The organism is Vibrio diabolicus (assembly GCF_011801455.1).
In the GTDB taxonomy this organism is placed as follows: domain Bacteria; phylum Pseudomonadota; class Gammaproteobacteria; order Enterobacterales; family Vibrionaceae; genus Vibrio; species Vibrio diabolicus.
Genome location: NZ_CP042451.1, coordinates 1,614,794 through 1,672,464, shown reverse-complemented (window position 1 = coordinate 1,672,464; position 57,671 = coordinate 1,614,794). Strand labels below are relative to the sequence as shown.

Annotated in this window: 55 protein-coding genes (1 of these 55 cut by a window edge); 30 read left to right on the top strand and 25 right to left on the bottom strand. The window is 44.1% G+C overall.

Going from position 1 to position 57,671, the window contains the following annotated elements:
* Positions 1–176: 176 nt before the first annotated feature.
* Positions 177–521 (top strand): DUF3802 family protein, encoded by a 345-nt coding sequence (locus tag FR741_RS08135; protein ID WP_005396212.1) that lies wholly within the window; start codon positions 177–179, stop codon positions 519–521.
* A gap of 50 nt (positions 522–571) precedes the next feature.
* Here FR741_RS08135 and FR741_RS08130 read toward each other — a convergent pair whose 3' ends face one another.
* Entirely contained in the window at positions 572–1,066 is a 495-nt protein-coding gene (locus FR741_RS08130; protein WP_005396208.1) for an NlpC/P60 family protein, read from the bottom strand.
* 134 nt (positions 1,067–1,200) lie between these two features.
* Here FR741_RS08130 and FR741_RS08125 point away from each other — a divergent pair, with 134 nt between their 5' ends.
* The 4 genes from FR741_RS08125 to FR741_RS08110 all read left to right on the top strand — a co-directional run bounded on the left by FR741_RS08125 (position 1,201) and on the right by FR741_RS08110 (position 4,772).
* Positions 1,201–3,219, top strand: coding sequence for a methyl-accepting chemotaxis protein (locus FR741_RS08125; RefSeq protein WP_167426588.1), 2,019 nt, complete (start codon positions 1,201–1,203; stop codon positions 3,217–3,219).
* 279 nt (positions 3,220–3,498) lie between these two features.
* The gene (locus FR741_RS08120; RefSeq protein ID WP_065646733.1) at positions 3,499–3,912 is read left to right on the top strand and encodes an NUDIX hydrolase; all 414 of its coding nucleotides are present in this window, start codon (positions 3,499–3,501) and stop codon (positions 3,910–3,912) included.
* A 201-nt stretch (positions 3,913–4,113) separates the two neighbouring features.
* Positions 4,114–4,494, top strand: coding sequence for a hypothetical protein (locus tag FR741_RS08115; RefSeq protein WP_167426587.1), 381 nt, complete (start codon positions 4,114–4,116; stop codon positions 4,492–4,494).
* A 47-nt stretch (positions 4,495–4,541) separates the two neighbouring features.
* Complete coding sequence (locus FR741_RS08110) at positions 4,542–4,772, top strand: hypothetical protein (protein ID WP_167426586.1); 231 nt, start codon at positions 4,542–4,544, stop codon at positions 4,770–4,772.
* Between the two features lie 90 nt (positions 4,773–4,862).
* Here FR741_RS08110 and FR741_RS08105 read toward each other — a convergent pair whose 3' ends face one another.
* Positions 4,863–5,684, bottom strand: a complete 822-nt coding sequence (locus tag FR741_RS08105) for a sterol desaturase family protein (protein ID WP_167426585.1) — start codon at positions 5,682–5,684, stop codon at positions 4,863–4,865.
* A 149-nt stretch (positions 5,685–5,833) separates the two neighbouring features.
* Here FR741_RS08105 and FR741_RS08100 point away from each other — a divergent pair, with 149 nt between their 5' ends.
* Complete coding sequence (locus FR741_RS08100) at positions 5,834–6,583, top strand: tRNA-uridine aminocarboxypropyltransferase (RefSeq protein WP_167427100.1); 750 nt, start codon at positions 5,834–5,836, stop codon at positions 6,581–6,583.
* A 173-nt stretch (positions 6,584–6,756) separates the two neighbouring features.
* Positions 6,757–7,665 (top strand): N-acetylglucosamine kinase, encoded by a 909-nt coding sequence (gene nagK / locus FR741_RS08095; RefSeq protein WP_167426584.1) that lies wholly within the window; start codon positions 6,757–6,759, stop codon positions 7,663–7,665.
* A gap of 203 nt (positions 7,666–7,868) precedes the next feature.
* Here nagK and FR741_RS08090 read toward each other — a convergent pair whose 3' ends face one another.
* The 6 genes from FR741_RS08090 to FR741_RS08065 form a co-directional block, all read right to left on the bottom strand.
* Positions 7,869–8,135 (bottom strand): DUF2960 domain-containing protein, encoded by a 267-nt coding sequence (locus tag FR741_RS08090; RefSeq protein WP_005377584.1) that lies wholly within the window; start codon positions 8,133–8,135, stop codon positions 7,869–7,871.
* Between the two features lie 74 nt (positions 8,136–8,209).
* On the bottom strand, positions 8,210–9,988 hold the full coding sequence (locus FR741_RS08085) for a bifunctional molybdopterin-guanine dinucleotide biosynthesis adaptor protein MobB/molybdopterin molybdotransferase MoeA (RefSeq protein ID WP_167426583.1): 1,779 nt from the start codon (positions 9,986–9,988) through the stop codon (positions 8,210–8,212).
* Entirely contained in the window at positions 9,985–10,572 is a 588-nt protein-coding gene (gene mobA / locus FR741_RS08080) for a molybdenum cofactor guanylyltransferase MobA (RefSeq protein WP_025534433.1), read from the bottom strand. Before mobA ends, FR741_RS08085 begins: the two co-directional genes overlap by 4 nt.
* Positions 10,550–11,269 (bottom strand): energy-coupling factor ABC transporter ATP-binding protein, encoded by a 720-nt coding sequence (locus FR741_RS08075; RefSeq protein ID WP_005396189.1) that lies wholly within the window; start codon positions 11,267–11,269, stop codon positions 10,550–10,552. Before FR741_RS08075 ends, mobA begins: the two co-directional genes overlap by 23 nt.
* A 50-nt stretch (positions 11,270–11,319) precedes the next feature.
* Positions 11,320–12,018, bottom strand: a complete 699-nt coding sequence (locus FR741_RS08070; protein ID WP_005396188.1) for an ABC transporter permease — start codon at positions 12,016–12,018, stop codon at positions 11,320–11,322.
* A gap of 6 nt (positions 12,019–12,024) precedes the next feature.
* Positions 12,025–12,843 carry a substrate-binding domain-containing protein gene (locus tag FR741_RS08065; protein ID WP_167426582.1) on the bottom strand — a complete coding sequence of 273 codons (819 nt, stop codon included), beginning with the start codon at positions 12,841–12,843 and terminating at the stop codon, positions 12,025–12,027.
* A 333-nt stretch (positions 12,844–13,176) separates the two neighbouring features.
* On the opposite strand from FR741_RS08065, the gene FR741_RS08060 reads away from it, so the two are divergent.
* From FR741_RS08060 to FR741_RS08050, 3 genes are all read left to right on the top strand, one after another.
* On the top strand, positions 13,177–14,628 hold the full coding sequence (locus tag FR741_RS08060) for a sigma-54-dependent transcriptional regulator (protein ID WP_167426581.1): 1,452 nt from the start codon (positions 13,177–13,179) through the stop codon (positions 14,626–14,628).
* Positions 14,618–16,657: a sensor histidine kinase gene (locus FR741_RS08055; RefSeq protein ID WP_167426580.1), complete on the top strand. Its 2,040-nt coding sequence runs from the start codon at positions 14,618–14,620 to the stop codon at positions 16,655–16,657. Before FR741_RS08060 ends, FR741_RS08055 begins: the two co-directional genes overlap by 11 nt.
* A gap of 217 nt (positions 16,658–16,874) precedes the next feature.
* On the top strand, positions 16,875–18,467 hold the full coding sequence (locus FR741_RS08050; RefSeq protein WP_012841837.1) for an ABC-F family ATPase: 1,593 nt from the start codon (positions 16,875–16,877) through the stop codon (positions 18,465–18,467).
* Between the two features lie 362 nt (positions 18,468–18,829).
* On the opposite strand, the gene FR741_RS08045 is transcribed toward FR741_RS08050, so the two are convergent.
* Positions 18,830–19,663, bottom strand: a complete 834-nt coding sequence (locus FR741_RS08045) for a formate dehydrogenase accessory sulfurtransferase FdhD (protein ID WP_005396179.1) — start codon at positions 19,661–19,663, stop codon at positions 18,830–18,832.
* 325 nt (positions 19,664–19,988) lie between these two features.
* Here FR741_RS08045 and FR741_RS08040 point away from each other — a divergent pair, with 325 nt between their 5' ends.
* The 12 genes from FR741_RS08040 (at position 19,989) to FR741_RS07985 (ending at position 35,532) form a co-directional block, all read left to right on the top strand.
* Positions 19,989–20,453 carry a DUF3305 domain-containing protein gene (locus FR741_RS08040; RefSeq protein WP_005396177.1) on the top strand — a complete coding sequence of 155 codons (465 nt, stop codon included), beginning with the start codon at positions 19,989–19,991 and terminating at the stop codon, positions 20,451–20,453.
* Entirely contained in the window at positions 20,443–21,072 is a 630-nt protein-coding gene (locus tag FR741_RS08035; RefSeq protein ID WP_167426579.1) for a DUF3306 domain-containing protein, read from the top strand. Before FR741_RS08040 ends, FR741_RS08035 begins: the two co-directional genes overlap by 11 nt.
* Before the next feature lie 308 nt (positions 21,073–21,380).
* Positions 21,381–23,042, top strand: coding sequence for a 4Fe-4S binding protein (locus FR741_RS08030; RefSeq protein WP_167426578.1), 1,662 nt, complete (start codon positions 21,381–21,383; stop codon positions 23,040–23,042).
* Positions 23,043–23,051: 9 nt separating this feature from the next.
* Positions 23,052–23,678 (top strand): TorD/DmsD family molecular chaperone, encoded by a 627-nt coding sequence (locus tag FR741_RS08025; RefSeq protein WP_167426577.1) that lies wholly within the window; start codon positions 23,052–23,054, stop codon positions 23,676–23,678.
* A 73-nt stretch (positions 23,679–23,751) separates the two neighbouring features.
* Positions 23,752–23,952 (top strand): twin-arginine translocation signal domain-containing protein, encoded by a 201-nt coding sequence (locus FR741_RS08020; RefSeq protein ID WP_005396171.1) that lies wholly within the window; start codon positions 23,752–23,754, stop codon positions 23,950–23,952.
* 10 nt (positions 23,953–23,962) lie between these two features.
* A complete protein-coding gene (locus FR741_RS08015; RefSeq protein WP_167426576.1) occupies positions 23,963–26,818 on the top strand; it encodes a formate dehydrogenase subunit alpha in 2,856 nt (951 codons plus the stop codon).
* A gap of 11 nt (positions 26,819–26,829) precedes the next feature.
* Positions 26,830–27,438 (top strand): formate dehydrogenase FDH3 subunit beta, encoded by a 609-nt coding sequence (gene fdh3B, locus FR741_RS08010; RefSeq protein ID WP_005377536.1) that lies wholly within the window; start codon positions 26,830–26,832, stop codon positions 27,436–27,438.
* Between the two features lie 14 nt (positions 27,439–27,452).
* Positions 27,453–28,505 carry a formate dehydrogenase subunit gamma gene (locus tag FR741_RS08005; protein WP_005377534.1) on the top strand — a complete coding sequence of 351 codons (1,053 nt, stop codon included), beginning with the start codon at positions 27,453–27,455 and terminating at the stop codon, positions 28,503–28,505.
* Positions 28,489–28,905 carry a membrane protein gene (locus FR741_RS08000; RefSeq protein WP_005377532.1) on the top strand — a complete coding sequence of 139 codons (417 nt, stop codon included), beginning with the start codon at positions 28,489–28,491 and terminating at the stop codon, positions 28,903–28,905. Before FR741_RS08005 ends, FR741_RS08000 begins: the two co-directional genes overlap by 17 nt.
* Positions 28,906–29,328: 423 nt before the next feature.
* The gene (locus FR741_RS07995) at positions 29,329–33,393 is read left to right on the top strand and encodes an RHS repeat-associated core domain-containing protein (RefSeq protein ID WP_167426575.1); all 4,065 of its coding nucleotides are present in this window, start codon (positions 29,329–29,331) and stop codon (positions 33,391–33,393) included.
* Positions 33,362–33,847, top strand: coding sequence for an SMI1/KNR4 family protein (locus FR741_RS07990; RefSeq protein WP_167426574.1), 486 nt, complete (start codon positions 33,362–33,364; stop codon positions 33,845–33,847). Before FR741_RS07995 ends, FR741_RS07990 begins: the two co-directional genes overlap by 32 nt.
* 464 nt (positions 33,848–34,311) lie before the next feature.
* Positions 34,312–35,532 carry an ammonium transporter gene (locus FR741_RS07985; RefSeq protein WP_167426573.1) on the top strand — a complete coding sequence of 407 codons (1,221 nt, stop codon included), beginning with the start codon at positions 34,312–34,314 and terminating at the stop codon, positions 35,530–35,532.
* 32 nt (positions 35,533–35,564) lie between these two features.
* On the opposite strand, the gene FR741_RS07980 is transcribed toward FR741_RS07985, so the two are convergent.
* Positions 35,565–35,738: a hypothetical protein gene (locus tag FR741_RS07980; RefSeq protein ID WP_012841833.1), complete on the bottom strand. Its 174-nt coding sequence runs from the start codon at positions 35,736–35,738 to the stop codon at positions 35,565–35,567.
* A 118-nt stretch (positions 35,739–35,856) separates the two neighbouring features.
* Between FR741_RS07980 and cobB the strand changes: the two genes are divergently transcribed.
* Positions 35,857–36,588, top strand: a complete 732-nt coding sequence (gene cobB / locus FR741_RS07975; RefSeq protein WP_005396469.1) for a Sir2 family NAD+-dependent deacetylase — start codon at positions 35,857–35,859, stop codon at positions 36,586–36,588.
* A 90-nt stretch (positions 36,589–36,678) separates the two neighbouring features.
* Here cobB and FR741_RS07970 read toward each other — a convergent pair whose 3' ends face one another.
* The 5 genes from FR741_RS07970 to potA all read right to left on the bottom strand — a co-directional run bounded on the left by FR741_RS07970 (position 36,679) and on the right by potA (position 41,828).
* Positions 36,679–37,716: an extracellular solute-binding protein gene (locus tag FR741_RS07970; protein WP_005396470.1), complete on the bottom strand. Its 1,038-nt coding sequence runs from the start codon at positions 37,714–37,716 to the stop codon at positions 36,679–36,681.
* A 247-nt stretch (positions 37,717–37,963) separates the two neighbouring features.
* Complete coding sequence (locus FR741_RS07965; RefSeq protein ID WP_048626389.1) at positions 37,964–38,995, bottom strand: extracellular solute-binding protein; 1,032 nt, start codon at positions 38,993–38,995, stop codon at positions 37,964–37,966.
* Positions 38,996–39,101: 106 nt separating this feature from the next.
* Entirely contained in the window at positions 39,102–39,872 is a 771-nt protein-coding gene (gene potC / locus FR741_RS07960) for a spermidine/putrescine ABC transporter permease PotC (RefSeq protein ID WP_005396472.1), read from the bottom strand.
* Positions 39,872–40,732 (bottom strand): spermidine/putrescine ABC transporter permease PotB, encoded by an 861-nt coding sequence (potB, locus tag FR741_RS07955; protein WP_012841831.1) that lies wholly within the window; start codon positions 40,730–40,732, stop codon positions 39,872–39,874. Before potB ends, potC begins: the two co-directional genes overlap by 1 nt.
* Entirely contained in the window at positions 40,713–41,828 is a 1,116-nt protein-coding gene (gene potA / locus FR741_RS07950; protein WP_233059786.1) for a spermidine/putrescine ABC transporter ATP-binding protein PotA, read from the bottom strand. The genes potB and potA overlap by 20 nt, the downstream gene beginning before the upstream one ends.
* Before the next feature lie 401 nt (positions 41,829–42,229).
* Between potA and FR741_RS07945 the strand changes: the two genes are divergently transcribed.
* From FR741_RS07945 to ttcA, 4 genes are all read left to right on the top strand, one after another.
* Positions 42,230–43,027, top strand: coding sequence for a DUF2189 domain-containing protein (locus FR741_RS07945; protein WP_012841829.1), 798 nt, complete (start codon positions 42,230–42,232; stop codon positions 43,025–43,027).
* Positions 43,020–43,856, top strand: coding sequence for a glucosaminidase domain-containing protein (locus FR741_RS07940; protein ID WP_031780554.1), 837 nt, complete (start codon positions 43,020–43,022; stop codon positions 43,854–43,856). Before FR741_RS07945 ends, FR741_RS07940 begins: the two co-directional genes overlap by 8 nt.
* A 13-nt stretch (positions 43,857–43,869) precedes the next feature.
* A complete protein-coding gene (locus FR741_RS07935; RefSeq protein WP_053807421.1) occupies positions 43,870–44,532 on the top strand; it encodes a DUF2987 domain-containing protein in 663 nt (220 codons plus the stop codon).
* A gap of 199 nt (positions 44,533–44,731) precedes the next feature.
* Positions 44,732–45,625: a tRNA 2-thiocytidine(32) synthetase TtcA gene (ttcA, locus tag FR741_RS07930; protein WP_005377502.1), complete on the top strand. Its 894-nt coding sequence runs from the start codon at positions 44,732–44,734 to the stop codon at positions 45,623–45,625.
* Positions 45,626–45,764: 139 nt separating this feature from the next.
* Here the strand turns inward: ttcA and uspE are convergent, their stop codons facing one another.
* The 10 genes from uspE to ccoN form a co-directional block, all read right to left on the bottom strand.
* Positions 45,765–46,712, bottom strand: a complete 948-nt coding sequence (gene uspE, locus FR741_RS07925) for a universal stress protein UspE (protein WP_006742588.1) — start codon at positions 46,710–46,712, stop codon at positions 45,765–45,767.
* A gap of 180 nt (positions 46,713–46,892) precedes the next feature.
* Positions 46,893–47,639, bottom strand: a complete 747-nt coding sequence (locus FR741_RS07920; RefSeq protein WP_005377497.1) for an FNR family transcription factor — start codon at positions 47,637–47,639, stop codon at positions 46,893–46,895.
* A 90-nt stretch (positions 47,640–47,729) separates the two neighbouring features.
* Positions 47,730–48,407 carry a sulfite exporter TauE/SafE family protein gene (locus tag FR741_RS07915; protein WP_167426572.1) on the bottom strand — a complete coding sequence of 226 codons (678 nt, stop codon included), beginning with the start codon at positions 48,405–48,407 and terminating at the stop codon, positions 47,730–47,732.
* A gap of 8 nt (positions 48,408–48,415) precedes the next feature.
* Positions 48,416–48,580 carry a cbb3-type cytochrome oxidase assembly protein CcoS gene (gene ccoS, locus FR741_RS07910; RefSeq protein ID WP_167426571.1) on the bottom strand — a complete coding sequence of 55 codons (165 nt, stop codon included), beginning with the start codon at positions 48,578–48,580 and terminating at the stop codon, positions 48,416–48,418.
* A 15-nt stretch (positions 48,581–48,595) separates the two neighbouring features.
* Positions 48,596–50,959, bottom strand: coding sequence for a heavy metal translocating P-type ATPase (locus FR741_RS07905; RefSeq protein ID WP_167426570.1), 2,364 nt, complete (start codon positions 50,957–50,959; stop codon positions 48,596–48,598).
* Positions 50,960–50,963: 4 nt separating this feature from the next.
* Positions 50,964–51,440, bottom strand: coding sequence for a FixH family protein (locus tag FR741_RS07900; RefSeq protein ID WP_046875302.1), 477 nt, complete (start codon positions 51,438–51,440; stop codon positions 50,964–50,966).
* A gap of 105 nt (positions 51,441–51,545) precedes the next feature.
* Positions 51,546–52,520 carry a cytochrome-c oxidase, cbb3-type subunit III gene (ccoP, locus tag FR741_RS07895; RefSeq protein ID WP_005377487.1) on the bottom strand — a complete coding sequence of 325 codons (975 nt, stop codon included), beginning with the start codon at positions 52,518–52,520 and terminating at the stop codon, positions 51,546–51,548.
* Positions 52,520–52,693, bottom strand: coding sequence for a cbb3-type cytochrome oxidase subunit 3 (locus FR741_RS07890; RefSeq protein WP_005396487.1), 174 nt, complete (start codon positions 52,691–52,693; stop codon positions 52,520–52,522). The genes ccoP and FR741_RS07890 overlap by 1 nt, the downstream gene beginning before the upstream one ends.
* Positions 52,694–52,702: 9 nt before the next feature.
* A complete protein-coding gene (gene ccoO / locus FR741_RS07885; protein ID WP_005377475.1) occupies positions 52,703–53,323 on the bottom strand; it encodes a cytochrome-c oxidase, cbb3-type subunit II in 621 nt (206 codons plus the stop codon).
* Positions 53,324–53,335: 12 nt separating this feature from the next.
* Entirely contained in the window at positions 53,336–54,763 is a 1,428-nt protein-coding gene (gene ccoN / locus FR741_RS07880; RefSeq protein WP_005396488.1) for a cytochrome-c oxidase, cbb3-type subunit I, read from the bottom strand.
* 257 nt (positions 54,764–55,020) lie between these two features.
* Here ccoN and FR741_RS07875 point away from each other — a divergent pair, with 257 nt between their 5' ends.
* From FR741_RS07875 to FR741_RS07865, 3 genes are all read left to right on the top strand, one after another.
* Positions 55,021–55,377, top strand: coding sequence for a hypothetical protein (locus FR741_RS07875; protein ID WP_167426569.1), 357 nt, complete (start codon positions 55,021–55,023; stop codon positions 55,375–55,377).
* A 113-nt stretch (positions 55,378–55,490) separates the two neighbouring features.
* Entirely contained in the window at positions 55,491–56,672 is a 1,182-nt protein-coding gene (locus tag FR741_RS07870) for an FIST signal transduction protein (protein ID WP_167426568.1), read from the top strand.
* On the top strand, positions 56,662–57,671 hold the 5' portion of the coding sequence (locus FR741_RS07865; RefSeq protein ID WP_048626397.1) for an ATP-binding protein. The gene runs 712 nt beyond the window's last position; only the first 1,010 of its 1,722 coding nucleotides appear in the window; it begins with the start codon at positions 56,662–56,664; its stop codon lies beyond the right edge, outside the window. Before FR741_RS07870 ends, FR741_RS07865 begins: the two co-directional genes overlap by 11 nt.

Here is a 57,671-nt window from a genome sequence, read left to right as displayed (position 1 = left end):
TGAAGAAACCCTGTATCCGAACGCAGTGAGGCAAAGCGCAATTGTTTGAAAAACATCCAGTTGGTTCGTGAATGTTTGTTAATATGAAATAAGTTAATGAAATTTTCTCGGCATGTCTTACTATTGAAACTATTCCGCTTTCAGCTTCGAAGGCTTGCAATAAACGGAGAAAAACAGTGGTTTTAGAAACCGATGGATATCTCGCTCTTATCGAGCACTTGTCGCTAAATCTAGATATTTTCACGACTGAAATTGGCGACACTGGATCCGAAAGCATCGAAGATGTCGTCACCGATATGGTGGCTTCAAACATCATGGCGATCTTTGAGCAAAACCCAGAGCTTCACTCAAGCGTACGCTTCAAATTACTAAAAGAAGCGGATGCGGTTGTTGAAGATCTTGGCGAGATATTGGCTGGTGTATGGCATAAAAAAGCGACTAATGAACAGATCACGTTCCTTGATGAATACATCGCTTTGGTTAAAAACCTATTCGATACTGCCGTTGCTACTTACGATTGATATTGTTTGATACCAGTCCCAGTCATCTCCAATTCTAAAAGTAAGAAGAGTTACATTGTAACTCTTCTTACTTGCCAAAACTTAGATGCCCAGTATGGGTTGTCGATTCTTGAAATGATCACACCTTTAGACGTTGACGCATGCATGAACTGCTTGTTACCCAAGTAAATCCCTACATGATAGGTCGTCCGTCTTGTCTTAAAAAACACCAAATCTCCTTGTTTGGCGTCCGTCCAATTTAATTCCACACCTTGTTTCGATTGTTGTCTCGTTGTCCTGGGTAACGATAGCTGATAAGCCTCGACAAAGGCTTTTTGCACAAATGCCGAGCAATCAATACCAGATTTTTGTGTACCGCCTAAGCGATAAGGTGTGCCATGCCATTCTGTATAAAACTGGAACAAGTCAGGGTTATTGTCCAATAACTGATTTGTAGGTGTTGTCACTTGCACTTGCTCGCTAGGCTCAGGCCCAGAAGAGCAGGCGCTTAGTAGCACACTGATTATCAAAGGAAAATATACTCGACGCAAATCACCACCTGTCATCTCTACGACTCACAACTGAAATATTAGTGTCATAACCAATCCATAGTATGGGCTGCAAATCACGGTTTTGTCTCACAAATGTGACGGAATCACTGCAAAACCGATTCAACCTTAAGAAAGAATAAAAATTGATTATGGCAAAGCGAAAACGCTCACGCACATCACTTTCACTGATTCAGGCTGTTAGTGCAACATTCTTAACTATCATAGCTCTTGTTATAGCCCTTTCTGTCTCAAGTTTCAAAGGAATGGGGAAGGTAGGAGAGCAATTTGAAGACTTGTCGCAAAAAGCGTTGCCAATCGCGATGGCGAACGCAAAGTTAACCAGGAATGTATTGGAGATGGTTAAGCTACTCAACCATGGTATGCAAACTACTGAGCCAAAAGAGTTGCCTCTAATAAAAGAGCAAATCGATTCACTTGCGACTCAAAGCAAAAGTTTGGTTGGAGAAGCTTCTGGTGTTGCTGAACAACTCTCTGAGGAGTTAGATACAAATTTAGCGCGTTTACATAACATCACGCAGTCCATTTTACTGAAGCAATCTTCAGTGATAAAAATTCAAATGGATATCGATGCAGGAGTTGGTGGGTTCCGCTATGGGCTCAGCTCTATCGGCCCGGAAATGAATCGAATCAGCTCGTTTCTTAGTGCCGCAAATCCTGAATCGAGTGATGCCGCCAACCGATTTATTGCTTCAGCGAGCTCAATGGAAAGCACCTTCTTAGTAATGATGATGCATTCTGAACTGAGCAAAGCCGAAAAAGAATACCGAGAAATGCGTAACCGTATTGCAGGTATTAATCTCGCCTATGAAGATTTCCAGTCTTTACATCCAGAAGTAAGCGAATACGCAAGCCTAACGGCACCGTACGAGATGGTGAAGCAAGGCTTTAGTGAAAAGGGCGTGCTGCGTTTGATCCTCGCCAAACTAGAACAAGGGGAATTGCAACGTTCAGAGTTTAAACAGGCTTCGATTCTTGCGGATGAAACCATGCGGTTGCTTGATCAAATATCACAAGCTGCTGGTGAGTTGATTGCGGATAAAGAGAGTGTGGTCAATGACACTATTCAGTCAGTGAGTGTTATGATCGTTTTTGCAGCGTGTGTGATTTCTTTCATTATTCTGATCACTTGGTTCAGTCTGAAGTCATGGACAAACCGAGGGTTAAGGAATGTACTAACGCGTCTTTCTGCACTTACCGAGCATGACTTCCGTGACAATGCACAAGAGGTTGGTCCTTATGAACTAAAAGAAGTGGCACGAAAACTAAACCAAGTGATTGATTCAACAAACAACTCTATCCAAACAGTTACACGTAACTGTGAGACGCTTTATCAGACAGCCGAAGTAAGCCACAGTGCAGCTGAACAAACGAGCGATGGGTTGACGACACAAAATGAAGCGTTGGCGAGCATGATCACGACCATTACGCAACTTGAAGCCTCCATTCGTGAAATAGCAACAGTGACAAATGCCTCGTCACAGGACTCGATGCTTGCTACCAAGCACACTGAAAAAGGCGTTCAAGTTGTGGAACAAAACCGTGAACGTTTGGAATCACTTGAACGCTCTTTGGATATGAATGAGCAATCTATGTTAGAGCTAGACCAACGTGTTAAGCAGATTCGTGAAATGGTCGACATGATCAGTGGTATTGCTGACAACACAAACTTGCTTGCTCTCAACGCAGCAATAGAAGCCGCTCGAGCTGGTGAACAAGGGCGTGGGTTTGCAGTTGTCGCGGATGAAGTCCGCAAACTAGCAAGTGATACTTCTCAACAAACAACGAATATCCGAGCAATGATGAGTGAGCTTATTACCGCAGCAGAGCGTTCTCGCCAAGCGGTAAGTGATTCAAGAGAAGAAATGGCCCATGCGCTGCATTCCAGCAATGAAGTGAAATCGACATTCTCTGATATCAACCTTGCGGTTAAACACATTCAAGAGCGTGTTGAGCAAATCTCAGTTGCTACAGAAGAACAAGAACGTGCGACGGCGGACGTGTCTCAATCCATCAATAATATTTCCGAGCTTGGAGAGCGTACAAAGTTACAACTTGAATCCATGGTAGAGAGCTCTGAACAAGTGGCAGAAATTGCAGGGCATCAACAAGCGATGTTGCATAAATACGAGCTACATCAGTCCGCATAAGTGACATGTTTTCATCTTCTAAAAGCAGAACTTCGGTTCTGCTTTTTGTTGCTTCTACGCACCCTCTGATTGCTATTCAAATCGCAAAAGTGAGTTATATCGCATCTTGCTCATTTCTTAAGGGCTGAGTTATCACTACGTGGTGTTAATGCTATCTCGTTGAAACAAGATGGCTAGAATGTTGTCCGAATTCAAAGGAATGGATAATGCAACTTCATGCGATTCCTTTATATCCAGAACAAGCCAAAGCTTTCTGCTTAAACAACGAGGAGTGGTTTTGTGATCGATAAAGTTTGTCCCGTCGTTCTGCGTAAGCAAAACCAAGAGCTCCTACTTTTTAAACATCCGTTGGCGGGTATTCAGCTCGTCAAGGGCACTATTGAGACGTTTGATGAAAGTTACATCACGGCTGCAAAGCGGGAGCTTGCTGAAGAATCTGGAATTACGCACGTTATCTCCGCTCGGTATTTATGCTCATGGGACAGTGGCTTTCAAAATCAAGTATGGCACTTTGTTTCGTGCGAGTGTGCTGACCTAGCGGATTCATGGACGTTTCATACGCAAGACGATGGCGGACATGATTTTGCGTTCTTTTGGCACGATATAGGGAGCGATATTTCCTCACAAGCGCATACCGTTTTTCAGAACGCACTGGAAAAAGTTCGAAAACTGATAGACCAAGGAGCGGTTTGAATGAGACTTCTGTTCTAACATTGGTGTATTTGAGCGAAATGCCAAAGCTAACACTATGCTTCTATCAGGAGCGAATAAATTTCTTTCGCACGCCTCACGTACTGTTTAAAGGCACTGTCGATCTCAAAAATGGCTATGAGATTACAAATGTTTAACTGACTTCTATATGCTTTGCGCATTCATTCAGATAAGGAAACGATAATGGATAAATTCGTCGTGTTTCTCTTATGCCTTTTTATGACAGTTGGCGGTGTGGTTCATCTTTATGACAACATTGCTAACGGTTTTTTGCCTTATGATTTTGCGCCACGCTGGTTGAATATTTATTGGAGCGCATTGGGGCTGTTAGACTTACTAGCGGTGTATCTGTTGGTGAAGCACCATCGTTCCGGATTAGTACTTATGCTATTGATTCTGACGACCAATGTTATTTTTAGCTCGCACGCTCACTATGCATTAGAAATATTGGACAACAATGCCGCACTTCAAATGAAAACACTCTTTTTAGGTTTTTCATTCGGCGTATCTATCTGGTTATGGAACGCGCGTAAACATCGACAATCACGCCAGATATTTCGTTAACTTTCACTTTTCATCACTCAATTAAGGATAGTAAACAGGGATTCGTTATGAACGATTTTAAAGACTTGGCCAGTTTCGCTGGTTTCAGCGTACTGACAGGTTTAAGCTTTGGTACCACTTTCTTCAGTCTGGCTTTTCTATACAGCTCAATAGAAGCACAAGAAGCAATGAATACTAATGCTTTGGTGTGCACGGTGCTTGGTGTGGTTGGTTTATTTGTTGGTATTACTCAGTTAAACAAAAAACGTCAACTAACGGAGAGTGAATCCATTAGCTAGCATCGTAAGGATGAAGTGGTGTTTAACTGGTTGGTGTTTAGGTTTAGTCTATTCGCTTTGTTTACGCACTTCATCCACAAAAACTTTTCTTCAACTGTTGCGTCTTCTTCGGTTATAGCGAAAAGGTTGCGTTAACAGCTTGTCTAATCGTTGTTCTGCTTCATTCCTAATTTCCGGTATACCAATTACGACATCATCATGGCCAAGCTCAGGCTGAGCTCGATATGTCCCAAAAAGTCGATCCCAAACAGAAAGGAAGAAACCGAAATTCGAGTTGGTTTCTTTTGCTATCACGGAATGATGAACGCGATGCATGTCTGGCGTCACTATGACGTTTCGCAGTTTCTGATCCGCTGATAAAGCCAGTTTTGCATTACTGTGATTAAACATCGCACTGGCATTGAGCACTATTTCGAATACCACGATAGCGATAGGAGAAACGCCTAAGATAAATACGGTGGCAATTTTGACACCCATCGAGATGATGATTTCGATGGGATGAAAACGTGCGCCAGTAGTGACATCAATGTCGAGATCGGCATGATGCATTCGGTGAATCTTCCACAGCGGTTTTACATGATGAAAGACAACATGCTGAGCGTAAATGACGAAATCAAGCAAAATGACGGTTAGGAAAATGTTTAACCAAGCGGGCAGGGAGAGCAAATTAAATAGTCCCCATTGTTGCTCCTGAGCGATAATTGCAGCTTGAAAGGCCGCGATAGGCATGACTAACGCAACAATCAAGCTATTCACAGCAACCAGTGATAAGTTATTGACCCAGCGAAACCCACGTGAAGCGGTAAGTGTTTTTCTCGGCAGTTTGTTTTCCCAAAGGGCACAAAGTAATAATACGCCGAGAAAAAAGCCTAATCTTATCCACGAGGGATCTTGAAACGTCGTTTCTGTCACTGTCATTTCCTTATTTATTACTTTATCTATGACCGAGATAAGGGTGAAATTATTTCAACAAACAGTAAGGTGCTTTGAAGGGCTTATCTTGAGGCGAAACCATAATGTCAGTAGAATCGCGCTCTACTTTTTACTTGGCATTACTTACCATGAGAATTCACGCTTTCCACCGTTTATATCAGTACCGACAATCTATCTCAACCAAGCCTTTCAACGCGCGTGGATGTAAAGTGGTTCGTTGCCAATATTGCCAGGTTTCTGAGCAACACTGTTTGTGCGATCTTCAGCCAAACATCAAGGCTAATATTGCATGTATGTTGATTGTTTCTGAAAACGAAGTATTTAAGCCAAGTAATACCGGTCGTCTAATTGCTGATACGATTCAAGAGACTTACGTGTATCAATGGAACCGAACAGAACCGTCTGAGGAGATGCTGGAGCTACTACAGGATGACAACTACCAACCAGTGATTGTATTTCCTGCAGACTATGTGGATGACCCATCTCGTTTAATTGAAGATCTGGAGCCTGCGCGATTAGTAAACGAAGAGGCTCAGAACAAAAAATGGTTGCTGATCTTTATTGATGGTAGCTGGCGTGAGGCACGAAAGATATTCCGTCGTTCTGACTTTCTTAGATCTTTGCCTGTGCTTTCTATTGAGCCAGAATCTCTGTCTGAATACATCATGCGCCGTTCTGAGAATGAGCAGCATCTTTCAACCGCCGAAGTCGCGACGTTAGTTTTGAAACAAGCCGGTGAGAATAAAGCATCGGAATGCCTGCAGTTGTGGTTTGAAGCCTTTAGAGAAACCTACATGTTGACCAAGACCCGAGTCAAAAACGATCCCAACCGACCGCATCTAAAACGTTTCAAAGAGTGGGTGAAAACCGAGAGCTGACTCTAAGGAATGAACTTTTGTTGATGGCATGTTGTTCAACTGGCTGCGGTGAGGGGATAAATCTGCATTCGGTCACGGTTTGCAGGCGTACAGATATGGATAATGCCACTAGTTTATACTTTTGACTCCAGCCATTTTTGGAGTCGTTTAAGCATTTTTTAGGAGAGAAATACATGTATTACGGCTTTGATGTCGGTGGCACTAAAATTGAATTTGGTGCATTTAACGAGAAGCTTGAGCGTGTAGCGACGGAACGTGTACCTACACCAACAGACAACTACGAGCTGCTGGTTGATACCATTGCGGAATTGGTTAACAAATACGATGCAGAGTTTGGTTGCGAAGGCACAATTGGTCTTGGCCTACCAGGCATGGAAGACGCAGACGATGCAACGGTATTAACGGTTAACGTTCCTGCGGCGAAAGGCAAACCACTGCGTGCGGACCTTGAAGCGAAAATCGGTCGCAGCGTAAAGATTGAAAACGACGCGAACTGTTTTGCGCTATCAGAAGCATGGGACGAAGAGCTTCAAGATGAGCCTTCTGTTCTTGGTTTGATCCTAGGTACTGGTTTTGGTGGCGGTTTTATCTACGATGGTAAAGTTTTCTCTGGCCGTAACCACGTAGCAGGCGAGGTGGGCCATACTCGTTTGCCTATCGATGCTTGGTTCCACTTAGGCGAAAACGCACCTCTGTTGGGCTGTGGTTGTGACAAGAAGGGGTGTTTAGACAGTTACCTTTCTGGCCGAGGCTTCGAACTTCTTTATGCCCATTACTACGGTGAAGAGAAGAAAGCGATCGACATCATTAAAGCGCACGCAGAAGGTGAGACGAAAGCCGTCGAACACGTTGAGCGTTTTATGGAGTTGCTGGCAATCTGTTTTGCAAACATCTTTACAGCGACTGACCCACATGTTGTTGTGCTGGGTGGTGGTCTTTCAAACTTCGAATTGATTTATGAAGAGATGCCAAAACGCATCCCTAAACACTTATTGTCTGTGGCTAAGTGTCCTAAGATCATCAAAGCAAAACACGGTGATTCAGGCGGTGTACGCGGTGCTGCGTTCCTAAACATCAAGTAGTGACTGAAACCTTACTCGATATAAAGTAAGAAGAAATCTAAAGCCCCGTTTAGACCATCAAGGTAAAACGGGGCTTTTTACTTATATATCGAAGTAACTCATATACCCAAGTAACTTCTATATGCTGGGTATAGAGCACGAACAAAAATAGCATGCATAAAAAAACTCGCGACGAATCGCGAGTTTTCTGTTTACAGCTAAGCTTATTTGTTCTTTTTGCCTACGCCTAGGTTTTCTTTTTGAGCTAGGGTGATTTTACTAAAGCCTAATTTTCTGAAGTAGTTATCGCGGTAGTTTCGCACCGCTTTAGTGTCAGACACTGCTTCAATTTGTTGCTCCATCTTTAGGAACTCAGTGATATCGATACCTTCTGCTTCTGCAACCGCTTCTTGAATGTTGCGGTGCTGCTGGTATGAGAACGTCAGTTCTTTGTCTTGGTCTTTGTAAGTGTAAAGAATGGTGCGAGCCATAGCTGTCTCTCTGAAAAGGTTTCTGTATTAAACAAAAAGGCCAGACTCGCTGACCTTTGAATTTCTAGTTTGGGCTAGATTCTGCCTTGAAGTGGGATAATTGTCACGCTTTCTCCCGCTTTTACTGTATCAATAGCTGGGGAGATTTCGATTAAACAGTTTGCTTCACTCATTGAGCGCAAAATACCAGAGCCTTGCTTGCCTGTTGTACGAACGGTTAAACGGCCAGTGTCATCCAGTTCATAGATTCCTCGACTAAACTCGGTACGACCTTGTCGAGAGCGAAGATTCTCAGTTGCGATGGCATTCACTTTCAGAGGCTTCCAGCCTTGTTCGCCTTGCATCTTACGCAGTGCAGGCTCAACAAAATTAATGAAAGAGACCATCACGGCAACAGGGTTGCCCGGCAGACCAAAGAACGGCTTGTTGTTGATTTGACCAAACGCGAGTGGACGTCCCGGACGCATGTTGATTCGCCAAAAATCGATTTGACCAAGTTTATCCAAGGCAAGTTTGATGTAATCCGCATCACCAACGGATACGCCACCAGAAGTCATAACCACGTCCGCTTGCGCCGATGCGTTTTCCAACGCTTCAATCATTAACTGTTCGTTGTCTTCCAGAATACCGAAATCCAAGATCTCGCAGCCGAGCTTTTCAAGCATGCCCATGATGGTAAAACGGTTGGAATCGTAGATAGAATTCGCTTTTTGCTCTGTTCCCGGCGCTTGTACTTCGTCACCGGTGGAGAACACGGCAACTTTCAATTTGCGGAACACATTCGCTTCACCAAAACCGAGAGAAGCGATCATGCCCATTTCTGGAGAGGCTAGGCGAGTGCCTGCGGTAAAGACGTCACTTCCGATAGCGAGATCTTCACCTGCTTGACGAACGTTTTGGCCTGCTTTGATATTCGCACCGTTAAAGGTGACCTTGTCACCTTCTTGAGAGGCTTGCTCACGCATGACCACTGTGTCGCTGTTAAATGGTGTTGGTGCGCCGGTCATGATCTTCACCGCTTGACCAACTTCCAGAGGCTGATCGTAAGCATGGCCCGCCATCACTTCAGCAACCACTTGGTAGCTATCGCGGTCAACATCATCACTGCGGATGGCATAACCGTCCATCGCAGAGTTAGTGTACTGCGGCACGTTTACTGGTGAAATGATATGTTCCGCGAGAACTCGGCCATAGGCGTTTTCAATCTTGCATGCTTCTATTTCCGAAACCGTGTTCACCAAAGAAAGGATTTTTTCTTGGCCTTGAACCACAGAAAGGAAAGCAGGAGAAAGTGTGTCGCAACATGCGGCTTCTTTCTCTTTGTTTTTTGGCGCTTTCGCTTCTTGAACATACTGAATAACGAACTGAGCAATCGCTTCAAGATCATTGATGTTCATTTGTGGCAGTTCAGAATCTAACTCAGCACTGTCGGAAGCGATAGCAATGATGTTTTCATCGTGAGGATAAAGCCAAGGTTTACCCACTTCTTCACGATGCAATTCAATTTTAGGAAACGCGATGTTTTTACAGCCTTCGACCAAAACTACATCGAGCTTGTCTTCATCAAAACGTGTTAATAGGTATTCAAACTCTGCTTCGGCTTCTGGCGTTTCTGTCATTAACGCAAAACGGTTGCGAGAAGCAATCAGCATTTGAGATGCGCCAGCTTTGCGTAAACGGTAGCTGTCTTTACCTGGCTTATCGACATCGAAGTTGTGATGAGCATGTTTTAGCATGCCAATGCGTAAACCTGCTTCAGTCAGCTTTGGCAATAGGGCTTCAAGTAGCGTGGTTTTGCCTGTGCCTGAATAAGCTGCAAAACCAAGAATAGGAATGTTTAGCGTGTGTTTCATGATTCTAATTGTCCAAATTGCGCCAGTTCTTCCGGAGTGTTCAAGTTGACGAAACAGTTTGGTGAGTCGCTAAAGTCAACGTAACTGGTGTTGCACTCTTTGTAGAGCAGAATGATTTTTCGGTCGCCACGTTCTAAAAATGCAGTGAGTTTTGGCAGTACGCGCTTGTGGTAGAGCGTAAAAACAGGTTGCTGATGGTCACCATCATGAGCGACCAAAATATCACTGTCTTCTTTGGCGGCTTGGCAGAAACGCTCGACAAGGTCGGTGTTAATTTGTGGGCTATCGCAAGGTACAAATCCAACCCAGTCAGTTTCAGCATGCATCAAACCCGCGTGAATACCGCCCATAGGCCCAGGGAAATCTTTGAATTGATCACTAAATACGAAACCAAATTTGCTGTACGCATCTTGGTTTCGGTTGGCATTAATTAAAATGCGTGGTGTTTGTGGAGATAAACGTTCAATAACGTGTTCGATGAGTGGCTTCTGATTTAATTCAATCAGACCTTTATCTTTTCCACCCATACGGCTGGCTTGGCCACCAGCCAAAATGACCCAACTAGTTTGTGTTGGTTGAAGCATATGCATTCTCTTGGGATGTTTCTTTTGGTATGACATACAACAGAGGAGACTCTATCAAAGTCTTGTCTTTAATCCACCACTGTTTTTTACATAAGTCGGTCAGTGCGTTGGTTTGATGGCTTGTCACCACGATACTGGAACCACGATCCAAAAGATCTTTCGCCATCACCACCAATCGTTCAATGGATTCTTGGTCTAAAGACGCACTTGGCTCATCCATCAATAAAATCGACGGTTTTAAGATCCAAGCTCTTGCCATGGCAACACGCTGTTTTTCACCGCCGGACAACACGGAGATATGTTCGTCCGCTAATGTTTCTAAACCTACCATACGTAGTGCGTGAATAACTTGAGCTCGCTTATCTTTTGGTGTGTCTTGTTGATATTTTACTCCATAGACTACGTTCTCATAAACAGTGCCGTCAAAAAGGTAAGGAGATTGATGGAGATAAATCACATCGACACGGCCGTTGCGGCGCGTCAGTCTTTTCAGCCACGTATCTTTTGGTGCAACAACATCGCCAGTAGAAGGTTTTAGCAAGCCAGCAAGGATTTTGAGTAGGGTAGTTTTGCCCACACCATTGTCACCCTTGAGATAAATGGCATCATTTGGGCCGATGGCTAACTCAGGGATGTGGAAAAGCACACGCTCTTTAAATCGCATAGATAACTGCTCGGCGGTGATTTTTATAGTCATAATGCGCCTCTACATGGGGTTAATGGTGAGTCGTTTGTTTGCTTCATGTTTTATGTTCTGAGGTAGCCTTTGCCTCTCATGCTTGATAAGAAGAAGTTTAGTGCCAACGCTAAAGATAGTAATACAATTCCTAATGCAACTCCTTGCGCAAAAGCACCTTTGCTGCTTTCCATTGCGATAGCGGTCGGAATATTGCGCGTTACGCCCATAATGTTTCCGCCTACCATCATTGAGCAGCCCACCTCGGTTACGATACGTGAGAACCCTGCAATGATAGCTGCGAGTAGAGGAAAGCGGGTTTCCCAAATCATCGTAGCGGCCACGCGCGGAATGGAGACGCCTAGCGTGATGGCAGTTTCCACAGCGCGACGGTCGCTAGATTGCAATGCACCATGCATCATCGATACCAAAACAGGGAAACAGATCACCATTTGGCCGAAAATCATCGCCTTCTGAGTGAACAGCATTTGCCAGTCTCCCCAAGGGCCAGCGCGCGACAGCAACATGTACAGCAACAGGCCAATCACGACGGTAGGGACCGCTTGCAGCGTATTCACGATCGACAACAAAAACCATTTACCGCGAAAGTCGGTATACGCCAGTACAAAGGACATCAAAATAGCCGGCAATACCACTAAAGATATTGCCGTGATAGAAACACTAAAGGAGACCGCAACGATCTCCCATAAGTCTGCATCAAAATTCACCAGTAAGCGAAGCGCTTCCAGTGTTGTATCAGCAAGATTCATATTGCGTTATTTGCTCTCAGCATTCGCAACAAACAGTTGTTTACCGTTTAGGCGGAAACCATTGATAAGTTCCTGTCCGCGAGGGTTCACCAACCAATCACTGAATGCTTTCGCGCCTTGGTAGTTGATTGTTGGGTAACGCTCAGGATTAACAAGAATAACTTGGTACGGGTTAAACAGTTTTTCATCGCCTTGGAACAGAATTTCTAGATCCAATTTGTTTTGATAAGCCAACCATGTGCCGCGGTCTGTCATGGTGTAGCCTTGCATTTCAGACGCCATGTTCAGAGTTGGGCCCATACCTTGACCTACGCTGCGGTAACCGCCAAAGTTTGGTTCGATTTTAGTTTGAGCCCAGAAGCCCATTTCTTTTTTGTGCGTACCAGAATCATCGCCGCGAGAGATGAACGTTGCGTTTTTGTTTGCGATCTCTTTGAATACATCTAACACGCTTTCGTCATTTTTGATTTTTGCTGGGTCAGCTTTCGGGCCAACAATTACAAAGTCGTTATACATCAGTTTACGAGGTAGAACGCCGTAGCCTTTCTCAACGAATGCGCCTTCGGCTTTTGGTGCGTGTGTCATCACCAAATCTACGTCACCGTTTTCGCCCATTTTTAAGGCCTTGCCAGTACCCGCAGCGATAACATCGACTTTGTAGCCCGTGTCTTTCTCAAATTGTGGAAGCAGGTAATCAAGTAACCCTGAATGGTAAGTACTGGTAGTGGTTGCTAGGCGAACGTGCTCGCCATCTTGAGCGGAAAACGCAGAGTAACTTACAAGCGTGATTGACGTCGCAGCCAGAGTTAGCGCAATTTTTTTCATTTTTATGTGTTCCTTTCCAATGATTCTTTGGCTTTTCTCCCGATGCATTGGGAGAGGCCTCTTGGGCGAGAGCGATTAGTTCAAAGTGCAAGTTGTCTTAGGGTGTTGGAATAACAAACACCAACATCCTGAGGTCACTTGAATACGCCCTGTAGCCACCTTATAGCAAACAAGATGCCAACCTTTTACAAGCGAAAAGTGCTCGATTTATGCACTAAATCATGGGGTTATTTGCACAAAAGTTTGCGTTGGTACAAAATGTCGCACTTTTTGTAGGGTATCTCTGTTTAAACTTGGTACACTCTGTCCCATCCGAAGCCATCTGGGGTAAATATGTCTACTCAATCCCATATTAGTACAAACCAACAATATAACGCCTTTTCCGTACTGGTCGTTGATGATGAATTGGGCATGCAAGCCATTTTGAAAAAGGCATTGGGGAAGCTTTTCTCACATGTCGACACTGCTGGCAGCATCGAAGAAGCAGAGCAACTGCGTAATTCTCGACATTATGATCTGATTTTACTGGATATTAATCTGCCGGGGCGCTCTGGGATTGAGTGGGAAGAAGCGTTTGAAGATGACGACAAACGTGCCGATGTGATCTTCATGACGGGCTATGCGGATTTAGAGATTGCTATTCGCGCACTTCAACTTGGTGCTTCTGACTTTATCCTCAAGCCCTTCAACCTAGAACAAATGCTAAAAGCGGTCAGTCGCTGCATGGACCGACGTCTAAACGAGCGCATGCAGTACGCCATGAAGCGCGATTACCAACGTCACAATACCTCCGAGATCATCGGTGGTTCAGAGAAAACGCGTCAGCTTAAGCAGCTTATTAACCAGTTTGCACCGTCGCGTGCTTCTGTGTTGGTCGAAGGTGAGTCGGGTACGGGTAAAGAGCTGGTTGCGCGAGGTATTCACCAAGCGAGTGGGCGAACGGGCCCATTTGTGCCAATCAACTGTGGCGCCATTGCGCCAGAGCTACTTGAAAGTGAGTTATTTGGTCATACATCGGGCGCGTTTACCGGTGCAAAAAAATCTCGTGAAGGTTTGTTCCGCGTAGCAAATGGCGGCACCTTGTTCCTCGATGAAATTGGGGAAATGCCACTTGCAATGCAGGCATCATTATTGCGTGTGTTAGAGCAGCGTACTATCCGTCCTGTTGGTTCAGAAAGAGAAATCAGCATTGATGTCCGTATTGTTGCCGCCACCAACCGAAACCTGCAAGAAGAGGTCAACCAAGGCAACTTCCGCAGTGACCTGTATTACCGTTTAAACGTTCTGAAAATTGAAGTGTGTCCGCTGCGTGAGCGCAAAACCGATTTGTTTGAGCTCGTGCCATTTTTCAGCAATATGCTGACGCGGGAGCTTGGTATGCCTGCGCCAAAATGGGCGCACGAAGATATGGAAGCGATGAGCGAGTACGATTGGCCAGGCAATATTCGTGAACTGAAAAACTTGATTGAGCGATGCATTTTGCTTGGCAAACCGCCTGCGCATTATTGGCGGGAGCTAAATGGTGGACACTCATTGCCTAATGTGTCGATTACTGTTTCTCATTCTGCTGAACTACCGACGTTTAAAGAAGGTAGAGAGTTCACAGGTGAGGGGTATCCAAACAACTGGACACTGAAAGAAGTCGAAAAAGCGCATATAAAACAGGTCGTTAATTTGCACGAAGGCAACAAATCAGCCGCTGCTCGTGACTTAGGCGTTGCGCGTAAGACCTTAGAACGTAAGTATAAAGAATGGGATTCTGAGGATGAGGAATATGCCGACTAACGGCCCACAGCACAAAGGATTGTCGAAATGGACGCACCGTTTTAAAACCATGGTGCGTTATCGCTTATTATTTTTAACCTCCGCACCTATCTTCCTCACTTTGATAGCCCTGATCGGGATTACCATTTATTGGTCCATCCATTATACGTGGCAGAATGCACTGCTGGATGTCTCTGAACGTCTTGGTGTTGCGAATAACAGCGTAACGTTGTTACAGCAAAAGCAATCGAATTACGTACGTGCGTTTGCTGACTCATACGATTTTCGTATTCGCATCAATCAAGGGATACCGCAAGATGAGCTGCAAAAGTGGGTCACTGAGCAGAAGAAAAGATATGCTTTAGATTTTCTCTCTTTCCAACGCGTCAACTCGATGGAAAACAAATTCCGCTTTATGGATCTCACTAAGCGAGAATCGTTTTTTGATGTACTCAATAAAGAAGAACTCGAACGCCTCGATCCTGAACTCGCTAAACGAGCGGAAGTGCCTATTCTTGCCGATGGGGGTATGGAAGCACGTGGGCTAGTCAGTCGAACCGTGATTCCTGTGCATAGCCAAACGAATGATTTGATCGGCTTTCTTGATGGTGGTTTGCTTCTCAATAACAGCACTGTATTGGTAGATCAAATTCGCGACTTAATCTATCTCAGCGATAATGATCGCCTTCGTCCGGTTGGCACATTGACCGTATTTCTTGATGATTTGCGTGTGAGCACCAACGTTCCTCTAGACAGCGAGCATAGGTTAGGGCGCGCCATAGGCACTCGCGTGAGCGCAGAAGTGTATAACCAAGTACTTTCAAAAGGTGAGCAGTGGGTTGACCGAGCCTATGTGTATGACGCTTGGTATATTACGGCGTATCAACCGATCAAAGACCAATACGACAACGTCATTGGTATGCTTTATACCGGTTACCTAATGTGGCCATTCGTTAAAGCCTACATGACCAACATTGCAGAAATTAGCTTGATTACGGTTATGTTATTGCTGGTTTCCGGCGTGATGGTATATCGCGGTTCTTATGATCTGTTTCGACCGATCGAACGCATCCATAAAGTGGTGAAGCAGGTCCAACAAGGAAAAGAAAAACGGATTGGTCCGTTGGGATTGGATGCCGATCATGAACTTGCGCAGTTAGCCAGACAGTTTGATGATATGTTAGACGCGCTAGAAGAGCGCAAAATTGAACTGAAGAACTCCGCAGCGCAACTTGAATGCAAAGTTCAAGAGCGTACGGCAAGCCTTAGAGAAAAAACCCAAGATCTAGAGCTGCATATTCAATTGCTTAACCAAACCCGCGACAAACTCGTTGTTCATGAAAAACTGGCAGCACTGGGAGAACTCACCGCGGGGATTGCTCACGAAATCAATAACCCAACCGCCGTGATCCTTGGCAACGTGGAGTTGATCCACTTTGAGTTGGGTGACGATGCAAGTCGAGTACAAGAAGAGATTGATGCGATTCACGCGCAAATCGACCGTATTCGCAATATCACGCGCAGTTTATTGCAATACAGTCGCCAAGGTGGTGTTCAAGATGAAATCACTTGGCAACATGTCAATCCTATCATTGATGAAAGCATCACCTTGGTTAAAACGGGCACCAAGAAACGCGACGTCGAGTTTGTGACTGATCTACAAGCGCAAACGTCCGTTGAGATAAACCGTCACCACTTGCTACAAATCTTAGTTAATTTGCAAATGAATGCCATTCACGCAATGAACGGCAAAGGCACGTTAACCGTAGTCAGTGAAGACTGGATTGACGAGGGCGAAGTGAAAGGAGCCGCGATTCATGTTATTGACGAGGGTTGCGGTATTAAGCCAGAAAACTTGAATCGAATCTTCTCACCATTTTACACGACGAAGCGAGAGGGTACTGGATTGGGACTGTCGGTCTCTCAAAGTATCCTCAGCCAAACGGGTGGTGAGCTAAAAGCCGAGTCGGAATGGGGAAAGGGCAGTAAATTCAGTATTTATTTACCTAAAAAAGCCGAGCTGATCCTAGAGGTGACGAATATCGCTTAGTCACTTGTTGTAAGCATTACGGAAGAAAGAGCCAGTTATAATACTGGCTCTTTTTTGTATTCAATGACGCATTTGTGCTTGAGCTTTTTGCTTTGAAGAAGCACTGCGATGGTTTCACTAGCGATGAATTAATAAAAACAACACTTGCAGTATGTAGCATGAACAAGTACCGTTGCCCGGTTTTTCTAAATACACCCCAATTGCTAAGGTAAAGGTTTTGATCTCCACAGCGAATATTACTCAACAATTCGGCGCTAAGCCGCTATTCGAAAACATTTCAGTTAAGTTCGGCGAAGGTAATCGCTACGGCTTAATTGGAGCTAACGGTTGTGGTAAATCAACCTTTATGAAGATCCTCAGCGGCGAGCTTGAGCAAACCAGCGGTAACGTGAGTTACGATCCAAACGAGCGCGTTGCAAAACTAAACCAGGACCAGTTCGCTTACGAAGAATTTACGGTAATCGATACCGTTATCATGGGTCATAAAGAGCTATGGGAAGTGAAGAAAGAGCGTGACCGTATCTACTCACTTGCTGAAATGAGTGAAGAAGACGGCATGAAAGTGGCTGACCTAGAAGTTCAGTTTGCGGAAATGGACGGCTACATGGCAGAAGCCAAAGCGGGCGAGCTTCTTCTTGCGGTGGGTATTCCAATGGAGCAGCACTTCGGCCTAATGAGTGAAGTGGCGCCGGGCTGGAAACTTCGTGTGCTTCTAGCGCAAGTTCTATTCGCAGACCCAGACGTTATGCTGCTTGACGAACCTACCAACAACTTGGACATGGATACGATCCGTTGGTTGGAAGACACGCTAAATGCGCGTAACTGCACCATGATCATCATCTCGCACGACCGCCACTTCCTAAACTCAGTATGTACGCACATGGCGGACTTGGATTACGGTGAACTGCGCATTTACCCAGGTAACTATGATGAGTACATGACAGCAGCTTCTCAAGCTCGTGAACGTCTATTAAACGACAACGCGAAGAAGAAAGCACAAATTGCTGAGCTACAAACGTTCGTTGCACGTTTCTCAGCAAACGCATCGAAAGCAAAACAAGCGACATCTCGTGCTAAGCAAATCGACAAGATCAAACTGGATGAAGTTAAAGCGTCTAGCCGTCAAAACCCATTCATTCGTTTCGAACAGTCGAAAGAGCTGTTCCGTAACGCTCTGATTGTTGAAAACCTAAGCCAAGGTTTCGAAGAGGACTTGTTCTCAGACTTCAATGCAATTTTTGAAGTGGGTGAGCGCGTTGCGATCATCGGTGAGAACGGTGTGGGTAAAACAACACTTCTAAACACGCTTGCTGGTGTGCTTGAACCGCGTGCGGGTGAGTACAAATGGTCTGAAAACTCAAACATCGGTTACTACGCGCAAGACCACGCGCATGACTTTGCAGAAGACATGAACCTAACGGATTGGATGGGTCAATGGCGTCAAGAAGGTGATGACGAGCAAGTCGTTCGTGGTTTCCTTGGTCGTATGCTGTTTGGTCAAGACGACATTAAGAAGTCAGTAAAAGTACTGTCTGGTGGTGAGCAAGGTCGTATGCTGCTTGGTAAGCTGATGATGCACAAGCCAAACATGCTGCTAATGGACGAACCAACCAACCACATGGACATGGAATCGATTGAATCTTTGAACACCGCGCTTGAGCAATACAAAGGCACGTTGTTCTTCGTATCTCACGATCGTGTATTCGTAGACTCGCTAGCAACGCGTATTATCGAAATCCGCGATGGCAAGATCACGGACTTCAAAGGCACGTATTCTGAGTTCCTAAAATCTCGTGGCGTTGACGCGTAATTACTCGTAAAGCGTTTAAAAAGCAAAAGCCTCGCTATTTAGCGAGGCTTTTTTAATTGGTCTTAATCCTTAAACTGACCGGTTATATACGCATATATGCCGACGACACCAAATGTAATGATCATTGAGAGCATGATGCCACTGGGCGTGAGCAAAAAATTCCACAGTTGGTCATTGTCCATAGTTCACATCCTTTGTGAATGAGCTGTAGTTAGCATCAATTAAAGCAAGCGTTGTTATTGCTACAACACATGTTGCTATTTCTGACTTATATCGTTTAATTAAGCCTTCATAACGTGATGATTTACTTATCCCAATTGTTATAAGTTTACACGAATCGACGGTTTTGTATTATTTTCTCGTTAACGAGATGCACTTTCGCCTTTCACATCAAACTCAATCTTGTCGGCTCCGGTAAATACTTGGAAGCGTAAACCTTTTGCTCGCGCAATCGTCGTAATGCCAAATTGTTTCGCAAGATCTAACCCCATTTGAGTAACGCCAGAGCGAGAAAGCAGAACAGGAATGCCCATTTGGGCCACTTTAATCACCATCTCTGAAGTAAGGCGACCAGTTGTGTAGAAAATTTTATCTTCACCTGTTTCTTCTTTGAGCCACATCTCACCTGCAAGCGTATCCACAGCATTGTGGCGACCGACATCTTCCACAAATGACAATACCTCATTGCCTTTGCAAACCGCACAGCCATGCACCGCACCTGCTTTTTTGTAGGTGTCGTTGTAATGAGTCAACGCTTCCAATGCGGAATAGATTTCTGATTGTTTAAGCGGAACTTGAGGCACTTGGTAGTTCTCAAGCTGCTTCATCACGTTGCCATACATGGTGCCTTGACCACAGCCAGATGTGACGGTTTTCTTTTTCAGAGCGCCTTCTAAATGTTCGGTATTTTCTTTAGTAATTACCGCTGCGGAATGCGTTTCCCAGTCAATAATGACGGATTCAATCGCTGCTGGATCGGACAGGAAGCTTTGGTTTTTCAAATAACCTAGTACTAACGCTTCTGGACGCGAACCTAGCGTCATGAGCGTGACCACTTCTTTCCAGTTCAGCATGACCGTAAGAGGGCGCTCGCATGCGATTTGCTTTGTGAGCTTTTCGCCGTACTCGTCGTACACATCGACTTCAATGGTTTGCAGGGGATTTTCACTGGTTTTAATAATATTTGGTTTCAGCACAGTCGTGTCCTAGTGATTAAGAGCGTTAGGTTGCTACGCATTTAGCTTGCTAAGTGGTTAGCAAAGCAAATCTCGTTCCAAAATAGCGGTTCCCACAAAAATTGCGAGGTTTTATGTCAACAATGCATTAAAACTGCGAGTTCGCAGTAATGACACATCAGTACATTTGAGTTTCGGCTAGTTTGGTACTTATAGCCAGAGGACATGAATAGGCTAAGCTTTATCAGTGTGGCTCGTTTATTGCTTATAAGTCAATAAAATGGTCGAAAGTAAGGTCAAAGTGTCCTGATTGCTTTCAGACCAAAATAGAAAAACTGGGTGAGTTATGTCGGATAAGAAAGATTTCGAGAACAATTACGAGAAGACCGAAGACGCATGGCCAATTGGCGTAGAGCTTGTTGAGCATGAGATCAGTACAGGGATTTGGGTAACAACCCAATGGCAGTTGACGGGATTTGCGCTAAATCCGACGGAAGAGACTCCCGATGTTTGTCTGTTGCAATTGCACAAAGACGAACGTACAGACTACCGCTTTAACTTAAGCTCTCAGCAACCTAAACTTTTTTTAGTGATGGATAACGTCGAGTCTGGTGAAAAACCAGCGATACAGCTACTAACGGCTTCACAATCTGTCGCGGCGCAATATATGGATGGCGACAACCTTGTACTATCCAACGATATGCCGTTAGCCGTTCAGGCTTGGATGGAAGCCTTTATTGGTCGCCACGGTGAGTTGTTAGAAGTAAGACGTAAGAAACGCAAAGGAGCGGGCAGAGCAAATGGCAACTAGTTTTTTAAGCCGTTGGTCGAAACGTAAGTTAGAAGAATCTTCCCAACAGGATGAAGAGATCACGCCGATAGCAGAGACGGAGCAATCCGAAGATTGTGTCACAGCGCTTTCAAACGCTGACGAAAGCTCAGACGCTTTGAACGTCAACGAGGTTAGTCAGTCACCAGACATTACCGCGAGTGTAGAGACTGAAAAGCCCGAAGAAATGTCTGTGGCGCAACTGCTGGTTTCTGAAGCTTCAGAAAGCGTTAAGAAAGCCGCGCTGCGCAAAATGTTCTTGTCCGAAGAATTTAACGTGCGTGATGGCCTAGACGATTACGATGATGATTACAGTAACTTAAAGTCACTTTCTAAAGACGTCGCAGAGACGCTGCGTGATTGGGTTAAAGAAAAAGTGGAAGAAGAACCAAACGTTGAAACGGCGCAAGGATCTGAACTTAACGCTGACGATATCTCATCTGAAGTGGTTGAAGATGCAGAACCAAACGCCGAAAAAAGTGCCGGAATTACCCAAGATGAAAATGAACTGTATATAAATACAGTATCTGGTGAAAGTGATACTTTTGCTGAGGAATCACCGCCTAACGAGGTGAGACAAAATATACCACACAAAGAATAGGTACATTTTGACTAAACACTCAATGAACCGGCTGGGACAAAATGTCTCAACCGGTTTTTTTATCCCTACTATTTGTCGGTAAAATGTCTAACTGATTGAATTTTAATTGATATTTTATTGGCATGACATTTGCTTTTTGTTGCTCAATACCAATCTGGTTGAAGTTAGTACGGACGCACTGCGTAGTATTCATCGCCTATAGATGGCGGAATAAGAATGCTCATTGATAAGTTAATCAGCAGAATCTCCGGCGCTAACTACACTAAGAGATGGAAAAGACTATCCATGTTCATAAATGGAATTGAGCAATGCTGAAACAATTATTAGAACAAGCAACTTCCAATAACGGTAAAGCGAGGCTGTACGCTTTCGCAAATACCGTAGAGTTGACCAATCTTATTCCACCAACCGTAAGCTATGAAAGCGGCGGTAATACTTTGATTGTAGGTCCAACGGCAATCATCGAAAGTGCGGCAGCGCAATTGTCGCAAATGAACAGCCTAACGCTGCTTTCTACCGACGGCGAAAAGGGCACAAATCCCGAGCTTTACTACGCCAATTCGGTTCAGGTTTCAGGGTTCTTAGGTACGTTTGAAGTTCTCATTGAAAATCATGGTTCGACCAACAACCTTGCCAAGGTCGCGATCAATAGCGATTGTTTCGATATCGTACTCGATCTTTGCCTAAACAGCTGCATGTCGGAAGAAGTACCAGTACCAGGCTACTACCCAGTCGGTCGTGGCTATCCGAAACTGGCTGAAGCGTTGGAAGAAATTCCAACCTTGATGGGGACGTTCGATAAACCGAAATTCTTCCGTTTAGATACCGATCTATGTGCACACAGCTCTCGTGGCGTAAAAGGTTGCGAACGTTGTGTGGATGCTTGTCCGGCAGGGGCACTATCGAGTGAAGGCAGCGACAAAACGGGCCATCGCATCGAGATCAACCCATACCTATGTCAAGGCGTTGGGACTTGTGCTACAGCGTGTCCGACGGAAGCTATTCATTACGCATTGCCAAACCCCGAAGATACCCAAAAGTTTATTGAACGTACGCTCGCCAACTATGAGCAAGCGGGTGGTTTAGACCCTATCGTATTGATTTGTAGTTCTCGCCACGAGAGCTACAACGTGATGGCACTAAAAGCACTGCCAGATAACGTGATTCCAATTGTGGTGGAAGAACTGCCTTCGGTTGGTATTGATACTTGGTTCGCTGCGCTTGTGAACGGTGCCACTCAGGTGCTGTTTGCGGCTTCGCGTTTTATGCCTCAAACCATTATTCGTGTGCTTAATAGCGAAGTAGGTATTGCTCAAGAGTTGCTCGACCAGCTTGGTATCGCTAAAGAAACCATCGACATTCTGTATCTAGAGTCACTACGTGAAAGTGCTCCGACACTTTGTACCGAGTCTTTTGATTTGGCATTAGGTGATTTGCAAGGTAACAAACGTCAGCGTCTATTTACGGCGTTGGATGCGTTGTCCGCATCACGTATTCCAGTTGAGAACATTGTTGAACTGCCAGCAAACGCACCTTACGGCACGGTCTCTTGTGAAAGCAAAGATTGTACGTTGTGCATGAGCTGTGTAGCGGTGTGTCCAACACGTGCATTGCATACGGACGGTCAATCTCCGTCGCTTAAATTCGTCGAGCAAGACTGCATTCAATGTGGGCTGTGCGAGAAAGCGTGTCCAGAGAAAGTGCTGACGCTTACTCCTCGTATGAACTGGGTGAAAGAAGAACGCCAGAAAGCGGTTGTGGTTCATGAAGAAAAGGCAGCCGAGTGCATTTGCTGTCACAAGCCTTTTGCTCCGCAATCGATGATCGACATGCTGCAAAACAAGCTTCGCGGTCATTCTCATTTCTCTGATGAAGCCGCCATTAATCGCATCGCCATGTGTGAAGACTGTCGTGTGATCGACATGTTTGAGTCGATGGCTGCTGATCCAATGAATCAATTGAAATACTAGGAGCTCGCAGTGGATACACAACAAGAACAAACACTGAGAACGGACATTTATCTCGTTCTATCCGCACTTTTTCGTAGTGCGCCAAGTGATGAAATGCTGGCGTTCTTGAAATCGCTAGAAATTGAACCGTCTGAGAGCGCGATGCAAAAAGCTTGGCTCGCACTGCAACAAGCCGCGAACGAAGCGCAGCGAGAAGCGTTAGAAGAAGAATATCAAGATCTGTTTATTGGCATTGGACGTGGTGAAGTTGTGCCATTCGGATCTTGGCATCGCACTGGCTCGATGATGGAAAAACCGTTAGCGGAAATTCGTCGCGATTTGGAACTTTTAGGCATCGAACGAGAAGAGAACGTGAAAGAGCCTGAAGACCATATTTCTGCACTGTGCGAAGTGATGGCAATGCTGACGGGTGAAGAGGAAGAACTTCAACAAGCGGTGTTTAACAAACACATCGCCCCTTGGTTCCAATCTTTTACGCGCCAACTAGAGAACGCCGAAAGCGTGAACTTCTACAAGCCAGCTGCGCAGCTTTGCGATGCGTTTTTAACGTTAGAGCAAGTGCGCTTTAGCGCGAACACCAAAAGCAGTAAGAGCAAATTAAAAATTGATGTGAAAAACGTCACTGATTACGAGTAATCGAGCAGTACTTGGTCATATCGATAGAGAGGCATGAGTCTCCAAAGATCTACCGTAAGGTAAGGAAGCAATGATGAAAGATAATAAAGAAATAAACACAAGCCGTAGGGATCTCCTAAAAGGCTTCACAACCGCTGCCGTTGCTGGTGCTGTTGTTGCGGGAACCACAAAAGTGGCCGTTGCTTCAGAAACGGTTGAGCCTTCTGAAAAAGACGTGAAGAAGAAAGGGTATCGTGAAACTCAACACATTCGCGATTACTACGACACACTTTAGGAGATAACGGATGAAACTTGTCAAACGCTCCGACAGTGTGAGCAAAGAAACGAACCAGCTTGGCGTATCTCGTCGTGCATTCATGAAAAACACTTCGCTTGCCGCTGGTGGCGCAGTGGTTGGTGCTAGTCTATTCGCACCGGGAATGATGAAAAAAGCGCAAGCAAAATCAGTCGATCCAGAAGCGAAAACAGAAGTAAAACGTACTATCTGTTCTCACTGTTCAGTGGGTTGTGGTATTTACGCAGAAGTTCAAAATGGTGTTTGGACGGGGCAAGAGCCTGCATTCGACCACCCATTTAACGCCGGTGGTCACTGTGCAAAAGGCGCAGCATTGCGTGAACATGGTCACGGTGAGCGCCGTCTTAAATACCCAATGAAGCTTGAAAACGGTAAGTGGAAAAAGCTTTCTTGGGATCAAGCGATCGAAGAAATCGGTAACAAAGTGATGGACATCCGCAAAGAGTCTGGCCCTGATTCGGTTTACTTCTTGGGAAGCGCAAAGCACAGCAACGAACAAGCGTACTTGTTCCGCAAAATGGCATCACTTTGGGGCACTAACAACGTTGACCACCAAGCGCGTATTTGTCACTCAACAACCGTGGCGGGTGTAGCAAACACTTGGGGTTACGGTGCGATGACCAACTCTTTCAATGACATGCACAACTGTAAGTCGATGCTGTTCATTGGTTCAAACCCAGCTGAAGCACACCCAGTAGCGATGCAGCACATTCTGATCGCGCAAGAGAAGAACAACTGTAAGATCGTCGTAGCGGATCCTCGTCGTACACGTACGGCAGCAAAATCGGATCACTATGTCTCACTTCGTCCTGGTTCTGACGTTGCATTCATTTGGGGTGTGTTGTGGCACATCTTCGAAAACCAATGGGAAGATAAAGAGTTCATCCGTCAACGTGTATTCGGTATGGATGAAATCCGTGCTGAAGTGGCGAAGTGGACGCCAGCAGAAGTTGAGCGCGTAACAGGCGTAAGCGAAGACGACGTTTACCAAACAGCAAAACTGCTTTCTGAAAATCGCCCAGGCTGTATCGTTTGGTGTATGGGTGGTACTCAGCATACTACCGGTAACAACAACACACGTGCTTACTGTGTGCTTGAGCTAGCACTTGGTAATATTGGTAAATCAGGCGGCGGCGCAAACATCTTCCGTGGTCACGATAACGTACAAGGCGCAACCGACCTTGGCGTACTTTCTGACACGCTACCGGGCTACTACGGCCTTTCTGAAGGTGCTTGGCGTCATTGGTCAAAAGTGTGGGAAATCGATTACGAATGGATTAAAGGTCGTTTCGATGACAACGCTTACGGTGGTCAAAAACCAATGCACAGTGCAGGTATTCCTGTATCTCGTTGGGTGGATGGCGTACTGGAAAACAAAGACAACATTCGTCAACGCGAAAACATCCGTGCAATGTTCTACTGGGGTCACGCAGTGAATTCTCAAACACGTGGTGTTGAGATGAAAAAAGCGATGCAGAAGTTGGACATGATGGTGATTGTGGACCCATACCCAACTGTTGCTGCGGTAATGAACGACCGTACCGACGGCGTGTACTTGCTTCCTGCAACAACACAGTTTGAAACATACGGCAGTGTTACCGCTTCTAACCGCTCTCTACAATGGCGTGATCAGGTGATTGAACCTTTGTTCGAATCAAAACCTGACCATGAAATCATGTACCTGCTTTCGAAGAAACTGGGCTATTCAGATCTTCTGTTCAAAAATATCCGTGTTGAAAACAACCAGCCGGTGATTGAAGACCTAACGCGTGAATTCAACAAAGGCATGTGGACGATTGGTTACACAGGCCAAAGCCCAGAGCGTTTGAAAGCGCACCAACAAAACTGGCATACGTTCCACAAAACCACATTGGAAGCGGAAGGTGGCCCTGTAAACGGTGAAACCTACGGTCTGCCTTGGCCATGTTGGGGTACACCGGAAATGAAACACCCAGGCACGCACATTCTGTACGATACGTCTAAGACGGTTGCAGAAGGTGGCGGTAACTTCCGTACGCGCTTTGGTGTGGAATTTGAAGGCAAGAACCTACTTGCTGAAGACAGCTATTCTAAGGGCTGTGAAATCAAAGACGGTTACCCAGAGTTCACTGACAAGTTGTTGAAACAACTTGGTTGGTGGGACGATCTAACTGCTGAAGAGAAAGCGGCAGCAGAGGGTAAAAACTGGAAGACTGACCTTTCTGGCGGTATTCAGCGTGTCGCGATCAAGCACGGTTGTATTCCATTTGGTAATGCGAAAGCGCGTGCGATTGTTTGGACGTTCCCAGACCGCGTACCACTGCATCGTGAACCACTGTACACACCACGTCGTGACCTTGTAACGGATTACCCAACTTGGGATGACAAAGATGCAATCTTCCGTGTTCCTACGTTGTATAAATCAATTCAAGAGCAAGACAAATCGGGCGAGTACCCAATCGTTCTGACTTCAGGCCGTCTGGTTGAATACGAAGGTGGTGGTGAAGAGACGCGTTCAAACCCTTGGCTTGCCGAGCTTCAACAAGAAATGTTTGTTGAAGTGAACCCGAAAGACGCGAACGATCTTGGCTTCAGAGATGGTGATGATGTTTGGGTTGAAGGTGCAGAGAAGGGACGAATCAAGGTGAAAGCGATGGTAACACGTCGTGTGAAACCTGGCTTGGCGTTCATTCCGTTCCACTTTGGCGGTAAGTTCGAAGGTGAAGACCTACGTCCTAAATACCCAGAAGGCACACAGCCTTACGTTGTTGGCGAATCGGCTAACACGGCAACCACTTACGGTTACGACCCGGTTACCTTGATGCAGGAAACCAAAGTAACCCTATGTAACATTCGTAAAGCGTAAGGAGTCTGACAATGGCACGAATGAAATTTCTATGTGACACCAAACGCTGTATCGAGTGTAACGGCTGTGTTACTGCATGTAAGAACGAAAACGATGATGCTCTTGAATGGGGCATTCAACGTCGCCGCGTGGTAACACTGAACGACGGTGAAGCTGGTGAAAACTCCATCTCTGTTGCTTGTATGCACTGTACCGATGCGCCTTGTATGGCAGTTTGTCCAGCAGACTGTTTTGAACATACCGAAGACGGCATCGTTCTTCACAATAAAGATCTGTGTATCGGTTGTGGTTACTGTTTGTTTGCTTGTCCGTTTGGCGCACCTCAGTTCCCTAAACAAGAAGCGTTTGGTGAACGTGGCAAAATGGATAAATGTACTTTCTGTGCGGGCGGCCCAGAAACAGAGCCTGGCTCTGAGGAAGAGCGCCAAAAATACGGTGCGAACCGTATCGCAGAAGGCAAGTTACCAATGTGTGCATCGCTTTGTTCAACAAAAGCGCTGCTTGCGGGTGACGCAGAGAAAGTCTCTGACATTTTCCGTCAACGTGTGGTAGAACGCGGCGCGAAAAACGCAGGTTGGACAGACGGAAACGATCTTTCTTACGATGCGACGAAAAGCTAAGTAAGGAGAGGCACATGTTAAACACGCTTAAACGTGCGTCTCTAGCAATGCTGTCAATGATGACGGCATTGCTGCTGACTTTCGCAATGCCTGCTTCAGCAGAGGAACAATCTTCTAAAGTTATTCAACAGGAGATCACGCAACTCGCCGGGGCAGACTATTGGCGCGAAGTCAGAGAGGGGCAAGAAGGCTACACCACGTCTCAATCGCCAGAACATGGCGTATTGATCAGTAAACCTGGTGAGACTTGGTACATTCTAAAAGAGAAATGGATGTCTCCTGCTGGTGCTGTCGCGATTTTCGGCAGTATTGCAATGGTAATCATGGCTTACGTATTCGTTGGTCCTTTGATGCTTAGCAAGCCGCGTACTGGTAAAAAAATGAAGCGTTGGTCTCGTTTAGACCGCGCGCTTCACTGGAGTATGGCGTTTACATTCTTAACGCTGGCATTCAGTGGTTTGATGCTGGTTTACGGTAAGCACTTCTTAAAACCGTACGTTCCTACTGAGTTCTGGGGCTTTATCGTCATGTTGGCGAAGCAGTACCACAATTACATGGGACCATTGTTCTTCATTTTACTGATGCTCGTGCTCTTTAAATGGTGGCGCAAGTCGATTCCAAACATGACAGATGTTCGTTGGTTTATGAAAATGGGCGGCATGGTTGGTAAACACAAAGGCACACATCCGTCAGCTGGTTTCTCAAACGGTGGTGAGAAGGCAATCTATTGGTTATTGATCTTCTTTGGTGCTATCGCGGCAGTGAGTGGCTTAGTTCTAGATTTTCCTATCTTTGGCCAAACTCGCCGTGACATGGAGCTTTCTAACTTAGTTCACGCGATTTCGGCGCTGATTCTAATCTGTGGCTTTATCTTCCACATCTATATTGGTCTATTCGGTATGGAAGGTGCGCTAGAAGGCATGGTGACAGGTGAAGTTGATGAAACATGGGCGAAAGAGCATCACGATCTTTGGTATGAAGAAGTGAAATCCAAAGAAGCAATGGGCGAAACAGATACGGCACAAACGGAAGTAAAAGGAGCGAAAGCGAATGAACAAACCTCATAACGGGATTTGGGTTGCGTACATCCTGAGCTGTCTGACCCCGTTTACGTTTCTGATCTCAGGCGTTATCGCAATTATCTATGCGGGTTACCGATTAGATAAGGGAGAAGACAGCGACGTAGTGATTTCTCATTACTACGGTTTAATTCGCACCTTCTTTCTCTACCTGACGTTTTTTGTTGTGTTGATCGTCACCGTCGCGACTTCTAACGGTGTACTCGTTGGCGTGAGTGATTATTGGTTGCATAGTACTTTGCTTGAAACCATCGCTTACTTTATTCCTTGGGTAGGGATGGTGTTTGCTGCATTAGCCATCTTGGTGTGGTTTATGCGAATGTTTCAAGGGATGCAGCAACTGCTCAATAACCAACCACACAGACCATCGACAGGTCCAAACCTTTAATCAGTATTCTTTAAGCAAAACCGCCGTAATAGGCGGTTTTTTTGTTGCTGTTTTGTCTCAAATATGAAGCGTTGAGTCGCAGTGGTGATACTTGATGCAACTTATTGAGTGAATTTACGTAACTGGGCAGAAAATCATAGTTAAGTAAGAAACATGTAAAAAAATCGCGTCACGATGAGACATTAGTCTCACTCACGCTATTGTTCATTTACTCAGGATTCATCGTCCCGTTAAAGTACGCTGCGCTCAGAAATTCAAAGAGTTGCATACGTGAAAATTGCCATCAATACATTCAGTCTACGCATACAGAGGAATCTCTATCGGAGGATGTTTGATTAAGGCATCTTGCTCTCACAAATAAAAAGAGCAAAACGAGCATTAAATGATGCGGCAAGGTAAGAAAAGGACAAACACGTTACGGCTATGATCCCTCAATTCGTCATTCCTATCACGAATCGCTTTGGCGAAAGTTATCACTTCTCTGGTCAGTTACTTACTAGCGGCGAACCTAAAACATTCGTGACCAAACAAGAGGCAATAGAGTTTCTTGAGAGCTTTGGTGAGCTTGACCTTCGCTCTGTCGAGGACTTGTTCTATGCGATTGGTCAATTCAAGCCAAACATACCTGACGGTGAGCTTACTTCCCAACACTATAATTCAACGTTTGCCAATGCTTTGGTGAACGGTGACTTGCATGTCGCTCGAATTTTGCCGACCGGAGAAAACTACGCACTCTCCTCTGCGGTTACGCCTCCACCGACTCAAAGTACCGTCAATGCAAAGCCATCGAAGGGAAAGGGGAAGTCGAATAAAAAGAGTGGAAGAAGTGCCGCATCTGCTAAGCCTCAACAACAAAGTAGCGAAAAACATGAGAAAGCCGGTGATCCTGTATCACTTGTGACGGGTGAAGAAATTCTCGAACTCTATGATATCGCGCTACAACAAGGTACTACTTGGCAGCGTACTTATCGCTCTTCGCAGTCGGATGTAAATCATGGAATGGGCTTTGGTTGGAGACATGCATTTCAGTTTGAATTGCACGAGAAGACGGACGAGAAAGACAACGTTATCGCTTGGGAGTTTGTTGACGATAAGGCAGATATCACAGAATTTGAGCCAGTAGATACTGGAGCAACAAGTTACCAGATATACGCTGGTGCGAGCTGTTATTTCCTAAATTCAGCAACTCGGATCGTGACGCTCGCTAATGGGCATCAATATCGATTTGAACAGAAAGATGATAGTTGGCTTGTTAAACAAGTCAGAAATGGCACGTTTTCAACGTTTCAACTGCAGTATTCTCGAAACCATCGATTGATCGAGATCGCATATAACAAGCGTTCGGTTCTTGAATGTCAATATGATAAGCAAGGACGCCTTGTAGAACTGCTTAATGCAAAGTCCCAAAAAGTTCTGACAACTTATACCTATGATGAGCACGATGATTTGGTCAGTGCAACTAATCATTTGGGCTTAAAGGAACAATATCAATATAGCGGTCATTTAATTGTTAAACGTGTACGACCAACTGGCTTTACTCATTATTTTGAATGGGATGGCGAAGGTGCAAAAGCGAAATGCATCAGAAACGTTGGGGACGCAGGAATTTATGACTATCGCTTCCATTTTCAGGGAAATCATTCTTCTTATTCTGACTCGTTAGATCATCAATGGTCTTTCTTGCATGACGAGCAGGGTAACTTACTCGAGAAAATAAGCCCCACAGGTAAAACTTGGCGATGGCAATATGATGAATTAGGACGAAAAGCACAAGCTATCTATCCTGATCAGTCAACGGTCAATTATCAATATAATCAGCATGGTCAATTAGTTTCTAAGTTTCATTCCTCTGGCAAAGAAGTTCAATATGGTTATGACGGCTTAGGTAAGTTAGTTAAAACGGTTTCACCTGACGGGGATATCGAGAAGGCTTACTACAATAGCCTCGGTCAAAGAGTTTGGGATACCGATCAGTTCGGCTGTGTCACGGAATATGATTACGATAAACACGGTCAAGTCGTCAAAAAAGAGTCTGAAGATGGTAAGAAAAGTCAGTGGTGGTGGGATGAACAACAAAGACTTATCGCGAATGAAATAGACGGTACATTACTTCGTTACAGCTACAACGAAGAAGATCTAGTGAATGGCGTCGCTTATCCCGATGGGTGCATTGCTCAACTCGCTTATGATCAATTTGGCAGGCGTACATCGGTTAGTTATTTTAACGACGACGACAAAGTCGGTTATAGCGAAGAATATTCTTACGATGAGCACAGCCGTGTTGCTCAGATTCGAACTCCAGCAGGCATTACCTCGTATCAATGGGAAGCACTCGCGCAACAAGAAGCAGTCATCTTTCCCGATGGCAGTCATATATCTTATGAATACGATCAACAACGTAACCTGACTAAATTAGTTCGGAGTGACGGCTTAGAATTCGAATTTCTGTATGACGATGAAGGCCAGCTATCAGGAACTGTTGGGTTTGATAATCTACAAAGCCAATTTGATTATGACGATATGGGGCGGATCCATCGTAAGCAAGTCGCCGATAGGACTGTGCTGTATCGCTATGACGCTGCGGGTTACCTCAAGCACGTCAAAGCAGGAAATGGTAGCAGTATTGTAGAGAACCACTTCAATTATACGCTTGGTGGTCGACTTACTTTCGCATCCAATCGCCATCAAACATTGCAATACCAATACTCTTCATTCGGGCATTTAACAAAGCGCATTCAAGGTCAGTTTGAGATAGCGCAGGAGTTTAACAGAGTTGGCCAACGCGTATCTCAGGTACTGCCAGATAATACGGAGCTGAACTTCTCTTACGATCGATATGGGCGTTTTTCAGCGATTCGGTTTGGAAACCTAGATTTACCTCAAATCAAATTTCATTACGATGAAATGGGACGAGTTTCCCAAATTGAAACGGCACATTTTAATGAGCGCATCATTTATGATGGTGTTGGTCGTTTGGTCGAACAACATTGGCCTGATAGAGAGAAAAAGTACGTTTACAATGCGCAAAACCGTATTTCATCAATCATTGATAATACGGCAGGAGCAACACACTATCAGTACGATGCCTTAGGGCAACTGAAACGAGTCAATGCTTCCGGAGAAGTGACTAAGTTTGAATACGATAGTTTTGGCAATCCTACTTTGCCATCTTCAGAGGTATTCGCTGATCGTATTGAAGTGCACGATAATGTCCGGTTCAAATATGACGCGCAAGGAAATCAGACAAAACGTGAGGGGCAAGGACACGTTCAGACTCGCGTATTTGATGCGTTAAATCAGCTCATTGAAGTTCACACCGACGATGGCATCAGTCAATATGAATATGATGCTCTAGGGCGTAGAACGAAGAAAATTACACAAAAAGGCGTTACAGAGTTCTTGTGGGAAGGTGAACGTTTAATTGGTGAACGCTCTTCAGGTGCTTTCCGCTGGTACCTATATCAACCAGAAACCTACACGCCAGTGGCACTGCTAGAAAATGACGTTATTTATTGGTACCAGTGCGATCAAGTTGGTAAACCAGAGGGACTGATCGATTGCGAGGGGAATGTTGTATGGAGTGCCAGCTACGATGCTCACGGCTTTGCTCATGTACATATTGAAAAAGTAGTAAATCCACTGCGTTTTCAAGGGCAGTACTTCGATCAAGAAACCGACTTACACTACAACCTCGCTCGGTATTACGATCCTAAGCTAGGACGCTTTATCCAACAAGATCCGATATCTATTGCTGGTGGCATTAACCATTACCAATATGCAGTCAACCCTATCCAGTGGATTGATCCAACAGGCTTCTTGTGTGAAGAAGGGCTAAAACGCTTACAACAAATGCTGGCTGAGTATCAGGCGCAAAATAACGTTCCCCAAGAGGTTTGTGATCAGATTTTAGAAGCTGCAAAAGAGTCATCCGTCGGAGAAGATGGCGTTCGCTCGCAAGTCAAAATCCGAAAACCCAATGGTAAAAACAATATTCGATATGAATACGATTTAGACCATATTGATTGCGAGAAAAATGAAATTACTTTTTATCGTCATATAAATTATTCTGACGGTTTCAAACGAGAATTCCGACATGCTATCAGTATAAATGACTTTGTTAATGCACATGTATCTGGAGAAATAAAAAGTTTAGTTTTTACGAAGAGAGGTTTTCCTACTAAATCCCATAAAAGAAGCGTCGATGAAGTTAACCTACTAAGAAAAGAGTTTGAGAGCATCAAACCCGAATTTGTTCGTTGTTACGCGAATACAAAAGAGGCAGCGAAGCGTTTTACTTCAAAGCAGTTGGTCAAAATGATTAAATCAGGAAGACTTCCCGACGGATTTATCATTCACCATAAGACCCCTTTGTTTCGGGGAGGGGATAACTCGTTCGATAACTTCAGGGTAATGAATTCCAAGTTTCATCAGAAGTACAATAAGCGATTGCACTGGTATGATGAAGGCAAAAACATTTATCAAAAATAGAGTTTTAAATATGAGAAGCTTAGACGTAATGCTCGATCAATTCACCGAAAAGGAAGGGTTTGAATGCTTTGGAGAGTTGAATGACGTATCAATTCATGAAATGGAAAATAAGCTAGGAGTATCCTTTCCGGAGCCATATAAAGTTTTTCTAAGGAAATATGGTTACGTTGAGTGGTTTGGTCATACGATTTATGGATACTCCGAAGATGAGGACTATCTTACAGTTGAGCGTACTCTTGAACTTCGCGAGGATGAGATACCGAGTGATTTTGAGAGAATACCACAAAACGGTTGCGTATTAGAGAGCTATGCTGGAGGTGGCTACTACTTTTTATTTTCAAATGAATCAGAAAGGTCGGGACAAGTAGCCCTTTTTATTGATGAATTGTTTGGTAAAGAAGCCCAATCATGGGCAACATTTGAGGCATTTTTGGAATATATGCTCAGCCTTTGATTTGTTGTTATAAATAGCATAACTGCCTTGTTTAGTAAAATTACACTGTTTTTTGGATAATTTGTCTGATGCTTTTTTCGGGAGGAGGCATTTAGACGGGCGCTGGTTAGAGGATGTAAAAGCAGGGAAGATCACTCGATAAACTCCTTTAGTTAGCAATTCAGTATATAAGCCACCTCTCATCAGGTGGCTTTTACGTTTTGTTGAGCTATATGGTGCGCATTATGTTGGTGCACTAAAACCATATTGGTGCATTTATTAGCATGTTAAACACCATTTCAAGAATGCCTAATTTTATTAAAGTTCATACAAAACAATAAATTAAAGCGTAAGTGTTAGAAATGTAAATTATGGAATGAGAATTGCTCTGTTAGACGCTCTATAAACTAAGTTCACCAAATTGGTGATGAGCCTAACTTTGATGCACAGGATAAGTGCGCTACAGATCAACGGAGACAATCATAATGAGTGTAACTGCCAATCAGGTACACGGCGCTGTACAAACTCTCACGCAAAGTTCCGACACACTTTTCTTACTACTTGGCGCAATCATGGTTTTTTTGATGCATGCTGGTTTCGCTTTCCTTGAAGTAGGAACCGTGCGCCAAAAGAACCAAGTTAATGCTTTAGTTAAAATATTGGCTGATTTCGGTATATCCGCCATCGCGTATTTTTTTATTGGATACTGGGTCGCTTATGGCGGCACCTTCTTTGCTGATGCAGAGACATTATCTCAAGGCAATGGTTACGAGTTAGTGAAGTTCTTTTTCTTGCTGACCTTCGCTGCAGCGATTCCCGCTATTGTTTCAGGTGGTATCGCAGAACGAGCTCGTTTTTATCCGATTCTAATCGCAACATTTTTTACTGTCGGCATCGTATACCCGTTATTTGAGGGAATGATCTGGAACGGAAACTTTGGTGTTCAAGCTTGGTTTGAAAGTACCTTTGGTTATGGCTTTCACGACTTTGCAGGTTCAGTCGTTGTACATGGTGTTGGCGGCTGGATAGCGTTGGTTGCCGTTGTGTTTTTGGGCATGAGAAAAGGCAGAGTTCGAGCAGGAAAGCATACCAACTTTGCACCTTCGAATATTCCGTTTTTGGCTTTGGGAGCTTGGATCTTATGTGTGGGGTGGTTTGGCTTCAACGTCATGTCAGCTCAAACCGTGTCAGGCATAAGTGGCTTGGTGGCTATGAACTCATTGATGGCAATGGTCGGAGGCATTGTCGCGTCATTGTTGGCTGGTAAGAATGACCCCGGCTTTATTCATAACGGCCCACTAGCTGGCTTGGTTGCTGTATGTGCGGGCTCAGACTTAATGCATCCTATCGGTGCTTTAGTGACAGGTGCGATTGCTGGCGTGCTATTTGTTTATCTTTTTACCTACCTACAAAACAAAACCAAGATTGATGATGTGTTGGGTGTCTGGCCTTTACACGGTTTATGTGGCGCTTGGGGGGGTATTGCTGCGGGGATCTTTGGTCAAAGCGCGTTGGGTGGGCTAGGTGGCGTGAGCATTATCGTTCAGCTTCTAGGAACGCTTTTGGGCATTTCTATCGCAGTGATTGGGGCGCTTGCAGTCTACGGCGCGATCAATGTCAGTATGGGACTAAGGCTTTCGGAAGAAGACGAATTCAATGGCGCTGACCTAGCCATTCATAAAATATCTTCTACCAACGAGGATTGAGGCCAATGTGGGAGCGGCGTAAAGCCGCTCTTTTAGCAATTGCCTTTTTTTGCTTGGCCAGGGGGACAGAAATCTCCATTACCACGATGGTTATCGTCATTGGTGCTGACTCTTACTTTTACGTCGTCCACTTCGCCTTCAACATTGGTTAGTTGGCAACCTGCTAAAGTCGTAAGTAATATAAGCGCTAGAGATACTTGTCTCATTGCTGTTCCTCTTAAATTGTAATTCTAATAGTGACCATTACGACCATGGTCTAATCCATATTACTACTGTTGCTATTCTTTCAGTGTTAAGCTAATGAAAAAACAGCAAGGATGAGTTATGAATTTCCCTTATAGAAATATTGTAGTACTTACTGGTGCAGGTATCTCGGCCGAATCTGGTATTCAAACATTTCGTGCGCAAGATGGCCTTTGGGAGAATCACCGTATTGAAGATGTAGCAACACCTGAAGGGTTTGCTCGCGATCCGGACCTTGTTCAAGATTTTTACAATCAACGCCGCAAGAAACTTCAAGACAATGCGATACAGCCGAATGCCGCGCATAAGGCACTGGGCCGCCTAGAAACCGAGTTAGAAGGTAAAGTGACGGTCATCACTCAAAATATAGACAACCTTCACGAAAGAGGCGGCAGCCATAACGTCATTCATATGCACGGTGAGCTTTTAAAAGCGAGATGCAGTGAATCAAACCAAGTTATAGAACATAGTGAAGACATTAAGACTGGTGAGCTTTGTCATTGCTGTCAGATCCCTTCACAAATGCGACCACATATTGTTTGGTTTGGTGAAATGCCACTACGAATGGGGGATATCTACGCGGCTTTAGAAGAAGCAGATTTATTTATTTCTATCGGAACTTCTGGCGTCGTATATCCCGCAGCAGGTTTTGTTCATGATGCAAAAATGCATGGCGCGCACACCATCGAAATTAACCTCGAGCCTAGTGCGGTAGAAAGTGAATTTGAGGAAAAACGCTATGGAAAAGCAAGCGTCGAGGTTCCAAAATTAGTTGACGAGATACTGGCTCTAGAAGGAAAAGAAAGAGCGTAATAATTCTCACAGAGGAGAGCTTTTGTCTTGTCATTAAGAACAAAAAAAGCGGCTCATGAGCCGCTTTTTCATATCTTTAAAACTAACGAATTAGTTGTTCACTTTTAGCTTTTGGAAGTACTCATCGTACATTACGCTCGCTTCGCCAACTTCATCTTGCCAAGTACCGCTGTCCATCACTTCTTGTGGTGGGAAGATGCTTGGATCGTTAGCAAATTCTTTCGGTAGCAGTTCGTGTGCCGTTTTCACTGGAGTAGGGTAACCAATCTCTAGTGCGATCTTAGCTGCGTTTTCTGGGCGCAGTAAGAAGTCAATCATCTTATGAGCCGCATCAACGTTCTTCGCGCCAGCTGGAATTGCCAGGCTGTCCATCCAGAAGATCGTTCCTTTTTCTGGCCAGATGATGTCGATGTTCGCGCCTTCTTGACGAGCCATGTAAGCAGAACCATTCCAAAGCATACCAAGTGAAACTTCACCCGCTAGGTAAGGGTTTGCAGGAAAGTCTGAGTTAAATACTAATACGTTTGGCATTAGCTTTTTCAGTTCTTCGTAAGCGGCTTTGATTTCTTCTGGGTTAGTCGTGTTTGGTGAGTAACCAAGCTTAGTCAATGCAATGTGGAATACTTCGCGAGAATCATCCATCAACATTAGTTGACCTTCCCACTTGCTATCCCAAAAATCATCCCACTTAGTAACAGATGATTTGTCTAGCATGTCAGCATTGATACCAATACCTGTCGCACCCCAAATGTAAGGGATAGAGTAGTTGTTGTTCGGATCGAACGGCTTGTTAAGGAAGTTAGTATCAAGATCGGCAAAATGAGACAATTTCTCTTTGTCGATCTGTTGCAGCATGCTTTCTTTACGCATTTTAGAGACGAAATAGGTAGACGGTACTACCAAGTCGTAACCAGAACCTTGGGTTTTAAGTTTTGCGTACATACTCTCGTTAGATTCATATGTAGAGTAAATAACTTTGATTCCAGTTTCTTTTGTAAAGTCTTCAAGAACTTCGTTTGGAATGTATTCCGACCAGTTGTAGAAATACAGTTCTTGATCAGCAGCCATTGCAGGGGTAGCGATGAGCGTCGCTGCACATAGAGCGCTTGCGTAGAATTTACTTTTCATTTGTTTTCCGTTTTGTTTCGCGATTGGACAAGTCAATACTAGCTGGAGTTATCAAGTTGATCCAAATCGCAGTAAGCACAAATCTGTTTATTTAGCTCGAGGGCTGTATCTCCGCTTTGTGAGAAGATAAAACTAGACATCGAGCCAGATAAACCTAGCAACGCATAATTATATCAGTCAATTACAAAAATAGGCAGCGTATTGCTGCCTATTTTCTTTTAGTCGATGACTTGTTACACAAGCTCGATTACTGTCCCGCTTTCAGCTTTAGGAAGTAATCTTCGTACTTAACGGTTAGATCACCAACCGCATCTTGCCATTCCACTCGATCAAGATCTTCTTGAGAAGGAAATAGCGGTGCAACATCTTTAAACTTAGCGTTCGATTCCTCTACCGCTGTTAAGTAACCAGTATCACGAGAGATTTGCTCTGCGATTTCTGGACGTAGTAGGAAGTCGATCATCTTGTGAGCTGCTTCTACGTTCTTCGCACCGGAAGAGATAGCGAAGTTATCAACCCAACCGATACCGCCTTCTTTAGGAAATACGAGTTTAAGATTTAGGCCTTCATTTTGAGCAGCTGCAGCGCTGCCGTTCCAAAGCATACCAACGCCCACTTCACCAGACATGTAAGGTGCGCCTGGGTTGTCAGAGTTGAAAACTAGAACGTTTGGCATCAACTTTTGTAGCTCAGCGTACGCTTCATCGATTTGTTTAGGGTCTTTTGAGTTGCCTGAATAGCCGAGTTTACGAAGTGCGATGTGGAAGACTTCACGAGTGTCGTCCATCAGCATTACTTGACCTTCAAGCTCAGGCTTCCATAGGTCTGCCCAGCTTTGGAAGTCGTTTGGATCGTACATGTCTGCGTTAACCGCTAGACCTGTAATCGCAACAACGTGTGGAATAGAGTAGTCGTTATTTGGATCGTAAGGCTTGTCTAGATAGTTCTTATCTAGGTTACCGAAGTTTTTCAGCTTAGTCTTATCGAGCTTTTGCAGCATACCTTCATCGCGCATTTTTGCTACGAAGTACGTTGAAGGTACCACTAGGTCATAACCTTGGTTATGAGTTTTTAGCTTTGCGTACAAAGTTTCGTTCGACTCGTAAGTCGAGTAGATCACTTTGATACCAGTTTCTTTGGTAAATTGCTCTAGGATATTACTGTTGATGTAAGGCCCCCAGTTCATAAATACCAATTCTTTATCGTCCGCTGCCGCTGAACCTGAGAACAGAGAAAGCGCACATGCACTACCAGCTAATAGAGTAGCCCATTTTTTCATTGACGTTAGCTCCAAACCAAACGTTGTCCAAATCATTTTGGACGGTAGATAGAAAAACAGAATGGCATGTAACCATTCTGTTTCGTGATGTTAACGGATGTGGATTTTACTTTACTTTTTCTCTTGCAAGCAACTGAGAAATTACGACAAGAATTAAAGAAACCACCAACATGACCGTTGCAAGAGCATTCACTTCCGGTGAAATACCCACCTTAACCATCGAGTAAATTTTCAATGGTAGGATTTCATACGTTGGACCTGTTACGAACGAACTAATAATTACGTCGTCCAGAGACAGGGTAAAGCTAAGCAGCCAGCCTGCCGCAACTGCTGGTTTTGCAAGAGGAAGGATGATCTGCTTTAAGATAACCCATTCACTTGCGCCAAGATCTTTTGCTGCTTCCAACATCTTCACATCGAAGCCATTTAAGCGGCTGTATACTGTTACCACCACAAATGGCAAACAGAAGGTGATGTGGGCAATCAATAGAGTAAAGAAGCCCAGCTGTGCGCCTAATACTAGGAACAGAGCAAGTAATGAAATCGCCATGACAATATCTGGAGACATCATTACGACAAACAACATACCGTTTACAGCACCTTTGCCTTTGAACGAGTATCGGAATAGGGCAACAGCTGTTAAGCTACCAATAATAGTAGCCGCTGTCGCAGAAAATACCGCCACGTTCAATGAGTGCCATGCAGCCTGCATTAGGCTGTCGTTGTTGACTAGGGTTTCATACCATTTCGTGGTGAAACCACCCCATTTCATACCAAATTTATTGGCGTTAAATGAGTTTACGATTAGTACAACGATTGGCAGATACAAAAATGCATAAACCAACGCCATAAAGCTAAATCTAACTGTGCGTCCCATTAGTCTAGCTCCACTTTCTTATTCAATAATTTGCCTGCTCGGTAGTAAGCGTAAAGCATTACCGCCATTGCGAAGGTGAGGGCGATACTGGTCGCAGCACCAAATGGCCAATCACGAGCGTTCAATACTTGGCTCTTAATTACGTTACCAATCAGTAGGTTCTTCGCACCGCCTAGAAGATCTGAGATGTAGAACATACCCAGCGCAGGCAGTAGAACCAACAAACAGCCACCGATAATGCCAGGCATTGTCAGAGGTAGAATTACTTTAGTAATGGTTTGGAGCTTGTTCGCACCGAGGTCTTTTGCTGCCTCGATGTAAGTGTTGTCCAACTTCTCGATTGCCGAGTAAAGCGGCAGAATCATGAAAGGAAGTAGGATGTATACAAGACCAATCATTACAGCCGTTTCGGTATACATAATACGCAACGGCTTGTCGATGATTTCCATTGCCATCAGCGACTTGTTCAAAATGCCCTGTGTACCGAGAACAATCTTCAGTCCGTAAGTTCGAATCAAAGAGTTCGTCCAAAACGGTACGATCACCAAAAACAGCATAAACGGACGCCATTTTTCAGGCATTTTCGCTACGATATAAGCAAACGGGTATCCAATGACTAAACACAACAACGTTGCCACAATTGCCATGTAGAACGAGTGCATCAGCACTTTCGCATACAGTGGGTCCAGCAGACGCAAGTAGTTGTCGAAAGTGAATGTCATTTCGATTAAGTTTGCTTCATCACGCGTTAAGAAACTGGTACCAATAATCATCACGTTTGGTACCAACACAAACAGTGTTAGCCAGCCTACGATTAAGGCAATGATCGCGTTCTGAAGATTAATCTTCTTGCTTATCATTGAGTACTACCTCCCAGCTCTCAACCCAAGTGATAGCGACTTTCTGGCCAAGTGAGTGGTCCACATCAGGATCATCTTCGTTAAAGAATTCGCTTACCATTACACGCATACCTGAATCCAATTGGATAACAGAATCTAACGTCATACCTTTATAAGTACGCTCAGTTACGTGACCAACAATGCCTTTTTCTTCAGACTCTTTGATTTCTTCGATACGTAAGTCTTCAGGGCGAAGTAGTACTTGTAGTTTGTCGCCTTTCTGTGCTTCCTTATCGTAGTAAACGACGGATTCAACACCTTCAATTTCTGCGCGGATGCGTTTGTCATCGATGCGCTCTAGCATGGTTGCATTGAATACGTTGATCTCACCAATAAAGCGAGCAACAAACAGGTTCTTAGGCTCTTCATAAATCTCACGCGGAGAGCCATCTTGTTCGATAACGCCATCACGCATCACGATAATGCGGTCTGACATCGATAGGGCTTCTTCCTGGTCGTGTGTTACAAAGATAAAGGTAATACCAAGTTGACGCTGAAGCTGCTTCAACTCGATCTGCATTTGTTTACGCAATTTGTAGTCCAGCGCCGACAGCGATTCATCGAGCAGAAGTACTTTTGGTTTATTAACAACTGCACGAGCAATTGCGATACGCTGTTGCTGGCCACCAGAAAGTTGGTGCGGTTTACGCTGTGCCATTTTTTCTAGACAAACCATGCGTAATGCTTCCATTACTCTTGGTTCAATCTCTGCTGCAGGCGTTTTCTGCATACGAAGACCAAAAGCGACATTGTCAAAAACGGTCATGTGTGGAAACAGTGCGTAGCTTTGAAATACCGTGTTGACGTGTCTCTGCTCAGCAGGAACCTGTGTTACATCTTGGTCATCCAAAATGATTTGACCGTTATCCGCCGCTTCAAAACCAGCGATCATTCGTAAAACTGTCGTTTTACCACAACCAGAAGGCCCAAGAATCGTCAGAAACTCACCATGATTAACATCCAGATTTAAATTACCGATGATTTCCTTACCATCGAAACTTTTACTAATACCAGATAAACGAATAACTGGCTTTCCTGCTTGCGGTTTTGCGTTCAACGTCTGTATTTCCCCCACGTTCAAGCTGGGATAATCCCAGCTGATGTGACACTAGCCATTCACTTTTGAGGCGCGCATCATAATCACCAAAATTGTGAAATTAAAGCATTTTCTTATCTTGAAACAGAAAAAATTTTGCAGGCAAAAGTCATCATTCCTTACCATACTGTTTTTATAAGATTAATTGGCATTTAAACACAGTTTGATAGCACTAAGCTCTGTACAATAATTGTTTTCAATTTCATAACCTTGAGAGTGGTTAATTATCAACCATACAGTTGAGATTGCAAGGATAGTACGTGAGTTGTGATGTTAGATGTGGAAAGATTTCTTTATAATAACGGCCACATTAATTGACTGGAATTCCAGTGAAAATTTTACAAGTTAATCTTGGATAAACTATGAACGACGATTTTGAGAAAGATTTCAATCTTGGGGGGAGTGTAGAGCGAGCTTTGTCTGGCAACTACGAGCTTAAAGCTGGGGCTGTTTTCAATGAAGCTTGGCGAGCAACCATCCAGCACTTTTTATCCTTTTCTCCCGCTATTATTGTATTGCTTTTTGTCCAGTTAGGTATTTTCTATATCGCGTTACAACTACAGCTGGGTGATCTGACCGTTATTCTTGATGCATTTGAGAATCCAGAATCATTCACTAACGATATTGTGTCTTCTATTTATGTCGCGAACTTTAGTTATGAGGTGATCAGCGCCCCAATTTATGCAGGGATCAGCTTGATGGCCATGAGCCATATCGCGGGCCTAAAGACTAAGTTGCGCCATGTAGGCAAAGGGCTACAGTTTACTATTCCCGTGATCCTAGCAACGCTGATGAGCCTAATGCTGCAAGGCGTAGTTGGTATGATCTTCCCTCTACTGTCCCTGTATCTTTCTTTAGCGTTTAGTCACTCTATCTTATTGATTTGTGAAAAAAGAGTGCCACCAATGCAGGCGCTATTGTTATCACTTCGCGCTATTAACAAGAAGATTTTTGTCGTCGCAGGGCTTTACTTAGGCGTGATGTTGATGTTTATTGTCGCAGCGATGTTCTACGGTATTGGCTTGATTTTTGTGTTGCCATTCTTCTTCCATTTGAAAGGCATACTCTACCGCGAAATGTTTGGAATTAAGCTCAAGATCGTTGCAACACAGAAAAACGACAATGATCACGATGGTAACTCACAGGTGTTTGATGCCTAATTCTTTAAAATCAATAAGTTTACGAGTGGCGGCTACCTGTATAGCCGCCACTTTCATTTCCATTGGACCGTATTTACACTACGAGCAACAGTTTAAATATGTTGAGAATCCTGATGTGCTGTCCGGGACAATTAAGCATGTCGATTTGTCTCATTTGCCACACATTGGTGATATCCCTGACTTCAACGCAATAAAAGACACCAAAGAGAAAAAAGCGGCGTTTTTTGATTTCTTAAGGCCTAAAATAGCACTTGAGAATCAACGAATTCGTCATGAACGAGCGTTTCTTACTTCTTTAAAGGTGGGACAAATCACTCAAGAGCAAGAAGAGTACGCTCAGCGACTAGCGGCTCTGTATTCTTTGCCTTTGAGCGACAACAAAGTCGATCACGCGTGGTTGGGTGAAATGCTTGTGCGAGTGAATGTCTTACCAGAAGCGCTGGTTCTAACTCAAGCAGCAAATGAATCTGCGTGGGGCACTTCTCGTTTTGCCACTCAAGCGAACAACTTGTTCGGCCAATGGTGTTATAAAAAGGGTTGTGGAATTGTTCCTGCGCAACGTGGCGCAGGCAAAGCTCATGAAGTTGAAAAATTCGATTCTGTACAGCAGTCGGTTCATGGCTACTTTATGAATGTCAATCGAAACCCAGCGTATGCTGAACTGCGTGAAATCAGAGCTTCTCTAGCCGAAAAGAACAAAGACCTGTTATCGGTCGCAACGGCGTCAGAGTTAACTCATGGATTGCTAGCATATTCTGAACGTGGCATTGCTTATGTACACGATCTTCGCGCGATGATTCGTCATAATAACGCCTACTGGACACAATAAAATAACGGATAAAATGAAAAAGTTAAGCCTAAGTCTATTGGGAAGTGCGGCGCTAATTCTTGTATCGCCAATAACCCAAGCTCAAGAGTACATGTTCACGTACTCAAAGTTATACACCCAACTCAAAAACAACAATAAAGAAGGGCATGACAACGTGAAAGTTGGCGTCTTCTTTGTGGACGCAAAAACTAAGCAAATTTGTACAATAGAAAAAGCTTGGATGGAAAAAGAAGAGCACTATGAAGAGTTTGTTATCCCTGCTTCACAAGAGTTGCCTCTGCCAGTCGATAAAAACTTAAAGTCAGCGAATCCGTTGGTTTTTGTCGATACTCCAAAAGATACTCGTTGCGATTACTCACTTGTCGTGATGACCAAAGAACCATTACAGGGTAACGTTTCTTACGAGCAACTTAAGCCTCTTCTACCTCAAATGCAGACGATGCTGGAAGATTTAGGCGGTATGTTTGCGGGTTGGTTTACACCTGAAGTTCAAGGTGTGACCATGGAGTTTGCAAATCAACTGAATGATAAAGTGATTTTCTCAAACGGAACCGAAAAGCCAATTGTCAATGGCAAGATACAAGTCGCACTAAGTGAAATAGGGCAAGGTGGCACAATGACACTACCAGAACCGACGATGCGAGTGCTACCTTATCTGCCTAACGCAAAGAAGTGAACACTGAGAGTTTAGAAAGGGCTGCAATTGCGGCTCTTTTTTTATTTGTGACGGTAACTAAGCTACCTTTCGTGTCCTTTTCTTAATGTCTCAATAAGACAAGCATTTAATCCTGCGTAAAAAGCTCGTATAATCCACGCCCCAAAGAAACCCATGTTAGGAAGTCCTAGTCGATTTATCGGCGATGTGAGAGCCCGCAATGAACCAAATAGATACAAGAAAAGAAACCCTAGAATTCAACAAGCTTCAGAAACGCCTGAGAAGACATGTTGGAAATGCCATTACTGATTACAACATGATCGAAGAAGGCGATGTTGTGATGGCATGTATTAGCGGTGGTAAAGATTCATTCGCGATGCTTGATATCCTGCTGAATCTTCAAAAAGCTGCGCCAATCAAATTTGAAGTGGTTGCGGTAAACCTAGACCAAAAACAACCGGGCTTCCCTGAGCATATTCTGCCTGAGTATTTCGAAACACTGAATATCCCTTACTACATCGTAGATAAGGACACGTATTCAGTCGTAAAAGAGAAAGTGCCAGAAGGCAAAACCACTTGTGGTCTGTGTTCGCGCCTGCGACGTGGTACGCTGTATTCATTTGCAGAGAAGATTGGTGCAACTAAGCTTGCGCTAGGTCATCACATGGATGACATCGTCGAAACAATGTTCTTGAATATGTTCCACGGCTCTCGCCTTAAAGCGATGCCACCAAAACTACGCTCTGATGATGGTCGTAACGTGGTCATTCGTCCATTAACTTACTGTCGTGAAAAAGATCTGATCAAATACGCTGAGCACAAGGATTTCCCAATTATTCCGTGTAACCTTTGTGGCTCTCAAGAGAACCTTCAGCGTCAATCTATAAAAGCAATGTTGATTGAATGGGATAAGAAGACGCCAGGGCGTGTGGAAGCGATTTTTAAATCAATTCAAAACGTAAGCCCAAGCCAACTAGCAGACCGCGAATTGTTCGACTTTGTTAACTTACCGCTAGATCGTGAAGGTAACCGCGAAGAATATGAATTTAATGAGGCTGTCGTTTCTTCGACGAATATTGATGAATCAATGTTCATCGATGTTACGAACATCTAACTCGTAAAAAAGGAGGTCAACTAGACCTCCTTTTTTGTATTCAACGCTTTAACTGTCCCCAAACAAAAATCCCCCTTTTATTAGGGGGATTTATTAGCGTCTGTTTGAAAGCGCTCAATATAGCAATGCTAAAGAGAGATTAGGTTGCTGTATTTGGATCGAGAGGGCTAATGTAGCCTTTTGGTTTTAGAGCCAATACATCGCAATTTATTTTATCGATCACGTGCTCAGCTGTATTACCAATAAAGACAGCAGAAAGCCCGGTTCGCCCTGTGGTGCCTAAAATAACCATTGCAGTATTCAAGCGCTCTGCTGCTGCTGGAATGACATCTTCAGGTAAGCCTTGCTCAACAATCGTTTGCTCTTCATCAAGGCCGTGTTTTTGGCGTAATGCTTTCATCGCAGTTAAGTGATGACCTCGAACGGCATCGGTATAAGTCGTTGGATCAAACTCAGGAAGTTCAATGGTAATGTTCGCCGGTGTAACGGGATACGCATTAACAAGGTATGGTTTGGCATCCAGTCGGGTGGTGACTTCTTTTAGTCGCTCGACCATGGCATCGTTGAGATCAATATGAGTTGGATTTTCAGAGCCTACGTGCACCGAGGCAAGAATGCTTGCTTGTTCTGGCCAATCTGCATTTTTAATCAGAAGTACTGGGATAGGGCATTTACGTAACAAGTGCCAATCGGTCGGAGTGAAAATCACAGATTCTAACACGTCGTGCTTACGTGTGCCTTTAATGACTAGGTCATGGCTGCCTGCATAGACCTCAGCGATAATTGCTTCGTAAGGACGGTTGTGCCAGACGACACATACATCAAAGTCGAAGCCATCGTTTAGATAAGGTTGAGCAATTTTACGCATCCACTGCTCACGTTGATGGATAACACCTCGACGCATAGCATCTCTTTCATCCACTGATAGCATTGACGTCATGTCATAAGAGAAATCGTAAATGGATAAAAAGAAAGTGATTCGGCTTCTAGATACACTTTTTTGAGCTAATTGAACAGCTCTTGCAAGTGCGGGCTGCTCATCATTATTGATGTCAGCTACAACAAGGATCTTACTGTATATACTCATAACTAAGCCCACTTCTATTGCAAAACCAGATACTGAATATAAATTAAATCAGTATTTTGGAGTACTCACCGTACATTTTTACTGTAGCTTAGTTTGGGTAACTTTTTGAGGACTTTCGAAAGGAATTTATGAGAAACATGATGTAGCTCATTTTCGAGCTACATCAATAATTGGGGTGTATTATTCTTTAGTTACACCAGCAAGTTCCATCAATGCATCGTGGTCTAAGATAGTGATATATTTACCTTTTACACTTAGGATCTCGGATTTCTGGAAACGACCCAACAAGCGACTGATTGTTTCCACTGTAAGACCAAGATAGTTACCAATATCACCACGAGTCATCGTTAAACGAAACTCTCTAGGGCTGAAGCCACGTTGAGAAAAACGAGTTGATAGGTTGTATAGGAAAGCCGCTAGACGTTCTTCTGCATTCTTTTTAGAAAGAAGCAAAATCATTTCCTGATCACCTTTAATTTCGTTACTCATCAAACGCATAATTTGCTGGCGAAGCTTAGGCATTTTACCTGATAGGTCGTCTAAAATTTCGTATGGGATTTCACATACCATCGACGTTTCAAGCGCTTGAGCAAAGCTAGGGTGGGAGTCACCTGTAATGGCATCGAAACCAACTAGGTCTCCGGCCAAGTGAAACGCTGTGATTTGCTCATCACCTTGCTCTGTGATCGTATAGCTCTTGATGGTACCAGAGCGGATAGCGTACAGAGATTTTAGCTCGTCACCAGCCTTAAAAAGCTCTTGTCCTTTTTGGATAGGCTTCTTACGTTCGATGATTTGGTCAAGCTGATCAAGTTCTGCCTCATTCAGAGTGAACGGGATACACAGCTGACTAATGCTACAATCTTGGCAATGAATGGCGCAACCGCCTGATTGGATACGCTTTGTTGCAGGTTTTTCAGAAATCATAACAACCTTTCACTATTTGATATACATCAATATTTTAGCATCGCTTAATCCTAAAGGGTAGCAAAAATGTCACCTCAATAGAGTTTAACGTTATATGAAACCGAGTAACTCCATGGCTCCTACAGCAGTGTACGAACCATACCCAATAAGGATTAATGCTGAAATATTTCTAAATATTAACGATTTTTGTAATTTCTGAAAATGGTTGGCACCATATCCAATAATCAGCATTGCCGGAAGTGTTCCGAGGCCAAACGCGAGCATAATAAGACCACCGTTTATTGCGCTGCCTGAAACCGCCGACCAAGTTAGCGCAGAATAAACCAAGCCGCATGGTAACCAGCCCCAAATGAAGCCAAATGGTAAAGCATGAAGAGGGTGCTTTAATGGCGACAAACGCTTACCAGCAGGTGAGATAAAGCGCCAAATGTGCTGTCCTAACTTTTCTATTAACAGTAAACCTTGCCACCATCTAGCAATATAAAGCGCAACCAGAATCATGAACAGTGCGGCAATCAGCCTTAACCAAGCAAGAGAATGCGTTAATCCACTTAGCTCAGATAAACCTGATATTGCTCCGCCTACTAATGCACCGATTACGGCATAGCTGCTCAATCGCCCTAGGTTGTAGAAGAGTGGAATAAGGGGGGAGCTTTTACTTGTAGAAGAGCCCATGGTAAGCAGAGACGCGATACCACCACACATTCCCATGCAATGACCGGCCCCGACGAGGCCGATCATCAAAGCACCAATAAAGTCAGGAGTCATAAAGGTTGCTATTTTTTATCACTATTAGATTTGTCTTCTTCATCAAGAAGAATGTTATGTCCTTGTCGTTCTAGATCTTCAAACTGATCACTTCTTACTGCCCAAAGAAAAACGGCAACAGCAATACAAACGAGAACGATAGCGATGGGAATCAATATATAAAGACTTTCCATGTTTGCTTTCTCTACTTATTTCTCTTTGAGCAGGCGCAAAGAGTTAGATACAACGATAATTGAGCTTGCAGACATGCCAACTACTGCAATGTAGGGAGCCACTAAACCAGCGACAGCTAAAGGCAAAATTAACAGGTTGTAACTCAAAGACCAAGCCAAGTTTTCTCGAATAATCTTTCTTGTACGCAGTGCAAGCAAACGTGCCTCTAGTAGCTTTTCGAGATTATCCCCAAGTAACGTCATATCTGCAGATGCTTTAGCGACATCCGTACCACCGCCCATTGCAACAGAAAGATGAGCTCCGGCGAGAGTAGGTGCGTCATTGATGCCATCGCCAACCATCATTGTGATACTGTCTTCATCAAGACTCTTAAGGTACGCGAGTTTGTCTTCTGGTTTTGCTGACGCAACGACGTGATCGATACCAATTTCATTCGCTACAGGTCGAGCGTTTGAGAGAGAGTCACCTGTTAGCAGCGTTGTCTTAATTCCAGCGTCAGCAAAACGTTGAACAAAGGCTTTGCTTTCTTTTCGGATAGGGTCGCGGTAGTAAAAGCTAGCGACATGCTCGCCATCAACTGAAAGATAGACCGCATGGCTTTCATCGCTTTCCTTGCCTTGAACAAAAACCGCACTGCCTATCTTAACGATTTTGCCATTCCAGATCCCCTCAATCCCTGAACCAATCACGTTTTGCACTTCATACACAACAAAGTCGTCATTGGCGTAACTTGCAAAAGAGCGAGCGATAGGATGGTTTGCATGAGCTTCTAATGCTGCGGCTAGAGAGAGACAATCTTCTTTTGGAAGATCACTCAACACTTTTGTATCACAGATCTCAATATCGCCTTTCGTCAGAGTACCTGTTTTATCTACAACTAAGTGGTTGATCTTACATAGCGTCTCGAACACATGACCTTTACGAAGCAAAATGCCAAAGTTTCCCATACGAGAGGTAGCACAAGTTAGAGCAGTTGGAGTCGCAAGAGATAGGGCACATGGACAGGTGGCTACCAATACGGATAGCATGATCCAAAACGCATCATCTGGTTTTGTTTGATGCCAGTAAAACCAAGTACCAGCAGAAATAATAAGAATTGCTCCAACAAAGTAACGAGCAACAACGTCTGCAATTTCTGCGATTTTAGGTTTGGAGTGTTGAGCTTCATCTTGTAAACGCACGATATTGGAAATCATTGAGTCGGCTTTGGAACTCATGACCTCTAGCTCAAATGACTCATCACCGTTTAGTGTTCCTGCATAAACCGCATCGCCTTCTCGTTTCACAACATGTACGGATTCACCCGTTAGCATGGATTCATCAATATGAATACGACCCGAAATAACTTTGCCGTCAGCTGGGATATGTTCACCAGGAAGGACGCGAATACGATCACCAACTTTTAGAGTTTTCACTGGTATTTGCTCGCCATCCAGCGTCGTGGCGATCGCTGGGATCAACTTTAATAGGTTACCACTCGCCGCTGCGGCTTTGCGACGCGCTCGCATCTCTAAAAATCGTCCAACCAATAGGAAGAAAGTGAACATTGAAATCGATTCGAAGAAGACTTCGCCCTGTTCTGTAACGGTTGCTATTAAGCTGGCTACATAGGCAAAAATAAGTGCAATCGAGACAGGCACATCCATACCGAGGGTTCGGCCTTTGATGCTTCGCCACGCATTTAAGTAAAACGGAAGAGCAGAGTAGAGTAGGACTGGCGTAGCAAAGATCAAACTTACCCAACGAAAGTAATTTTTAAACTCCGGTTCTAGGTCACCAAAAACTTCTAGGTACAATGCGACGGCTAGCATCATAACTTGCATGGTAGCTAAACCAGCAATACCTAATCTGTATAAGTATTGCTTCATCATTCTATGATAAGAGGCTTCTTGCTTATCAGCTTCAAATGGTGCGGCTTTATAACCCAATTTATGAATGACAGATAGGAGCTCACTTAATCGCACCTGAGTTTTGTCCCAGGCTAGTAATGCGCGGTTAGTGGTTGTATTCACGCGGATAGACACTAACCCAGCCGTATTAGAGACTTGCTTTTCGATTAACCACGCACAAGCTGCACATGAAACGCCTTCTAAAGAAAGAGTTACTTCAGAGACATTTTCACGATTTCGCACAAATTCTGATTGTACATCTTCATTATCATAATGAATTAAAGCTTGGAGTTGCTCTGGTACTAAATCTGCTTTTTCCGCAGGCGCAGTTCTATATTGATAGTAGGATACTAAGCCGCTGTCTACGATGGTTTGAGCAACCGTCTCGCAGCCAGGACAACACATCTTGCGGGATTCACCGAGTATATCAACTTTAAAATCCGTGTTGGCTGGTACATCTTCACCACAGTGATAACAGGATTCACACATATGCTTACTTCATTAACGGTGTTGACGAGGCAGGAAATTCAACTTTACCTTGGATCATCCATTGTTGGTCATGTGGTTGTAGTTCGATAAACCAAGGACCTTGAATAGATTCTTCTGCCGTTAGGCGGTAATTACCAGATGCATCCGCCGTTACGAGCTTTGTAAAGTCACGATCAGGAAGAGTACGATGAGTGAAAGTGGCCGTTAGAGCAGGGTAATGAGATAGCTTCCCTTTAGCGAAAACAATCACAACATTGTTATTTTCAGAAGAAATCTCTGCGTTAAGACCTAGGTCACGAGCGACATTCATTTTACTAATGTCGATGTTAATGCCTTTGCCTTTTTTATAGTAATCCTCGGCGACTAAAGAAACAGAGTTGTTCGAGAAAACGACCACAGTAATCACAGTCCAAACTACGACAGTAAGAGGAAGGATGATTAGGAACCACGGCCAAAATTGTTTATACCAAGGCTTTACCATAAAAAAGTTCTCAACAGCTAAATGAAAAAATGTAAGGCGTTAAATTTAAAGGAAAGACAGCCCCTATGAAAGGGGCTGTTATTGCAATGTTACTTAATATCTCAGTTACTTACTCTCTGAGTTACTTAAGCTCCAGACATAAGAGGCAACGAGCTGAACTTTATCTTCACCCAAAATGTCTTTCCACGCGGGCATTACACCTGAGCGGCCGTTCATTACGGTTTCGGTTACAGCTGCACGAGAGTCGCCAAATAGCCAATCTTGGTCTGTAAGATCAGGTGCACCGACTGCAGGGTTACCCTTACCATCAGTACCGTGACAAGCTGCACACACGACGAAACGTGCTTTACCTGCCGCTGCTTCACGAGCATTCACTTTACGACCAGATAGGCTAAGTGTGTAGCTTACAACTTCTTGCACACCTTGCTCACCAAGCGCATCTTTCCATGCTGGCATTTGACCAATACGGCCATGCATGATGGTTGTTACGATTGCAGCTGGTTCACCGCCGTATAGCCATGCATCATCAGTTAGGTTAGGGAAACCTTTCTGACCACGAGCATCAGAGCCGTGACATTGAGAACAGTTTTGCAAAAACAAACGTTGGCCAACTTTTAATGCTTCAGGATCTTGCGCAATTTCAGGAATTGGGCGTAGACCACTGTCATTGTGCGCGAGTTTACGGAATGCTTCGCCGAAGTAAGCGTCGGCATCATCCAGTTCTTTTGCATATTGGTTTAGTTGCTTGTTCTCTTGTGCTGCAGCGATGGCTTCTTTTGACTCTTCTAGTGAGCGAACGGTTTGAGCCGAACTCTGCCAGTTTAAAAAGCCCTTGAAGCTACCTAGACCTGGGAATAGGGCAAGGTAAACTGCTGCGAACACAAATGTGCTTACAAACAGGTAAGTCCACCACTTTGGTAGAGGGTTGTTTAGCTCGCGAATACCATCGTACTCGTGGCCCATGTCTTCCCCTTCCTCGACGCCCATTTTATCTTTAGCGCACCAAGTCAGGAGAATCGCACAGCCTACCAGCGTACCGACAGTAATCACGATAATCCAGAGACTCCAGAATGTAGTCATTACTTCTTCACTCCTTGGTTATTTGGGGTCGTTTGTTCTTCGTCAGCAAACACCAAGTTGGCATCTTCTTCAAAGCGTGCTTTACGCTTTTTACTAAATGCCCACCATACGATGCCGATAAAACTAGCGAAGAGTACAACGGTATAAATACTATGAATTGTACCGAAATCCATATGATCCCCTTACTTCATTGCATGACCAAGAGACTGAAGGTAAGCGATGATTGCATCCATCTCTGTTTTACCTTCTACTTCTTTAGCCGAATTCGCGATCTCTTCATCAGTGTATGGAACACCGAACTGATCACGAAATAGCTCAAGTTTCTTCTGAGTTAGCTTACCGTCTAAAACGTTTTCAGCTAACCACGGGAAACCTGGCATGTTTGACTCAGGCACAAGCTCACGAGGATCTAGTAGGTGAACGCGGTGCCATTCATCAGAATAACGACCACCAACACGAGCTAAATCCGGACCTGTACGCTTAGAGCCCCAAAGGAATGGGTGTTCCCAAACACTCTCACCAGCAACAGAGTAGTGACCGTAACGTTCAGTCTCTGAGCGGAAAGGACGAACCATCTGGCTGTGACAAACGTTACAACCTTCACGGATGTAGATGTCACGACCTTCCATCTCCAGAGGAGTGTAAGCACGCAGATTCTCTACAGGTTCAGTCGTTTGCTTTTGGAAAATCAGAGGAGTGATCTCTACAAGAGCACCCCAACTGATAGCAAACACGATAAAAATAGCCAACAAACCGACATTACGTTCTAAGATTTCGTGGCGATTATTAGAATTATTACTCATTCTTAAATCTCCTTATGCCGGATGTGGGATAGCTTTTAGGCTTTCTTTTGGTGCACTTACCGTTTTGTACGTGTTGTATGCCATTAGGAACATACCAGATAGGAAGATAAATCCACCTAAGAAACGTACAAAGTAGAACGGATAAGACGCTTCTACAGACTCAACAAAGCTGTAAGTTAGCGTACCGTCAGAGTTAACCGCGCGCCACATCAGACCTTGCATTACACCAGAGATCCACATCGCAACGATGTAAAGAACGGTACCGATTGTTGCTAGCCAGAAATGCACATTCACGAGACCAACAGAGTACATACGCTCTTGGCCAAATAGGCGAGGTACTAAGTGATATACAGAGCCGATAGAAACCATCGCAACCCAACCTAACGCACCAGAGTGAACGTGACCAATGGTCCAGTCTGTGTAGTGAGAAAGTGCGTTAACTGTCTTAATCGACATCATTGGACCTTCAAAGGTAGACATACCGTAGAATGACAAAGAAACGATTAGGAAACGTAGGATAGGGTCATAACGAAGCTTATGCCATGCACCAGATAACGTCATAATACCGTTGATCATACCACCCCAAGAAGGAGCAAATAGAACCAGCGACATCACCATACCTAGAGACTGAGTCCAGTCCGGTAGCGCTGTATAGTGAAGGTGGTGAGGGCCTGCCCAAATATATAGAGAAATAAGCGCCCAGAAGTGAACGATAGATAGACGGTAAGAATAAACAGGACGTTCAGCTTGTTTAGGAACGAAGTAGTACATCATGCCTAGGAAACCAGCGGTGAGTAGGAAACCTACCGCATTGTGTCCATACCACCACTGAACCATCGCATCCACTGCGCCTGAGTAAATCGAGTAAGATTTACCAAGTGACACAGGAATAGCCATGCTGTTCACGATGTGAAGTACTGCTACTGTGATAATAAAGGCACCGAAGAACCAGTTTGCCACATATATGTGTGACGTGTTTCGTTTCACCAGTGTGCCGAAGAACACCACCGCATATGATACCCATACTAGCGCAATTGCGATATCAATAGGCCATTCTAGCTCAGCATACTCTTTACCCGATGTTAAACCGAGAGGCAAAGTAATGGCTGCTGCCAGGATGATTGCTTGCCAACCCCAAAAGGTGAAGGCAACGAGTGGGCCACCAAAAAGACGTGTTTGACATGTGCGCTGTACAACATAATAAGACGTTGCGAACAGAGCACTTGTACCAAACGCAAAAATTACCGCATTAGTATGCAGTGGACGTAAGCGACTGTACGTCAACCACGGCGTATCAAAGTTTAGCTGTGGCCAAACTAATTGAGCGGCAATCAAAACACCAACAGCCATACCAACTATGCCCCATAAAATGGTCACAAGGGTAAATTGGCGAACGACTGTATAGTTGTAGTTTTGTTCAAGCTGCTTTACTTGGCTCATTTGCATGCTTCCAATTTCTAATTAACTACACTTTTACTTCCAACACGACTTGCGTCGTAACACCACCCAAGTAAACTCTAGAATTCAAGTGTTATCATCACCTTATTTCCATTGCTGACTTTAATAAAAAGTGGCATTTTCAGCGTGACACTATACTTGAATTAACAATTCAATGACAGGGTAGTAACCTTACTGGCCCCCTGGAAATCATTTTTTATTTAAAAAGTTTGAAGTTTGTAACAAGGATATTAGTAATTATGCCTGCACAAAAGTTAACAAAGGCGCGACTTGCACAAATCTTAATCATGCTCAGTGTGTTAATAGCCGCATTTTTCTGGCGTACCTTTACACACGAGAGCGTTACTAGCATTGACTGTTCACAAAAAGAACGATGCGATGTAACAATTGAAGGTGAAATAATCACAATTAATCGTGACTCAACGGGAATTTCGCTCGAAACGATAAAAAGTAGCACTCTAAAAATTGATCCAAATCAATCTGGCGAATTTATCAATCTCGATCGAGAGCATAAGAAAATAGAATGGGACACAATGCCTGAATCAAAAAAAATCACCTTTAAAAAAGGCGAAAACCTTGTTGTAGTTCAATTATAAATACGATCTGTCACGAGATAATCGCAACTTCTTAATGAAATTTTCACCTTCTTACCTAGAGAAAATTGGTTGGAATGGTATAACAGCAGAGTGATACCCAATTATAAAATCGTATGCATTGCCAATCAGTTTTTACTCATATTAAAGATGAAGACTCAGCGATAGAAACGCTTAGGTCCGAACTGACACAACAGAACTTGTCTTACGTGATGTGCTACTACACGGAAGAGTACGACTTCGAGTTAATTCGAGAAGCGTTTCTTGAGCATTTTCCCGGTGTGCCTTTTCATGGCGCCAGCTCATGCCAAGCAGTAATGACAGACCAGGGGTTTCATACGGGCCCAGTGATTGCGGCGCTCGCAATTTATGACTCAGGCCCTCATGCTTATGGCACTGGTATTTCTAACCATGATTCAGGTGACAGTGTAACTAGAGCCTTAGATATGGCTCTTGAGAACGCTAACCGCGTAGGAGAAGTGCCAAACTTAATACTGCTTCATGCAACTCCAGGGCAAGAGGAATCAATCATTGCATCTATAGATGAAAGGTTTGGTACGCTGATCCCAATTATTGGTGGTTCAGCCGCTGATAATCATATCGCGGGAAAATGGTCTGTTATTACCGCCCAAGGATCTCAAACTGCAGGTTTAAGTCTGACATTATTTTACTCCTCACAGCCTGTTGATATTGCTTTTAGTGCTGGGCACACTCCAACCAATATCAAAGGGGTTGCAACCAAAACTAACGATAGGTGCTTACTAGAAATTGATGACGAACCAGCCCTCAATGTTTATAGAAAGTGGACAAACCATCAAGATAACCAACTAGGCAAAAACAACCTGCTATTTACAAACTCGAGCGCTTATCCACTAGGGCGTGTCGCTGGCCACCTCTATGAGCGTCCATATTACAAATTGTCCCATCCAATTCGTGAGACGCGAGATGGAGGAATTGAGCTATTTACACGAATAGAAGAGGGTGATGAACTCACTTTAATGAAAGGAAGCAGAGAACACCTCGTTGCACGCGCCGCTAAAGTTGTAAATGCAGCCTTTAATCAAAAATTAGAAGAATCTCGAAAAATTGGGGTGATAAACATCTTTTGCGCAGGTCCTATGTTGCACTTAATGCAAGACATGAATAGCGTTTGTGAACAAATTAACCAAGAACTAGAACAGTTACCTTTTATTTGCCCTTTTACTTTTGGTGAGCAAGGTAGATTTATTGGTGGTGAGAATGGACATGGAAACCTGATGATTTCATCAGCGATATTCCATAAACCTTATGAAAGATAAATACTTAGACATATACCAACAGGAAGCGCTGCAAGAAGCGTTAGTCGAACTAAAACAGGCTAGGCAAAGAGAGCGACTGCTCGCCGATGAGAATAAAGCTATTCTTTCAGCGATATCCGCGATGAGTGAAGCAAAAAACCGGCACGAGATATTTACGGGATTAAATAATGTCCTTAAGAAGTACATCAACTTTGATGATTTTATCGTTCTAACTCGTGATGATGAGAGGTACCCCTTCAAAACGTTGATATCGACAAATAGTGTATTTGATAACATATCTTGGTTACACGGTAACGCATCTGAGAGGGCGCTGAATGGCGAATGTATTCTGCTGTTCGAACCAGATAGGCTTGCGGAGTTTATTAACCTGAACAGCTTTATAAAAAGCCATGTAAACTCGGTAGTCCTAACGGGCATACGTTCAGAAGTAACACAAACGGTCATCTTACTTATTGGTGCTAAGAAAGGGCACTTTAGCATAGAAAATAAGGAAACCTTAAGACGCTTTCGGCCTTTAATTGAGAGGGCTGTCATCGATATTGAGACCAAAGAGAAGTTACAACGTATTGTTGAAGTGCGAACAACTCAGCTTGCTAAAGCAAGAGAAGAAGCAGAGCTTGCAAATCGCTCAAAGTCAGAATTCTTAGCGATGATGAGTCATGAAATTAGAACCCCTCTAAATTCCGTCCTTGGAATGCTCGATATTCTGAAACAATCCACCTTATCAGAAGAGCAAATCGATGCCCTGAGCCAAATGGAATGCTCAGCGGAGTTGCTTCTCGCGATTATCAGCGACATCCTTGACCTCTCAAAAATTGAATCAGGTCGCTTTCAACTCAATGAGCAGTGGGTTAATTTAAGAGACACTGTCACTTTTGTTATTTCTCAACAAAAACAAATAGCTAAGAAGAAGAGCCTTCAATTTAAACTCAATTGCATGGTAACTACCGACAAACAGTTTTGGATTGACTCTACGCGATTATCTCAAATCCTGTTTAA

What these genes read in the sequence shown, in the direction of transcription:
- potB (WP_012841831.1), bottom strand. Translation starts at nt 40,732, where the DNA reads ATGATAAGCAAGAAGATTAATCTTCAGAACGCGATCATTGCCTTAATC.
- mobA (WP_025534433.1), bottom strand. Translation starts at nt 10,572, where the DNA reads ATGCTTCAACCAACACAAACTAGTTGGGTCATTTTGGCTGGTGGCCAA.
- FR741_RS07920 (WP_005377497.1), bottom strand. Translation starts at nt 47,639, where the DNA reads ATGATTTCTGAAAAACCTGCAACAAAGCGTATCCAATCAGGCGGTTGC.
- ccoP (WP_005377487.1), bottom strand. Translation starts at nt 52,520, where the DNA reads ATGACTACATTCTGGAGTCTCTGGATTATCGTGATTACTGTCGGTACG.
- FR741_RS08110 (WP_167426586.1), top strand. Translation starts at nt 4,542, where the DNA reads ATGAACGATTTTAAAGACTTGGCCAGTTTCGCTGGTTTCAGCGTACTG.
- FR741_RS07870 (WP_167426568.1), top strand. Translation starts at nt 55,491, where the DNA reads ATGCATTGCCAATCAGTTTTTACTCATATTAAAGATGAAGACTCAGCG.
- FR741_RS07945 (WP_012841829.1), top strand. Translation starts at nt 42,230, where the DNA reads ATGAACGACGATTTTGAGAAAGATTTCAATCTTGGGGGGAGTGTAGAG.
- FR741_RS07985 (WP_167426573.1), top strand. Translation starts at nt 34,312, where the DNA reads ATGAGTGTAACTGCCAATCAGGTACACGGCGCTGTACAAACTCTCACG.
- FR741_RS08035 (WP_167426579.1), top strand. Translation starts at nt 20,443, where the DNA reads ATGGCAACTAGTTTTTTAAGCCGTTGGTCGAAACGTAAGTTAGAAGAA.
- FR741_RS08005 (WP_005377534.1), top strand. Translation starts at nt 27,453, where the DNA reads ATGTTAAACACGCTTAAACGTGCGTCTCTAGCAATGCTGTCAATGATG.
- ttcA (WP_005377502.1), top strand. Translation starts at nt 44,732, where the DNA reads ATGAACCAAATAGATACAAGAAAAGAAACCCTAGAATTCAACAAGCTT.
- fdh3B (WP_005377536.1), top strand. Translation starts at nt 26,830, where the DNA reads ATGGCACGAATGAAATTTCTATGTGACACCAAACGCTGTATCGAGTGT.
- FR741_RS08070 (WP_005396188.1), bottom strand. Translation starts at nt 12,018, where the DNA reads ATGAATCTTGCTGATACAACACTGGAAGCGCTTCGCTTACTGGTGAAT.
- FR741_RS08125 (WP_167426588.1), top strand. Translation starts at nt 1,201, where the DNA reads ATGGCAAAGCGAAAACGCTCACGCACATCACTTTCACTGATTCAGGCT.
- uspE (WP_006742588.1), bottom strand. Translation starts at nt 46,712, where the DNA reads ATGAGTATATACAGTAAGATCCTTGTTGTAGCTGACATCAATAATGAT.
- FR741_RS08055 (WP_167426580.1), top strand. Translation starts at nt 14,618, where the DNA reads ATGCCGACTAACGGCCCACAGCACAAAGGATTGTCGAAATGGACGCAC.
- ccoO (WP_005377475.1), bottom strand. Translation starts at nt 53,323, where the DNA reads ATGAGTAATAATTCTAATAATCGCCACGAAATCTTAGAACGTAATGTC.
- FR741_RS07935 (WP_053807421.1), top strand. Translation starts at nt 43,870, where the DNA reads ATGAAAAAGTTAAGCCTAAGTCTATTGGGAAGTGCGGCGCTAATTCTT.
- FR741_RS08015 (WP_167426576.1), top strand. Translation starts at nt 23,963, where the DNA reads ATGAAACTTGTCAAACGCTCCGACAGTGTGAGCAAAGAAACGAACCAG.
- nagK (WP_167426584.1), top strand. Translation starts at nt 6,757, where the DNA reads ATGTATTACGGCTTTGATGTCGGTGGCACTAAAATTGAATTTGGTGCA.
- FR741_RS07915 (WP_167426572.1), bottom strand. Translation starts at nt 48,407, where the DNA reads ATGACTCCTGACTTTATTGGTGCTTTGATGATCGGCCTCGTCGGGGCC.
- FR741_RS08130 (WP_005396208.1), bottom strand. Translation starts at nt 1,066, where the DNA reads ATGACAGGTGGTGATTTGCGTCGAGTATATTTTCCTTTGATAATCAGT.
- FR741_RS07900 (WP_046875302.1), bottom strand. Translation starts at nt 51,440, where the DNA reads ATGGTAAAGCCTTGGTATAAACAATTTTGGCCGTGGTTCCTAATCATC.
- FR741_RS08115 (WP_167426587.1), top strand. Translation starts at nt 4,114, where the DNA reads ATGGATAAATTCGTCGTGTTTCTCTTATGCCTTTTTATGACAGTTGGC.
- ccoS (WP_167426571.1), bottom strand. Translation starts at nt 48,580, where the DNA reads ATGGAAAGTCTTTATATATTGATTCCCATCGCTATCGTTCTCGTTTGT.
- FR741_RS07940 (WP_031780554.1), top strand. Translation starts at nt 43,020, where the DNA reads ATGCCTAATTCTTTAAAATCAATAAGTTTACGAGTGGCGGCTACCTGT.
- FR741_RS08020 (WP_005396171.1), top strand. Translation starts at nt 23,752, where the DNA reads ATGAAAGATAATAAAGAAATAAACACAAGCCGTAGGGATCTCCTAAAA.
- potC (WP_005396472.1), bottom strand. Translation starts at nt 39,872, where the DNA reads ATGGGACGCACAGTTAGATTTAGCTTTATGGCGTTGGTTTATGCATTT.
- FR741_RS08085 (WP_167426583.1), bottom strand. Translation starts at nt 9,988, where the DNA reads ATGAAACACACGCTAAACATTCCTATTCTTGGTTTTGCAGCTTATTCA.
- FR741_RS08030 (WP_167426578.1), top strand. Translation starts at nt 21,381, where the DNA reads ATGCTGAAACAATTATTAGAACAAGCAACTTCCAATAACGGTAAAGCG.
- FR741_RS07995 (WP_167426575.1), top strand. Translation starts at nt 29,329, where the DNA reads ATGATCCCTCAATTCGTCATTCCTATCACGAATCGCTTTGGCGAAAGT.
- cobB (WP_005396469.1), top strand. Translation starts at nt 35,857, where the DNA reads ATGAATTTCCCTTATAGAAATATTGTAGTACTTACTGGTGCAGGTATC.
- FR741_RS07970 (WP_005396470.1), bottom strand. Translation starts at nt 37,716, where the DNA reads ATGAAAAGTAAATTCTACGCAAGCGCTCTATGTGCAGCGACGCTCATC.
- FR741_RS08040 (WP_005396177.1), top strand. Translation starts at nt 19,989, where the DNA reads ATGTCGGATAAGAAAGATTTCGAGAACAATTACGAGAAGACCGAAGAC.
- FR741_RS07905 (WP_167426570.1), bottom strand. Translation starts at nt 50,959, where the DNA reads ATGTGTGAATCCTGTTATCACTGTGGTGAAGATGTACCAGCCAACACG.
- FR741_RS08065 (WP_167426582.1), bottom strand. Translation starts at nt 12,843, where the DNA reads ATGAAAAAAATTGCGCTAACTCTGGCTGCGACGTCAATCACGCTTGTA.
- FR741_RS07980 (WP_012841833.1), bottom strand. Translation starts at nt 35,738, where the DNA reads ATGAGACAAGTATCTCTAGCGCTTATATTACTTACGACTTTAGCAGGT.
- ccoN (WP_005396488.1), bottom strand. Translation starts at nt 54,763, where the DNA reads ATGAGCCAAGTAAAGCAGCTTGAACAAAACTACAACTATACAGTCGTT.
- FR741_RS07890 (WP_005396487.1), bottom strand. Translation starts at nt 52,693, where the DNA reads ATGGATTTCGGTACAATTCATAGTATTTATACCGTTGTACTCTTCGCT.
- FR741_RS08075 (WP_005396189.1), bottom strand. Translation starts at nt 11,269, where the DNA reads ATGACTATAAAAATCACCGCCGAGCAGTTATCTATGCGATTTAAAGAG.
- FR741_RS07965 (WP_048626389.1), bottom strand. Translation starts at nt 38,995, where the DNA reads ATGAAAAAATGGGCTACTCTATTAGCTGGTAGTGCATGTGCGCTTTCT.
- FR741_RS07990 (WP_167426574.1), top strand. Translation starts at nt 33,362, where the DNA reads ATGATGAAGGCAAAAACATTTATCAAAAATAGAGTTTTAAATATGAGA.
- FR741_RS08000 (WP_005377532.1), top strand. Translation starts at nt 28,489, where the DNA reads ATGAACAAACCTCATAACGGGATTTGGGTTGCGTACATCCTGAGCTGT.
- FR741_RS08060 (WP_167426581.1), top strand. Translation starts at nt 13,177, where the DNA reads ATGTCTACTCAATCCCATATTAGTACAAACCAACAATATAACGCCTTT.
- FR741_RS08090 (WP_005377584.1), bottom strand. Translation starts at nt 8,135, where the DNA reads ATGGCTCGCACCATTCTTTACACTTACAAAGACCAAGACAAAGAACTG.
- FR741_RS08100 (WP_167427100.1), top strand. Translation starts at nt 5,834, where the DNA reads ATGAGAATTCACGCTTTCCACCGTTTATATCAGTACCGACAATCTATC.
- FR741_RS07875 (WP_167426569.1), top strand. Translation starts at nt 55,021, where the DNA reads ATGCCTGCACAAAAGTTAACAAAGGCGCGACTTGCACAAATCTTAATC.